The organism is Geobacillus sp. JS12 (assembly GCF_001592395.1).
GTDB classification, from domain to species: Bacteria; Bacillota; Bacilli; order Bacillales; family Anoxybacillaceae; genus Geobacillus; species Geobacillus zalihae.
The window spans coordinates 1855172-1910668 of sequence record NZ_CP014749.1; the positions used below are offsets into that span (position 1 = coordinate 1855172).

62 protein-coding genes and 5 pseudogenes (2 of these 67 only partly in view) are annotated in these 55497 nt (G+C 55.8%); 7 read left to right on the forward strand and 60 right to left on the reverse strand.

Going from position 1 to position 55497, the window contains the following annotated elements:
* The 27 genes and pseudogenes from A0V43_RS08960 to A0V43_RS09095 all read right to left on the reverse strand — a co-directional run.
* Window positions 1–279, reverse strand: the 5' portion of a protein-coding gene (locus A0V43_RS08960; protein ID WP_013144904.1) for a prephenate dehydrogenase. Its footprint begins 825 nt before the window's first position; the window shows 279 of its 1104 coding nt (coding positions 1–279); its start codon is at window positions 277–279; its stop codon lies off the left edge, out of view.
* 87 nt (window positions 280–366) lie between these two features.
* Entirely contained in the window at window positions 367–1464 is a 1098-nt protein-coding gene (gene hisC, locus A0V43_RS08965; protein WP_063192945.1) for a histidinol-phosphate transaminase, read from the reverse strand.
* 31 nt (window positions 1465–1495) lie between these two features.
* Window positions 1496–2301, reverse strand: a pseudogene (gene trpA, locus A0V43_RS08970) (tryptophan synthase subunit alpha).
* Window positions 2285–3499 (reverse strand): tryptophan synthase subunit beta, encoded by a 1215-nt coding sequence (gene trpB, locus A0V43_RS08975; RefSeq protein WP_047752892.1) that lies wholly within the window; start codon window positions 3497–3499, stop codon window positions 2285–2287. The pseudogene trpA and the gene trpB overlap by 17 nt, the downstream one beginning before the upstream one ends.
* Before the next feature lie 350 nt (window positions 3500–3849).
* Window positions 3850–4493: pseudogene (locus A0V43_RS08985) on the reverse strand (phosphoribosylanthranilate isomerase).
* Window positions 4480–5256: an indole-3-glycerol phosphate synthase TrpC gene (gene trpC / locus A0V43_RS08990; protein ID WP_063193844.1), complete on the reverse strand. Its 777-nt coding sequence runs from the start codon at window positions 5254–5256 to the stop codon at window positions 4480–4482. Before trpC ends, A0V43_RS08985 begins: the two are co-directional and overlap by 14 nt.
* Window positions 5249–6268, reverse strand: coding sequence for an anthranilate phosphoribosyltransferase (gene trpD / locus A0V43_RS08995; RefSeq protein WP_013144898.1), 1020 nt, complete (start codon window positions 6266–6268; stop codon window positions 5249–5251). Before trpD ends, trpC begins: the two co-directional genes overlap by 8 nt.
* Window positions 6262–7786: pseudogene (gene trpE / locus A0V43_RS09000) on the reverse strand (anthranilate synthase component I). Before trpE ends, trpD begins: the two are co-directional and overlap by 7 nt.
* 233 nt (window positions 7787–8019) lie before the next feature.
* Window positions 8020–8399 (reverse strand): annotated as a pseudogene (gene aroH, locus A0V43_RS09005) (chorismate mutase).
* Window positions 8356–9495, reverse strand: coding sequence for a 3-dehydroquinate synthase (gene aroB, locus A0V43_RS09010; protein ID WP_063192947.1), 1140 nt, complete (start codon window positions 9493–9495; stop codon window positions 8356–8358). Before aroB ends, aroH begins: the two are co-directional and overlap by 44 nt.
* A 2-nt stretch (window positions 9496–9497) precedes the next feature.
* Window positions 9498–10664 (reverse strand): chorismate synthase, encoded by a 1167-nt coding sequence (gene aroC, locus A0V43_RS09015; RefSeq protein ID WP_011231692.1) that lies wholly within the window; start codon window positions 10662–10664, stop codon window positions 9498–9500.
* A 100-nt stretch (window positions 10665–10764) separates the two neighbouring features.
* Window positions 10765–11535: a CheR family methyltransferase gene (locus tag A0V43_RS09020; RefSeq protein WP_015375271.1), complete on the reverse strand. Its 771-nt coding sequence runs from the start codon at window positions 11533–11535 to the stop codon at window positions 10765–10767.
* Window positions 11536–11607: 72 nt separating this feature from the next.
* Window positions 11608–12057 carry a nucleoside-diphosphate kinase gene (ndk, locus tag A0V43_RS09025; protein WP_013524132.1) on the reverse strand — a complete coding sequence of 150 codons (450 nt, stop codon included), beginning with the start codon at window positions 12055–12057 and terminating at the stop codon, window positions 11608–11610.
* A 98-nt stretch (window positions 12058–12155) separates the two neighbouring features.
* Window positions 12156–13118, reverse strand: coding sequence for a heptaprenyl diphosphate synthase component II (hepT, locus tag A0V43_RS09030; protein WP_015375272.1), 963 nt, complete (start codon window positions 13116–13118; stop codon window positions 12156–12158).
* A gap of 15 nt (window positions 13119–13133) precedes the next feature.
* Entirely contained in the window at window positions 13134–13838 is a 705-nt protein-coding gene (gene menG, locus A0V43_RS09035) for a demethylmenaquinone methyltransferase (protein ID WP_015375273.1), read from the reverse strand.
* Window positions 13839–13842: 4 nt separating this feature from the next.
* The gene (locus tag A0V43_RS09040) at window positions 13843–14622 is read right to left on the reverse strand and encodes a heptaprenyl diphosphate synthase component 1 (RefSeq protein WP_063192948.1); all 780 of its coding nucleotides are present in this window, start codon (window positions 14620–14622) and stop codon (window positions 13843–13845) included.
* 115 nt (window positions 14623–14737) lie between these two features.
* Window positions 14738–14962: a trp RNA-binding attenuation protein MtrB gene (gene mtrB / locus A0V43_RS09045; RefSeq protein ID WP_011231698.1), complete on the reverse strand. Its 225-nt coding sequence runs from the start codon at window positions 14960–14962 to the stop codon at window positions 14738–14740.
* A gap of 12 nt (window positions 14963–14974) precedes the next feature.
* Window positions 14975–15541 carry a GTP cyclohydrolase I FolE gene (gene folE, locus A0V43_RS09050; RefSeq protein ID WP_013144889.1) on the reverse strand — a complete coding sequence of 189 codons (567 nt, stop codon included), beginning with the start codon at window positions 15539–15541 and terminating at the stop codon, window positions 14975–14977.
* A 128-nt stretch (window positions 15542–15669) separates the two neighbouring features.
* A complete protein-coding gene (locus tag A0V43_RS09055) occupies window positions 15670–15942 on the reverse strand; it encodes an HU family DNA-binding protein (RefSeq protein WP_008879623.1) in 273 nt (90 codons plus the stop codon).
* A gap of 768 nt (window positions 15943–16710) precedes the next feature.
* On the reverse strand, window positions 16711–18189 hold the full coding sequence (spoIVA, locus tag A0V43_RS09060; RefSeq protein ID WP_011231701.1) for a stage IV sporulation protein A: 1479 nt from the start codon (window positions 18187–18189) through the stop codon (window positions 16711–16713).
* A 156-nt stretch (window positions 18190–18345) separates the two neighbouring features.
* Window positions 18346–19068, reverse strand: coding sequence for a hypothetical protein (locus A0V43_RS09065; protein ID WP_063192949.1), 723 nt, complete (start codon window positions 19066–19068; stop codon window positions 18346–18348).
* 17 nt (window positions 19069–19085) lie between these two features.
* Complete coding sequence (locus tag A0V43_RS09070; RefSeq protein ID WP_011231703.1) at window positions 19086–19289, reverse strand: DUF2768 domain-containing protein; 204 nt, start codon at window positions 19287–19289, stop codon at window positions 19086–19088.
* 181 nt (window positions 19290–19470) lie between these two features.
* Window positions 19471–20505 (reverse strand): NAD(P)H-dependent glycerol-3-phosphate dehydrogenase, encoded by a 1035-nt coding sequence (locus tag A0V43_RS09075; protein ID WP_063192950.1) that lies wholly within the window; start codon window positions 20503–20505, stop codon window positions 19471–19473.
* A 44-nt stretch (window positions 20506–20549) separates the two neighbouring features.
* A complete protein-coding gene (gene der / locus A0V43_RS09080) occupies window positions 20550–21860 on the reverse strand; it encodes a ribosome biogenesis GTPase Der (protein WP_013144887.1) in 1311 nt (436 codons plus the stop codon).
* 208 nt (window positions 21861–22068) lie between these two features.
* Entirely contained in the window at window positions 22069–22254 is a 186-nt protein-coding gene (locus A0V43_RS09085; protein ID WP_020754086.1) for a capping complex subunit for YIEGIA, read from the reverse strand.
* Window positions 22244–23146, reverse strand: coding sequence for a YIEGIA family protein (locus A0V43_RS09090; protein ID WP_020754085.1), 903 nt, complete (start codon window positions 23144–23146; stop codon window positions 22244–22246). Before A0V43_RS09090 ends, A0V43_RS09085 begins: the two co-directional genes overlap by 11 nt.
* Window positions 23143–23739, reverse strand: a complete 597-nt coding sequence (locus tag A0V43_RS09095) for a YphA family membrane protein (protein WP_033004841.1) — start codon at window positions 23737–23739, stop codon at window positions 23143–23145. Before A0V43_RS09095 ends, A0V43_RS09090 begins: the two co-directional genes overlap by 4 nt.
* Window positions 23740–23864: 125 nt before the next feature.
* On the opposite strand from A0V43_RS09095, the gene A0V43_RS19030 reads away from it, so the two are divergent.
* Complete coding sequence (locus tag A0V43_RS19030; RefSeq protein ID WP_128578014.1) at window positions 23865–23999, forward strand: YpzI family protein; 135 nt, start codon at window positions 23865–23867, stop codon at window positions 23997–23999.
* Window positions 24000–24176: 177 nt separating this feature from the next.
* On the opposite strand, the gene rpsA is transcribed toward A0V43_RS19030, so the two are convergent.
* From rpsA to A0V43_RS09165, 14 genes are all read right to left on the reverse strand, one after another.
* Window positions 24177–25340, reverse strand: coding sequence for a 30S ribosomal protein S1 (gene rpsA / locus A0V43_RS09100; RefSeq protein ID WP_063192951.1), 1164 nt, complete (start codon window positions 25338–25340; stop codon window positions 24177–24179).
* A gap of 179 nt (window positions 25341–25519) precedes the next feature.
* Complete coding sequence (locus tag A0V43_RS09105; RefSeq protein WP_015731607.1) at window positions 25520–26113, reverse strand: lysophospholipid acyltransferase family protein; 594 nt, start codon at window positions 26111–26113, stop codon at window positions 25520–25522.
* Window positions 26110–26784 (reverse strand): (d)CMP kinase, encoded by a 675-nt coding sequence (gene cmk, locus A0V43_RS09110; protein WP_033004840.1) that lies wholly within the window; start codon window positions 26782–26784, stop codon window positions 26110–26112. Before cmk ends, A0V43_RS09105 begins: the two co-directional genes overlap by 4 nt.
* Before the next feature lie 98 nt (window positions 26785–26882).
* Window positions 26883–27062: a YpfB family protein gene (locus A0V43_RS09115; protein WP_020754079.1), complete on the reverse strand. Its 180-nt coding sequence runs from the start codon at window positions 27060–27062 to the stop codon at window positions 26883–26885.
* Between the two features lie 52 nt (window positions 27063–27114).
* A complete protein-coding gene (locus tag A0V43_RS09120) occupies window positions 27115–27783 on the reverse strand; it encodes a flagellar brake protein (protein ID WP_013144878.1) in 669 nt (222 codons plus the stop codon).
* A gap of 154 nt (window positions 27784–27937) precedes the next feature.
* Window positions 27938–29281 carry a germination protein YpeB gene (gene ypeB, locus A0V43_RS09125; RefSeq protein WP_063192952.1) on the reverse strand — a complete coding sequence of 448 codons (1344 nt, stop codon included), beginning with the start codon at window positions 29279–29281 and terminating at the stop codon, window positions 27938–27940.
* Window positions 29282–29296: 15 nt separating this feature from the next.
* The gene (gene sleB / locus A0V43_RS09130; RefSeq protein WP_063192953.1) at window positions 29297–30091 is read right to left on the reverse strand and encodes a spore cortex-lytic enzyme; all 795 of its coding nucleotides are present in this window, start codon (window positions 30089–30091) and stop codon (window positions 29297–29299) included.
* 92 nt (window positions 30092–30183) lie between these two features.
* On the reverse strand, window positions 30184–30861 hold the full coding sequence (gene prsW / locus A0V43_RS09135; protein WP_063192954.1) for a glutamic-type intramembrane protease PrsW: 678 nt from the start codon (window positions 30859–30861) through the stop codon (window positions 30184–30186).
* A gap of 88 nt (window positions 30862–30949) precedes the next feature.
* Window positions 30950–31921, reverse strand: coding sequence for an asparaginase (locus A0V43_RS09140; RefSeq protein WP_063192955.1), 972 nt, complete (start codon window positions 31919–31921; stop codon window positions 30950–30952).
* Between the two features lie 370 nt (window positions 31922–32291).
* On the reverse strand, window positions 32292–33284 hold the full coding sequence (locus A0V43_RS09145; RefSeq protein ID WP_063192956.1) for a YpdA family putative bacillithiol disulfide reductase: 993 nt from the start codon (window positions 33282–33284) through the stop codon (window positions 32292–32294).
* 89 nt (window positions 33285–33373) lie between these two features.
* The gene (locus A0V43_RS09150; protein ID WP_011231719.1) at window positions 33374–34645 is read right to left on the reverse strand and encodes a Glu/Leu/Phe/Val family dehydrogenase; all 1272 of its coding nucleotides are present in this window, start codon (window positions 34643–34645) and stop codon (window positions 33374–33376) included.
* 159 nt (window positions 34646–34804) lie between these two features.
* Window positions 34805–35395 carry a genetic competence negative regulator gene (locus A0V43_RS09155; protein ID WP_011231720.1) on the reverse strand — a complete coding sequence of 197 codons (591 nt, stop codon included), beginning with the start codon at window positions 35393–35395 and terminating at the stop codon, window positions 34805–34807.
* Between the two features lie 87 nt (window positions 35396–35482).
* Window positions 35483–36286 carry a metallophosphoesterase gene (locus A0V43_RS09160; RefSeq protein WP_063192957.1) on the reverse strand — a complete coding sequence of 268 codons (804 nt, stop codon included), beginning with the start codon at window positions 36284–36286 and terminating at the stop codon, window positions 35483–35485.
* 11 nt (window positions 36287–36297) lie between these two features.
* Entirely contained in the window at window positions 36298–36690 is a 393-nt protein-coding gene (locus A0V43_RS09165; RefSeq protein WP_063192958.1) for a hypothetical protein, read from the reverse strand.
* A 108-nt stretch (window positions 36691–36798) separates the two neighbouring features.
* On the opposite strand from A0V43_RS09165, the gene A0V43_RS09170 reads away from it, so the two are divergent.
* The 3 genes from A0V43_RS09170 to A0V43_RS09180 are packed head-to-tail and all read left to right on the forward strand — an operon-like array spanning window position 36799 to window position 37889.
* Complete coding sequence (locus A0V43_RS09170) at window positions 36799–37029, forward strand: spore coat associated protein CotJA (RefSeq protein WP_012820740.1); 231 nt, start codon at window positions 36799–36801, stop codon at window positions 37027–37029.
* Entirely contained in the window at window positions 37026–37286 is a 261-nt protein-coding gene (locus A0V43_RS09175; RefSeq protein ID WP_012820739.1) for a spore coat protein CotJB, read from the forward strand. Before A0V43_RS09170 ends, A0V43_RS09175 begins: the two co-directional genes overlap by 4 nt.
* 33 nt (window positions 37287–37319) lie before the next feature.
* Window positions 37320–37889 carry a manganese catalase family protein gene (locus tag A0V43_RS09180; RefSeq protein WP_063192959.1) on the forward strand — a complete coding sequence of 190 codons (570 nt, stop codon included), beginning with the start codon at window positions 37320–37322 and terminating at the stop codon, window positions 37887–37889.
* A 28-nt stretch (window positions 37890–37917) separates the two neighbouring features.
* On the opposite strand, the gene A0V43_RS09185 is transcribed toward A0V43_RS09180, so the two are convergent.
* The 5 genes from A0V43_RS09185 to A0V43_RS09205 all read right to left on the reverse strand — a co-directional run bounded on the left by A0V43_RS09185 (window position 37918) and on the right by A0V43_RS09205 (window position 42114).
* Window positions 37918–38364: a YpbF family protein gene (locus A0V43_RS09185; protein WP_063192960.1), complete on the reverse strand. Its 447-nt coding sequence runs from the start codon at window positions 38362–38364 to the stop codon at window positions 37918–37920.
* Between the two features lie 110 nt (window positions 38365–38474).
* Window positions 38475–38981, reverse strand: a complete 507-nt coding sequence (locus A0V43_RS09190; protein WP_063192961.1) for a LysM peptidoglycan-binding domain-containing protein — start codon at window positions 38979–38981, stop codon at window positions 38475–38477.
* A gap of 4 nt (window positions 38982–38985) precedes the next feature.
* A complete protein-coding gene (locus A0V43_RS09195; RefSeq protein WP_063192962.1) occupies window positions 38986–39573 on the reverse strand; it encodes a CPBP family intramembrane glutamic endopeptidase in 588 nt (195 codons plus the stop codon).
* A complete protein-coding gene (locus A0V43_RS09200) occupies window positions 39557–41080 on the reverse strand; it encodes a RecQ family ATP-dependent DNA helicase (RefSeq protein WP_063192963.1) in 1524 nt (507 codons plus the stop codon). The genes A0V43_RS09195 and A0V43_RS09200 overlap by 17 nt, the downstream gene beginning before the upstream one ends.
* The gene (locus A0V43_RS09205; RefSeq protein ID WP_063192964.1) at window positions 41068–42114 is read right to left on the reverse strand and encodes a YpbB family protein; all 1047 of its coding nucleotides are present in this window, start codon (window positions 42112–42114) and stop codon (window positions 41068–41070) included. Before A0V43_RS09205 ends, A0V43_RS09200 begins: the two co-directional genes overlap by 13 nt.
* Window positions 42115–42348: 234 nt before the next feature.
* On the opposite strand from A0V43_RS09205, the gene A0V43_RS09210 reads away from it, so the two are divergent.
* From A0V43_RS09210 to serA, 3 genes are all read left to right on the forward strand, one after another.
* Window positions 42349–42597, forward strand: coding sequence for a ferredoxin (locus A0V43_RS09210; protein ID WP_008879661.1), 249 nt, complete (start codon window positions 42349–42351; stop codon window positions 42595–42597).
* A 176-nt stretch (window positions 42598–42773) separates the two neighbouring features.
* Window positions 42774–43277, forward strand: coding sequence for an inorganic diphosphatase (locus tag A0V43_RS09215; protein WP_020754674.1), 504 nt, complete (start codon window positions 42774–42776; stop codon window positions 43275–43277).
* A gap of 221 nt (window positions 43278–43498) precedes the next feature.
* Window positions 43499–45073 (forward strand): phosphoglycerate dehydrogenase, encoded by a 1575-nt coding sequence (gene serA / locus A0V43_RS09220; protein ID WP_063192965.1) that lies wholly within the window; start codon window positions 43499–43501, stop codon window positions 45071–45073.
* A 128-nt stretch (window positions 45074–45201) separates the two neighbouring features.
* Here serA and A0V43_RS09225 read toward each other — a convergent pair whose 3' ends face one another.
* The 14 genes and pseudogenes from A0V43_RS09225 to A0V43_RS09285 form a co-directional block, all read right to left on the reverse strand.
* Window positions 45202–46014, reverse strand: a complete 813-nt coding sequence (locus A0V43_RS09225; RefSeq protein WP_020754670.1) for a histidinol-phosphatase — start codon at window positions 46012–46014, stop codon at window positions 45202–45204.
* 273 nt (window positions 46015–46287) lie between these two features.
* Window positions 46288–47100 carry a UDP-glucose 6-dehydrogenase gene (locus A0V43_RS09230; protein ID WP_236930788.1) on the reverse strand — a complete coding sequence of 271 codons (813 nt, stop codon included), beginning with the start codon at window positions 47098–47100 and terminating at the stop codon, window positions 46288–46290.
* Window positions 47100–47387 carry a hypothetical protein gene (locus A0V43_RS20450; RefSeq protein WP_236930789.1) on the reverse strand — a complete coding sequence of 96 codons (288 nt, stop codon included), beginning with the start codon at window positions 47385–47387 and terminating at the stop codon, window positions 47100–47102. Before A0V43_RS20450 ends, A0V43_RS09230 begins: the two co-directional genes overlap by 1 nt.
* On the reverse strand, window positions 47365–47907 hold the full coding sequence (gene sigX / locus A0V43_RS09235; RefSeq protein ID WP_033005303.1) for an RNA polymerase sigma factor SigX: 543 nt from the start codon (window positions 47905–47907) through the stop codon (window positions 47365–47367). The genes A0V43_RS20450 and sigX overlap by 23 nt, the downstream gene beginning before the upstream one ends.
* Window positions 47908–48035: 128 nt before the next feature.
* Complete coding sequence (locus A0V43_RS09240; protein ID WP_063192966.1) at window positions 48036–48752, reverse strand: AIR synthase related protein; 717 nt, start codon at window positions 48750–48752, stop codon at window positions 48036–48038.
* Window positions 48745–49227, reverse strand: a complete 483-nt coding sequence (locus A0V43_RS09245) for an ECF transporter S component (RefSeq protein ID WP_063192967.1) — start codon at window positions 49225–49227, stop codon at window positions 48745–48747. The genes A0V43_RS09240 and A0V43_RS09245 overlap by 8 nt, the downstream gene beginning before the upstream one ends.
* Window positions 49224–49802, reverse strand: coding sequence for a cob(I)yrinic acid a,c-diamide adenosyltransferase (locus A0V43_RS09250; protein WP_063192968.1), 579 nt, complete (start codon window positions 49800–49802; stop codon window positions 49224–49226). Before A0V43_RS09250 ends, A0V43_RS09245 begins: the two co-directional genes overlap by 4 nt.
* A gap of 14 nt (window positions 49803–49816) precedes the next feature.
* Window positions 49817–50233, reverse strand: a complete 417-nt coding sequence (locus A0V43_RS09255; protein ID WP_063192969.1) for a bifunctional adenosylcobinamide kinase/adenosylcobinamide-phosphate guanylyltransferase — start codon at window positions 50231–50233, stop codon at window positions 49817–49819.
* Window positions 50185–50817 carry a histidine phosphatase family protein gene (locus A0V43_RS09260; RefSeq protein WP_012820724.1) on the reverse strand — a complete coding sequence of 211 codons (633 nt, stop codon included), beginning with the start codon at window positions 50815–50817 and terminating at the stop codon, window positions 50185–50187. Before A0V43_RS09260 ends, A0V43_RS09255 begins: the two co-directional genes overlap by 49 nt.
* Window positions 50775–51562: pseudogene (locus A0V43_RS09265) on the reverse strand (adenosylcobinamide-GDP ribazoletransferase). The gene A0V43_RS09260 and the pseudogene A0V43_RS09265 overlap by 43 nt, the downstream one beginning before the upstream one ends.
* Window positions 51559–52116, reverse strand: a complete 558-nt coding sequence (locus A0V43_RS09270; protein WP_063192970.1) for a bifunctional adenosylcobinamide kinase/adenosylcobinamide-phosphate guanylyltransferase — start codon at window positions 52114–52116, stop codon at window positions 51559–51561. The pseudogene A0V43_RS09265 and the gene A0V43_RS09270 overlap by 4 nt, the downstream one beginning before the upstream one ends.
* Entirely contained in the window at window positions 52113–53183 is a 1071-nt protein-coding gene (cobD, locus tag A0V43_RS09275; RefSeq protein ID WP_063192971.1) for a threonine-phosphate decarboxylase CobD, read from the reverse strand. Before cobD ends, A0V43_RS09270 begins: the two co-directional genes overlap by 4 nt.
* On the reverse strand, window positions 53140–54114 hold the full coding sequence (gene cbiB, locus A0V43_RS09280) for an adenosylcobinamide-phosphate synthase CbiB (RefSeq protein WP_063192972.1): 975 nt from the start codon (window positions 54112–54114) through the stop codon (window positions 53140–53142). The genes cobD and cbiB overlap by 44 nt, the downstream gene beginning before the upstream one ends.
* Window positions 54111–55497 carry the 3' portion of an adenosylcobinamide amidohydrolase gene (locus A0V43_RS09285; RefSeq protein ID WP_063192973.1) on the reverse strand. Its footprint extends 86 nt past the window's final position, so the window shows 1387 of its 1473 coding nt (coding positions 87–1473); its start codon lies off the right edge, out of view; it ends in the stop codon at window positions 54111–54113. Before A0V43_RS09285 ends, cbiB begins: the two co-directional genes overlap by 4 nt.

The following is a 55497-nucleotide window of genomic DNA, read 5'->3' on the forward strand; positions in this document are numbered from 1 at the left end:
AACGATAACGCCGCGCTTCAACCGCTCGAGCGGCATCGACGAAAGCAGCGCCTCCGTCTGCATGACCGGAACGGCCAGAACGATCAAATCCGCCTGTCCGTATCCGTCTTCGGGCGAACGGGCGGCTTCGTCGATCACCTTGAGCGAGCGCGCCAAGCCGAGCTGCCGCTCATTGACGTCGTAGCCGATGATCATCGCCTCCGGATGCGCTTTTTTAATCGCCAATGCAATCGATCCGCCGATCAAGCCGAGGCCGACAATGAACACTTTTCCTTCCAATCGTCCCACCTACTTTATGTAAACGTGCGCCCGCTGCTTTCGAAAAGCAACGGGCCGATCTTTTCTATCCATCCCGCCGCTGAACGGTCAGGCGAGCTGTTTTTCCCGAAGCAGTTGCGAAACGAGTTCCAACACCCGGTCGTTTTGCTCTTTCGTGCCAACCGTCACACGCACGCCGGTCGGCAGCCCAAGCGCTTGGCCAGAGCGGACAATGACGCCGCGCTCCAGCAAATAGCGGAACACTTCGTCGCCATCCAACCCGAAATCAATGAACAAAAAGTTTGTCTGCGATGGGTAATACTTCAGGCCGTTCTCCTCGCAAAAGCGATAATACCGCTCAAGCTCAGCGCGATTTCGTTCGACGCAGGCGCGGATGAACGCTTGATCGTCAAGTGCGGCCGCCGCGGCCGCTTGGGCGATGGTCGACGTGTTAAACGGCTCGCGCGCCGGCTCGACGGCGCGGATGAGCGTCTCACTCGCCACGCCGTAGCCGACGCGGAGCGCAGCGAGCCCGTATGCTTTCGAGAACGTGCGCATGACGACAAGCTGCTCGTACTCGTTTAAAAGCGGCACCGTTTGCGGGTAGTCGGGCGCCGTCGCATATTCGTAGTACGCTTCGTCCACGACGACAAGCACATGACGCGGCACGCGATCCAAAAAGGCGCGCAGCTCGGTGTCATTCACATACGTGCCCGTCGGGTTGTTCGGATTGCAAACCCAGACGATGCGCGTGTTTTCATCGATCACAGCAAGCATCGCCTCCAAATCATGACGCCCATCAACAAGCGGCACTTCGCGCACCTCGGCCCGCTCGATGATGGCATTGTGCCGGTATTGCGGGAATGTCGGCGCCGCCATCACCGTATTCGCCCCCGGCTCTAAAAAGGCGCGGCAAAGAATTTGCACCACCTCATCCGAACCGTTGCCAAACAGAAGCTGTGTTTCCTTGACGCCAAGATGCTTTGCCACCTTTTCGCGCAACGTGCGGGCGTAGCCGTCCGGATAGACGGCGAGGCGGTCAAGCTCAGCGGCGATGGCCGCTTTTGCCGCTGGCGACGAACCGTACGGATTCTCGTTAGAAGCAAGTTTGATAATCTCAGGCAAGCCATATTCCCGCTTGACTTCTTCGATCGATTTTCCCGGCTGGTACGGAGAAAGACCCCGGAGCGATTCCTTTACTTGCATGATTGTCGCCAACTCCTTCAATTCGGAACTTTTAGCGCGAAGAATAGGCTTCTCGAAGCGGCGCGGCAAGCGAACGGGCGTAGGCAGAAAACTCGGCGACGGCCGCTTCCCTTTCGTCCGGCGCCTGCAACCTCGAAGCCAGCTGCTCGACTTTTTGCACGAGCGCGCTGCCGACGACAACGCCGTCGCACACCTCTTTCAACATCGCGACTTGCTCCGGCGCCGAAATGCCAAAGCCGACGGCGACCGGGACGCGGCTATGCCGCTTCACTTCGCGGAGGAAATCGCCGAGCGTCTCCGGCAGCGTCTCACGCACGCCTGTAACGCCTAGCGAGGAGACGCAATACAAAAACCCTTGCGCCGCCGAAGCGATCCGCTCGATCCGCTGCTTCGACGTCGGCGCAACAAGCGAAATGAGCGGGAGACCAAACCGTTCGCCAAGTTCGCGGAGCGGACCGCTTTCCTCAAACGGCAAATCGGGAATGAGCACGCCGTCGGCGCCATTTTCCCGCGCTAAAGCAAAAAAGGATTCTTCTCCTAATTGTAACACAGGATTGTAATACGTAAAGAGAATAATCGGAATGTTTACCCCTTTTTTTCGCATCTCGCCAATAAGCTGAATGGCTTTCGGCAGCGTCATGCCCCGTCAAGCGCCCTTGCGGCGGCGCGTTGAATCGTCGGTCCGTCAGCGAGCGGGTCGGAGTACGGCACGCCAAGCTCTAATATGTCAGCGCCGGCCTCCTCAAGCGCCAAGGCGAGATCGATCGTCACATCGGGAGCCGGATCACCGGCAACGATAAACGGGATAAATAGCGGCGGATTAACGGACAGTGGCAATGTCTTCACCTTCCCTCGCACCAAGATGGCGCATCATCGTTTGCACATCTTTATCTCCGCGGCCGGACAGGCAAATGAGCACCGTTTCATCCGGCGGCATCTCGCGGGCGAGCTCGACGGCTTTCGCCACCGCATGGGCCGACTCGATGGCCGGAATGATGCCTTCCGTTTGCGCCAACAATTGAAACGCAGCGACGGCCTCGTCATCGGTCGCGCTTTCGTAGCGGACGCGGCCAATGCTCGCCAAATACGCATGTTCCGGGCCGACGCCGGGGTAATCAAGGCCGGCTGAGATCGAATACGGTTCGAGAATTTGTCCGTACTCGTCTTGCAACAGGTAGGTCATCGCCCCGTGTATGACCCCTTTCGTCCCTTTTGTGATGGTCGCCGCATGGTGCGGAGTGTCGATCCCTTTGCCGGCCGCCTCGACGCCGACGAGGCGGACGTCATCTTGCAAAAACGGGTAAAACATGCCGATGGCGTTGCTGCCGCCGCCGACGCAGGCAACGATGACATCCGGCAGCTTCCCTTCACGGGCGAGAAACTGTTCTTTCGCTTCATCGCCAATCACGCGCTGAAACTCGCGCACCATTTTCGGGTACGGATGCGGACCGACGACCGAGCCGATCATGTAAAAATGGTCGTCGCAGTGGGCGACCCAATAGCGAATCGCTTCGTTCGTCGCATCTTTCAACGTTCGGTTGCCGCTTGACACCGGCACGACTTCGGCGCCCAACAGTTTCATGCGAAACACGTTCAGCTCCTGCCGCTTGATGTCTTCTTCGCCCATAAAAACGATGCAATCCATGCCGAAATGGGCGGCCACCGTCGCCGCGGCGACGCCGTGCTGGCCGGCTCCGGTTTCCGCGATCAGCTTTTTCTTGCCCATCCGTTTTGCCAAAAGCGCCTGGCCAATCGCGTTGTTGATTTTATGGGCGCCCGTATGGTTTAAATCTTCGCGCTTTAAATACATTTTCGCGCCGCCGACTTGCCGTGTCAAATTCGGCGCGAACGTGAGCGGGGTCGGGCGACCGGAGTAATGCTGCAAAATGCGGATGTATTCTTGTTTGAACGATTCATCGGCAAGCGCTTTGTCAAGCTCCGCTTCGATTTCCTCAAGCGGAAGCATGAGCGTCTCAGGGACAAACTTGCCGCCGAAATCGCCAAACCGGCCGTATTCATTCGGAACGCGTTCCATCATCTAACCCCACCTTCTCCTTCATAAAAGTTGAAAGACGAAGAGCCGCATTTCTTCAGAGAGCCTGCGTTTGTTCATCGTCCGAGCGTCAGCGCCGTCTTTTGGCCCTTCGTTTTGTTATTTTTTTATCAGGTGTGTTGATGAACCAATAAAAAGTCTGTCGAGAAGGCTCTAGTCCGAGCTTTTCTGCCGTAGTCGGCAAGCGGCTCGCTCATGCTGCCGCATGCCCCCTCGAACAACGAACGCTTTGCGGGCAAATGTCATTCGCCCGCCGGCGTTCTTGTTCGAGGGAAAAGGAAGAAAATTGTGTTCAGCCATATCATTCTGTGTTTTTTCGTGCATAAAACGGATCATCGACACCCGTGATTCTTTATTTTTTCTTCGATTTGTTTCATCTTCGTTGGATCTTTGCGTCCGTCCGTTTCAATGCCGCTGCTGATATCGATGCCATCCGGGCGGTAGACAAGCAGCCGCTCGATATTGTCCGGAGTGATGCCGCCGGCGATGAAGCACGGCACGCCTTGGCGGGCCGCCTCTTCCAAATAGTGCGGCACCGCCTCCCAATCAAAAGCGACGCCCGTCCCCCCCAGGCGCCGGCGGCGCGGCTGTCAACGACGTAGCCATCGGCAATGCCAGCGTACTGCCTCATCGCCGCAAGCGCACCGTCGCCATGGTGGATCGCCTTCCAGACGGAAAGCGGCACCACCTCTTTCACCGCCGCCAGCTCCGCCGCCGTTTCACGGCCGTGGCATTGGATGACATGAAGCGGCAGCTCGGCGGCGACAGCGGCGATCCGCCTAACAGGGGCGTTGACAAAGACGCCGACAAGCTGCTTTGCGCCAAGCTTATGGGGCTCAAGCCATTGCTGCACTTCACTCGGAGAGACGTTCCGCCTGCTTTCGGCGAAAATAAAGCCGAGGTAATCAGCCTCGCTCGCGATAGCGGCCTGCACGTCTTCAGCCGAACGGTTGCCGCAATATTTAATTCGAATCATCCCCATCTTCCTCCCCAAACAGCCGGTAGACCGCTCGCTCCACATCATCTTGGCGCATGAGCGACTCGCCGACGAGCATGGCCTGCGCTCCGTACGATTTGACCGTCTTCACATCATGGAAGGAACTGATCCCGCTTTCGCTGACGATGACGCACGATGGCGGGATGAGCGGAGCGAGCGTTTTGGTCGCCTCAAGTGTTGTCACAAAGGTATGCAAGTCGCGGTTGTTGATGCCGACGATCTCCGGCGTAAACCGATCGAAAATCCGCTCGAGCGTCTCTTTTGCATGCACCTCGACCAGACATTCGAGCCCCAAGCTGTACGCTTCATGATAGAGCTCCTCGAGTGTTTCCGGCGGGAGCGCCTCGCCGATCAATAAAATCGCATCCGCCCCGAGTCGGACGCTTTCCTCGACTTGCCGCCGATCGATGATGAAATCTTTGCGCAGCACGGGAACGTTAACCGCTTCTTTCACCGCTCGCAAATAGCGGCGATGCCCTTGGAAATACCGTTCATCCGTCAGCACGCTGATCGCGTCGGCACCGGCGCGCTCATATGCTTTCGCGATGGCCACCGGGTCAAAATCCGGGCGAATGATGCCTTTTGACGGCGATGCTTTTTTCACCTCAGCGATCAAGCCAAGCATCCGCCGCGGCCGACGGAGCGCCTCCGCAAATGGCCGGCGCTTTCGCTCTGGCAATGGCGCCGGCAGCGTCAACGTTTCCACTTCTTCCCGTTTGGCTGCTAAAATTTGCTCAAGCATCATGAACCACTTCCTTCGCCCGCAGGCGTTGCAGTTGTTCGTATGCGGTTTTGGACAAAATGGCCTCTTTCGCCATCGCCACTCCTTCGGCAATCGTTTCGGCTTTGCCGGCGGCATACAGGGCGGCGCCGGCGTTCAGCGCAACGATATTGATGGCGCTCTCCGGCGCTGTTCCCGCCATCACCGCCTCAAGAAGCGCGGCGCTCTCTTCCGGATCGCGCACTTGCACATCGGCAAGCTCGCCGCGCGGCAAGCCGGCGTCTTCTGGTGCGATGACAAAGCGGCGGATCGCACCGTCTTTCAACTCCACGACATCCGTTTCTGCAGCGATGCTGCATTCATCAAGCCCATCGCGCCCGGTGACAAACAACACATGTTCCGAGCCGAGGCGGCGCATCGCCTCCGCCAATTTCTCAGCGTAGCAGGTCGAATAGACGCCGACGACTTGCCGCTTGCAGCGCGCCGGATTGGCGAGCGGGCCGATCAAGTTGAAAACGGTGCGGAAACCGATTTCCTTCCGCGGCCCGGCGGCGTGTTTCATCGCCGCGTGATAGAGCGGGGCGAACAAAAACGCCAGCCCTTTCGTTTCCAACGCCTGTTTGGCGGCCGACGGCGACGTTTGAATGTCGATGCCGAGCCGCTCGAGCACATCAGCGCTGCCGCTTTTTGACGAAACAGCGCGGTTGCCGTGCTTGGCGACTTTGACGCCAAGCGATGAAATGACGATCGCCGCGGCGGTAGAAACGTTGAATGTCGCCGCCCCATCGCCGCCCGTGCCGCACGTATCGATGACATCATCACTAGCCTCAATGGCAGTCATCCGGTCGCGCATCGCCCGCACAAATCCGACGAGCTCATCGACTGTCTCTCCGCGCAGGCGGAGCATGGACAACAGACTTGCGATTTGACTGTCCGTCGCCTCGCCGGACATGATGATATTCATCGCCGCATACGCTTCGTCTTCCGTCAACGCTTTCCCTTCCGCACATTTTACAAGCAGCTGCTTCAACATACGGCCCTCTCCCTTTCGCAAATAGTCGTTCCGCTTGTTCAATCGCATTCATCAAGGCGCTCGCCTTATTGCGCGTCTCTTTCCACTCCAGTTCCGGAACGGAGTCGGCGACAATGCCGGCGCCGGCTTGCACATAGGCATAGCCGTCTTTCACGACCGCTGTCCGGATGGCGATGCACGAATCGATGTTGCCATCAAACCCGATATAGGCAATCGCTCCGGCATACAGCCCCTTGCTGTCGGCTCGAGTTCCTGCAAAATTTGCATCGCCCGCACTTTCGGCGCCCCGCTCACCGTTCCAGCCGGAAAGGCGGCAAGGAGTGCATCGATCGGGTGGACGTTGTCGTCCAGTTCACCGACGACTTTGGAAATTAAGTGCATCACGTGTGAAAACTTGCCGATCTGAAGCAACACCGGCACCTCGACCGTTCCGTACTTGGCGACCCGGCCGATGTCGTTGCGTGCCAAATCGACAAGCATATAATGCTCAGCCCGTTCTTTCGGGTCGTGGTACAGCTCATCAGCCAGCCTCTCGTCTTCCTCCGGCGATCGGCCGCGCCGCCGTGTGCCGGCAATCGGATCGATTTCAACGCGCCGACGGTGCACTTGAATCAGTTTTTCCGGCGAACTGCCGACAATTTCCACACCGTCAAGCTGGAAATAAAACATGTACGGCGACGGGTTGATGTATCGGAGCAGCCGATAAATGGCAAAGCCTCCGGCTTGAACCGGCACGCAGAAGCGCTGCGACAGAACCGCTTGAAACACATCGCCGGCCGCGATGTACCGTTTCACGGCCTCCACATCGCGCAAAAACTGTTTTTTGTCATAGTTGGACACCGCTTTGGCAAACGAGGCGGTCCGCCCCGATTCGCTTTCCGCCGGCAAGAGCGGCTGCTCGGCTTGAGGGCGGGCCGCTTTCGCCGCGAGATCGGCCATGCGCCGTTCGGCCGCGCGGTACGCTTCGATTTTCTCTTCCTCCGTTTCGTTGCCGCTCAACCGAATATAGTGAATGACGAGCAACTCACGCTTTTTTTGGTCAAACGCAAACAGCGATTCACAAAACACGAAATAGGCCGTCTTCATCGGCACATCGCGGTTTTTGTGGCGCGGCACTTTTTCGATGGCGGAAATGAAATCGTAGCCTAAAAACCCAACTGCACCGCCTGTAAACGGCACCGTCTCGGCAAGCGGCTTGACGGCAAGCGTCCGCTCGACCCATTGAAACGCTTCTTTCAGCGTCGGTGCGGTGATTTGTTCGTTCCCGTTTTCGTCCTTCACCGAAAACGTTTCGCCGGTTTCGCTCTCCAGCGTCAAAAACGGCGCCACACCGATGAACGAATAGCGCGCCCACGGCGATTCGTCATCCTTGCTTTCAAGCAAAAACACGGCTTCCTCGCGCAAATTGGCAAACACGCCGAGCGGCTCAATGACATCGGCTACAAATTTGCGCACAATCGGGATGGTTCGAAATTCGTTCGCTTCCGTCAAAAAAGCGGCCAGCCCATCAGCAGACATCACTTCTCCTCCCTTCATGATCAGCGGGCGGAGAATGAGGGTTTATGAGGCGAAAAAAGAGAGGGAAAATAAAACGCCCAAAGACGACCGTCTTTGGGCAGATGTCGGCGAATGAAAAAACGCTCACCTCAGCTAAACTCGCTCATTCTCATCTACCCTACGCTCGCTCTCCACTCTCGCTCCACTTCTAACGCCCCGATGTCTCAGGGGGCAAAGAGGTTATTTTCACTATATTACATTTCTGTTTTTTTTGTCAACGACAAATCCGGGCGCAACACGACCGCCCTTTTAAATACACGTGGCAGATCTCTTCTTGCTGTTTCTCAGTCGCCACCGTCATCATGACGCGAATGCAACGCGGCAATGAACCGGGCACCGGAATTTCCCTCGTGCACATGACCGGCACATATGTCCAGCCGTCCAAACGGCGCAGCGCCTGCGCCGGAAACGCGGCGGTGATGTCGTCGGTGACGGAAATGAGCACAAACGACACATCAGAAGCGGCGACATCGTTTGCGCGGATCATTTCACGAAGCAACGTTTCCGTTGCCGCCACGATTTCCTCGGCGTCATTTCGATCCACTGTAATCGCTCCGCGAATGCCGCGAATCATCCTTTCCCCCCTGTCTGGAAAACTCGTCCAGCCACGTGAGCAGGTTGTCGTCTTCGAGTTCCACCACTTCCACGTCGCCGATCTCACAGAGAAGCACCATCCGCACTGTTCCGGCGTACGCTTTTTTGTCGCCTTTCATCTTCTCAAGCAGGCGGCGCGTCTGAACCGCTGCCGGCAGCGACACCGGGAAGCCGTATCCGGCGAACCAGTCGGCCAATCGATGCTCAGCGAACGACCGGCCGTAAAACCGTTCGCTGACAAAGACGGCAAACAGCATGCCAACCGCAACCGCCTCCCCGTGAGTGAGCGCGCCGTAGCCTAACTCGCTTTCCAGCGCATGGCCGAGCGTATGGCCGAAATTCAAATGGGCGCGCACCCCGGTTTCTTTTTCATCCTCACGCACGACGGACGCCTTAATGTCAATGCCCTTTTCAATGCAATAGGCGAGTTTCTCGCCGCGCAAGTCGGCGAGCGTCTTGATTTCCGCGCGCAGCCAGTCGTAAAAGCGGCGGTCGCGGATCAGCGCATGTTTGATCACCTCGGCAAACCCGGACCGAAGCTCGCGCTCGGGCAGCGTGCGCAAAAAGGAGGTGTCATACACAACTGCTTCCGGCTGATGGAAGGCGCCGATCATATTTTTGCCGAGCGGATGGTTGATGGCGACTTTGCCGCCGACGGCGCTGTCATGGGCCAAGAGTGTCGTCGGCATTTGAATGTAACGGATGCCGCGCATATAGGTGGCGGCGACAAACCCAGCCAAATCGCCGACAACGCCGCCGCCAAGCGCAATGATAACCGAGCGGCGGTCGAGGCCGCACTGCAATGCCGCTGTCTGGCAAGCGTAATAATGATCAAATGACTTGGCCGCCTCCCCGCTTGGAATGACGTAGGCGTACACGTCATACTCAGCGGCGGCAAGCAACGCCCGCACCTCATCCAAATAAAGAGGCGCCACAGTATCGTCGGTAACGATGAAAAGTTTTGTCCCTGGCGGACAGGAGAGCGACCGAAGCAAGCTTGGCAGCACGCGGGCCGCCCCATCGCCCAAAAGAAGCGGATAGCGCTTCGTCGCCGTTTCAATCGTCCGTTCGATCATCGTCAAAACTCCTTTGCATAGCGGCGGGCGCGTTCCACATTTTCCTTAATCAAGTCCATCCGATCCTGCCCAAACTGCTCAACGATCGCCGCCGCCACTTCCCAGGCGACAACGGCCTCAGCGACAACGCTCGCCGCCGGCACGGCGCAGCTGTCCGATCGCTCAATGCTTGCCGCAAACGGCTCTTTCGTCTCGATATCCACGCTTTGAAGCGGCTTGTACAGCGTCGGGATCGGCTTCATCACTCCGCGCACGACGATCGGCATCCCGGTCGTCACCCCGCCTTCAAAGCCGCCCGCCCGGTTCGTCCGGCGCGAAAAGCCTTGTTCTGGGCTCCAAATGATTTCATCGTGCACTTCGCTTCCCGGGCGGCGCGCCGCCTCAAAGCCGATCCCGAATTCAACGCCTTTAAACGCGTTGATGCTGACGATCGCGGCCGCGATTTTCGCATCAAGCTTTCGGTCGTAATGGACGTAGCTGCCCACTCCGGCCGGAACACCTTCAACGATCACTTCAACGATGCCGCCGATCGAATCACCGTTTTTCTTCGCCCAATCGATCGCTTCCATCATTTTTTGCCCCGCCTCCGGGTCAAAGCAGCGCACCGGTGATTCTTCCGTCACTGCCTGCAATTCTTCAAGCGAACGATAATCGAGCTTCTTTGCGCGCACGCCGCCGATTTCGATGACATGACCGGCGACGCGGATGCCGACCTCCTCCAAAATGCGTTTTGCCACCGCTCCAGCCGCCACGCGCACCGTCGTTTCCCTTGCTGACGAGCGCTCCAGCACGTTGCGCATATCGCGATGTCCGTATTTCAGGGCGCCGTTTAAATCGGCATGCCCTGGGCGCGGACGCGTCACTTTCCGCTTCACTTCCGCTTCGTCATCAATCGGCTCAACCGCCATAATCGTTTGCCAATGTTTAAAATCGCGATTCTCGACAACGAGCGCAATCGGCGAGCCGAGCGTTTTCCCGTGCCGAACGCCGCCTGTGATTTTCACTTCATCTTTTTCAATCTGCATGCGGCGGCCGCGTCCGTATCCTTTTTGCCGGCGCGCCAGCTCTTTATTGATGTGCTCGGCGCGCAGCTCAAGCCCGGCCGGCACTCCTTCCAAAATGGCCGTCAATTGCGGCCCATGCGATTCCCCTGCCGTCAAATACCGCATGTTTGTCTCTCCCTTCAGGTCTTTAACGCGTTTAAGTAAAAATATATCATAAATTCGAAAAATGAAAATAGTTTCAGGAAAAAAAGAAGCCGGCGCGGAGCTATTTTTTTCGGTAAAAAAACGTCTCTTCGACTTCAAAACCGTACAGGCCGGGATTGAAAATCTGCTCGGTGCTGCCGACAAACAGCACGCCTCCCGTCCGGAGCGCGTCGTGAAATTTGCGATACAGCATCCGCTTCGCCTCTTCCGTAAAATAAATGAGCACGTTGCGGCAGACGATCAAATCCATGTTGCGCGGAAACGGATCCGCGAGCAAGTTGTGCTTTTGAAACTTGACCGTTTGTTTAATCTTTTCGTCTATTTTATAATATTCGCCTTCTTTCGTAAAAAACTTTTTTCTCATTTCCTCGGGCAGCTCTACAAGCGACCGTTCGCTGTACAAACCGAGGCGCGCGCGGGCGAGCGCATTATCGTCAATGTCGGTCGCCAACACCGACACGCGGTGAAGCGGCAATCGTTTTGCGAGCACCATCGCGAGCGTATACGGCTCCTCGCCCGTTGAGCAGGCAGCGCTCCACACGTTCGGGCGCGGGTTTTCCGCCAATAGCCGCGGCAAAATGGTGTGCTCAAGCACCTCCCAACGCTTGGCGTTCCGGTAAAACTCCGAGACGTTGATCGTCATCCGATCCAAGCATTCATGCCATAGCGCCGGCTCTTTCTCCATCGCTGCAAACAGCTCGGCAAAGCTTTTTAGCCCTTTTTTCATGTACAACGACGCCAAACGCCGCTTCATTTGGGCTTCCTTATATAGCGATAAGTCAATGCCTGTTTTTCGCTTTACTTTGGCAATGAACTGCGCATAATCGTCCATCGTCGCCTGTCCCTCTCCCCTGTCAATGTACAAAAACGGCAAAAACCGGCCGAATGGCGGCCGGTCTTCGCATCAGTACAGCCATGCATTGATCTGTTTTGAATAGCTGACGAGCTCTTCTTCTTTAAAGAACAAGCTGATTTCGCGTTCGGCGCTTTGCGGCGAGTCGGAGCCGTGGATGACGTTTTTGCCGACCGTCAAGCCGAAATCGCCGCGGATCGTGCCAGGGGCAGCCTCCTGCGGATTGGTTTTCCCCATCATTTGCCGGGCGGCGGCGATCACGTTCTCGCCCTCCCACACCATGGCAAACACTGGCCCCGAGGTGATAAAGTCAACAAGCTCGCCGAAAAACGGGCGCTCTTTATGTTCAGCGTAATGTTGCTCGGCGAGTTCGCGCGACACTTGCATCAGCTTCGCGCCGACAAGCTGGAAGCCTTTTTTTTCAAAACGGGCGACAATCTCGCCGATCAAATTGCGCTGAACCCCGTCCGGTTTTACCATGATGAATGTCCGTTCTGCCATTCGCTCTCCACCTCTACTGTCGTATGTACTGGGAAACGGATTCCCACCCATCATAGTATCATTGTTTTCCGCCGTTGGCAACAGCGTCCTTGAAAGCGCTAATAATCCCTTTTCCCAATGTAGAGGGCGAGATCATGAAGCAGCGTGCGCGCTTCGTTGGCCGGCAGCTCGCCAAGCAGGCGAAGCGCCTTTTCCAAATAGCGGTCGCTTAGCGCATACGATCGTTCGATGGCGTCTGTCTGTTTAATGGCCGCTAGCACCGCCGCCATCTCCTCGGCATCCGTGTCCGCGTTGACGGCCGTAATTTTTGCCCGCACCTGTTCATCACAAAGGGCATACAGCACGGGGAGGGTGACGTTTCCTTGCTGCAAGTCGCTTCCGGCCGGCTTGCCGAGCTGCTCTTCCGTGCCGGTGAAATCGAGAATGTCATCGGTAATTTGAAACGACATGCCGACGTAATGGCCGAACCAATACAGCCGGTTGGCCACCGCCTCCGGCGCGCCGGCGGCAAGGGCGCCAAGCTGGCAGCTGGCGGCGATCAATAGCGCCGTTTTTCGGCGGATGCGCCGCAAGTACGTGCGAAGCGGCTGATCAAATCGGTATTTATCCTTGATTTGCTCGATTTCCCCGTGGCACACTTCAACGATCGTTTTCGCCAGCACTTGATGAGCGCGGGGGCTGTCAAGCTCCGCCATCCGCTCAAGCGAACGGGCGAAGAGGTAATCGCCTGTATACATGGCAAAGCGGTTGCTCCATCTCGCCTTGATCGTCGGCCGGCCGCGCCGCACGTCGGCGTCATCGATGACATCGTCGTGAACGAGCGATGCCATATGGATGAGTTCGAGCGCTACGGCTACATGTTTAATCCGTTCGAAATCATAATGGCCAAAGCGGGCGGACAGCAAGACAAAAACGGGACGGATGCGCTTTCCGCCCGCTTGCAATAAATGGAGCGCCGCTTCCCCGAGCGGCCCGTATTCGGATCGGACCGTCCGCTCCAGCTCCTCTTCGACCGCCGCCAAATCATCGCTTAAAAACGAATACATCGCCTTTAACTTCATGGTGTTCACCTTGACTCATCGTTTATAGCCTAAATGCATGGCCGCTACGCCGAACGTGTACGGTTTGACCTCGACATCGACGAAGCCGGCTTCGCGGAACATCTCGGCCAGCTCGTCCCGCCCTGGAAATTCGCGCGCCGATTCCTGCAGCCACGAGTATTCCTCATAGCTTTTCGCCAACAGCTTGCCAAACAGCGGCATAATAAATCGAAAATAAAAATAGTAAAGCTGGCGGAAACCAAACAACGTCGGCTGCGACGTTTCCAGACAGACGGTCATGCCGCCCGGCTTGGTGACGCGGTGCATTTCCTTCAGCACCGTCATATAATCAGGAACGTTGCGCAAGCCAAAGCCGATCGTCACATAATCGAACGAATTGTCGGGAAACGGCAGCTGCATGGCGTTGCCGTGAATGAGCTTGACATTGCCGAGGCCGCGCGCCTTCACCTTTTGTTCGCCGACTTTCAGCATGTTTTCGCTGAAGTCAAGGCCGTACACTTCCCCCTCCGGCCCGACCGCCTCAGCCAGCGCGATCGCCCAGTCGGCCGTTCCGCAGCAAACGTCGAGCGCCCTTTTCCCTTTTTGCACATTCATCCTCCGCATGACGTCTTCGCGCCATTTCAAATGGCGGCGGAAGCTGATGACAGAATTCATCCGGTCATAATGTGCAGAAATGTTTTCAAATACGCGATGGACTCGCTCTTCTTTCGATTGATGCATCGTTCTACCCTTCTTCCACCGACTTTTTGACGATGGCTTGAAATCCGCCGGCAAGTTCCGCCATGCGAAACCGCAGCAGGTCGTTCATCGGCAAATTCGCCGCCAGCAGCGCTTCCTTGCAATGGTCAATATAACGCTCGCAAAGGCGAAGCAAATGCCGCTTTTGTTCTTTCGTCAGCCCTTTGGCCCATGGAAAGGCGATATGCGCCATTTGCTCAAACAGCATCGATGACCCAGTGCGGACGAACGCTTCCTGCTCGAGCAGCAAGCGCCGCAACAGCAAGTAATGGCCGGAAAATCCCCCCCATTGCCGCGCCCCGATGCGCTCGGCAAGCTTCGCAAGCAACGCCGACTCGATCGTGCCGACCGCGGCGAACAGCGTCTCGATCCGCTCCACCTTTTTTTCATACAGCCGCACTTTTTGCTCATTCATCTCGCGGACCGCTTCGGCGAACAAACGGATGAGCGCAACATCGCCCGAGCGCGCCAGCAAGTCGTAATAAAGCCCGCTGTACAAGTCGCCGGCCAAAACGACAAGCTGCCGCGTCCGCAAATCGCCGCCGCGGTCTGTCACCTGATCATGGGTGTCAAGGGCGATTTGCATGAGCATCATGGCGATGATGCACCGGTCCGGCTCATTTGGCGCCGCCGGAGCATCCATCATCATCGACAGCGAAAGCAGCAGCCGGTCTTCATCAACAGCCGGCGCCGGCACATGCGCGCGCAAATACGGATGGTCAAGCAGCCGTTCGATTTGTTCCTTCAATGACGCCAATTTCACCATGATGTCATTCACTCTTCTCACCCTTGTCCCCCAAAAAATATCCGCACCGCCATGACGGACTCCATTATAACATAATTTTGTCGAAAACGCTCTAGTTTGCTAGAAATTTGCCGGTTTACTTTTTCCCTTCCGATTCAACCACACCGTGGCGCGTTTGAATATACGCTTTTCCTCTCACTTTGATCGCCGACGTATGTTCCGTGAACTGAGCAATCAACACTTCGCCTTTGTCAAGCTTTTCCGAATGGTGAAATCTTGTGTCCGCGCCGCGCGTCAGCCCGATGACGTTCACCCCGTCTTCGAGCGCTTTAATGACGACAAAATCACTGTTTGTGTACATCCTCTTCCCTCCTTACGCTTTGATTAACGAAAGCACTTCAGCGCGGGCGTTGGCATCTGTTTCAAACACGCCGCGCACCGCTGTTGTCACTGTTTTGGCTCCCGGTTTTTTCACCCCGCGCATCGTCATGCACATATGCTCCGCCTCAACAACGACCATCACCCCATGCGGCTCAAGCGCCTCGACGATCGAATCAGCGATCGTTGCCGTGATGCGCTCTTGCAGCTGCGGGCGGCGCGCCACCGCCTCAACGGCTCGAGCGAGCTTGCTCAGCCCGGTCACTTTCCCTTCCCGCGGAATATAGGCGACGTGGGCAGCGCCAAAAAACGGCACTAAATGGTGTTCGCACATCGAATAAAACGGAATATCTTTGACGAGCACAAGCTCCTCATGTTCCTCGCTGAATACGGTTTGAAAGTGTTGCTTCGGGTCTTCCTGCAGCCCAGCGAACACCTCGGCATACATTTTCGCCACCCTCTTCGGCGTATCGACGAGCCCTTCGCGGTTTGGATCTTCCCCGATCGCCTCAAGAATGAGGCGGACCGCATATTCAATTTGCGCAAAATTGATCTCTGGCATACAAACAACATCCTCCTGCATCATAAAAGCTGCATGTAATCCGATTCTAGCATAGGGAGCCAAAAAAAACAAAAAAGAAGGGCCGGTGGATCACCTGCCCTTCCCTCCTGCGCTCCTGCTATGTAGGCTTACTTGACGGCATCTTTCAATGCTTTGCCCGGTTTGAATGCAGGAACTTTGCTTGCCGGAATTTCCATTTCTTCGCCCGTTTGCGGGTTGCGTCCTTTCCGGGCGGCGCGCTCGCGCACTTCAAAGTTTCCAAAACCGATTAATTGCACTTTATCGCCTTTTCGCAGCGCTTCTGTAATCGAATCAAACACCGCATCAACGGCTTTTGTCGCATCTTTTTTGGAAAGACCGCTTGTTTCAGCGACTGCGTTGATCAATTCCGTTTTGTTCATGCCATTCACCTCCTCCCAAAGGGCTGGTCTTGTTTACTACCATTTGTGCACACTTTTCTGCTTTTCTATACATAGACATCCAATTCCAGCGGCAAGAAGGCCCGCGCGCCGGCGCAGCCAATCATTCTATGTTTGCCCCGCGACAGTCCGCCTAAGATGCATCTATGCCGCCGGCTGAAGCCCCTTCCCAACAGTTTGGGCTCCTCCTGTTTTCGCCGGGCGCAAACGAAGCCAAGGGCGAGGAAAACCGCCTTCTTCCCGCCAACAGGCGGTGACATGCCTAATCTTAACCAATTGACCGCGGAAATTCAACATCTTTTTTCGCAAAAACGGCCAATTTTAGGCATATTTCACCAAAACAACGATTTCAGATAAAAGATTACCATAACGCCATGCCCATAATCAAGTGCCAATCCTGATTTCTCAAGGGTTTTGGCGATTTTTCCCTTTGCCACTTAGCAACTGAAAAAATGGCATCAAAAAAGCTCCCTTGTCGGGAGCTTGGCGCGCGGCCTCCGCTTTTCTTTCTGTCTAGCTGCGGCGCCTAGCTCTCTTCTGCCAAATAACCTTCCCCCTCGGGGTGCAAGCACCCCCTGCGGGTGAAGAACATTTGGCTTCGAGAGCTAATCTCGGCGCCTCCGCTTTTCTTTCTGTCTAGCTGCGGCCGCTAGCTCCCTTCCGCAAAATAACCTCCGCCCTCGAAGTGCAAGCACTTCTGCGGGCGGAGAACATTTTGCCTCGGGAGCTTGGCGCGCGGCCTCCGCTTTTCTATAAAATAATCGCGATGAGGCCGCCAGAGCCTTCGTTGATGATGCGCTCAAGCGTTTCTTTCAGCTTGTAGCGGGCGTTTTCCGGCATGAGCGCGAGTTTCGCCTGAATGCCTTCACGGACGATGGAGCTGAGCGAGCGGCCGAAAATGTCAGAGTTCCAAATCGACAGCGGATCGTCTTCGAAGTCTTGCATTAAATAGCGGACGAGCTCTTCGCTTTGCTTTTCCGTGCCAATGATCGGGGCAAACTCCGATTCGACGTCAACTTTGATCATATGAATCGACGGCGCAACGGCTTTCAAACGGACGCCAAAGCGCGACCCTTGGCGGATGATTTCCGGTTCGTCAAGACTCATGTCAGACAAAGCGGGCGCAGCGATGCCGTAGCCGGTTTGTTTGACCATTTTCAGCGCGTCGGCGATTTGGTCATATTCCGCTTTCGCATGGGCGAAGTCTTGCATGAGCTGAAGCAGATGGTCTTTGCCGCGAATCTCGACGCCGACGATTTCTTTTAAAATTTGATCGTACAGCTCATCCGGTGCATACAAGTCAATTTCGGCGATCCCTTGCCCCATTTCGATGCCGGCAAGCGCCGCTTTTTCGATGAAATCGTACTCGGCAAACTGCTGCACAACCCGGTCGACGTCGCGCAGCCGTTTGATGTCTTTGACGGTGTCGCGCACCGCTTCTTGGTAGCTTTCGCGCAGCCAATGATCTTCGCGCAGCACCATCACCCAGCTCGGCAAGTTGACGTTCACTTCAAGCACTGGGAATTCATATAATGCTTCGCGAAGCACGTTATACACGTCGGCTTCGCGCATGCTTTCCACGCTCATGGCGAGCACCGGAATGTCGTACTTTTCGGCGAGCTCGCGGCGAAGCGCCTCGGTTTCCGGATGGTGCGGCCGAACGGTGTTGACGATCATAATGAACGGCTTGCCGACTTCTTTGAGCTCGCTAATGACCCGTTCTTCCGCTTCGACATAGTCTTGGCGCGGAATTTCCCCGATCGTGCCGTCCGTCGTAATGACAACTCCAATCGTCGAATGTTCTTGGATGACTTTTCTTGTCCCGATTTCCGCCGCCTCTTGGAACGGGATCGGCTCTTCATACCAAGGCGTGTGGATCATCCGCGGCCCGTTTTCGTCTTCATATCCTTTTGCGCCGGGCACGGCGTAGCCGACGCAGTCGACAAGACGGATGTTGACTTCAAGACCCTCATCAACTTTCACCGTCACCGCCTGGTTTGGCACGAACTTCGGTTCTGTCGTCATGATCGTCTTGCCGGCGGCGCTTTGCGGCAGTTCATCTTGGGCGCGCGCTTTATCGGCTTCGTTTTTAATGTTCGGAATCACGACCAACTCCATAAACCGTTTAATAAACGTCGATTTTCCGGTGCGGACGGCGCCGACAACCCCTAAATAAATGTCGCCGCCGGTCCGCTCGGCGATATCTTTAAAAATATCGACCTTTTCCAAATGACTCCCCTCCAGTCCTTCGGTCGTTATAAGAAACAGTGGAATGAGCTAGCATAGTCGGACACTATATGCATATGATGTTGTCCGATTCGGTTATGACTAAAATAGAAAAAATCCCTTCTCTAGAATGTATTTTCCTAGAGAAGGGAAGATGACTCATTTTGTGAAAAAAATCGGTTCATTCGTCTTGACGTCGATCGTATAGGGCAACGAATACGCCGGCACAAACAGCGAATGGTCGGTCAAAATCGGGCGAATATCGTCACCCGGCTTGTAGTGGTGCGGATATTTTTTCAACGCCGCATACAAATCAGAACGGTAGTCAATGTAAATTTCTCCATTCCCGTCGATGACAAACGGCAAGTTGTTGCCGGAAAACGGGCTGACGACATAAGGCGGCTCTTTATAGCCGAGCTTTTTGTAATCGAGCGTAAATACGCCCGGCGCAACGACGTCTTGAAACGGCGGATATTTATGCTTGTCCGTGTACATGCTAAGCCGCAGCTTCAGATCGCGGATGCGTTCGGCTAAGCGCAGATCAAGCAGCTTGACCGTCGGGTTCGTTTCCGCATCGATGATCATATACTGGAAGACGCCCCCGCTTTCATAGGCGTTTCCCGGCGGCTCCTGCATATAGCGGGGAACGAGCTTTTGAAAATCGACTGGATACTTCAAATACATCGGCGTGTTCATGTCGCGTGTTTTAATCGGCAGAAGCCCGCCGGTCGCCTTCCGGTACTCATCCACCGCCGATTGGACGGCCGCCACTTGGTCTTTGTAAGGAATTTGGTTTTGTTTCAGCCGCTCTTGTGGATACAAGCAGCCGGAAAGCAGCGCCAAACATATACATGACAACAACAAGCGAGCGATTCGTTTCATCTTTCCCACCTTTTTGCCTATTGCGGTGTCGGTCCGCTGAATACGACGAAAATGATGATGATGCCGGCGAAAATCAAAAGAATGTAGGCGACGAGCGCCAACAGAAAGCGAAGCCATTTCATCTTGACTTTGTAGCGGCTTAAGTAAATGAAGCCGACGGAAATAAACATAAACACCATCGAGGCGATGGCGATCCACATTTTCGCTAACGCCGGTGACATGGACGCTCCTCCTTTTTTTCGACAACTATCATTATAGCATTGGCAAAAAAAAAGCTGAAGTAAAGCGGGGCTTTCTTTACTTCAGCATCCCCTCATACCCTTCCGGAAGCTCAAGCCGATGATGGTTCGCCATATTGTATGCAGAACGAAGACGACTTGTACCGCCATTGGCCTATTTTCATCATTCTTGTTCGGCAAAAATGTTGTTTAAGTCATCCATTTCTTCTTTTTTTCCGCGCGCCATGAGCGAATCGACCGTCTCTTTCGGGTCTTTTCCCGCAAACAATACGTCATAGAGAGCTTCGGTGATCGGCATCTTCACACCAAGCTCTTTCGCCAGCTCATAGGCGGCTTTTGTCGTTCGCACCCCTTCGACGACCATCCCCATGCTCTCAAGCACCTCGTCCAGCTTTTTTCCTTGGCCAAGCATGTAGCCGGCTCGCCAGTTGCGGGAATGAGCGCTCGTGCACGTGACAATCAAATCGCCGACTCCCGTCAAACCAGCGAATGTCAACGGATTGGCGCCGAGGGCGCAGCCGAGGCGGGCAATCTCGGCGAGCCCGCGCGTAATGAGGGCCGCTTTGGCGTTATCCCCGTAGCCAAGCCCGTCGCTGATGCCGGCGGCCAAGGCGATGATATTTTTCAGCGCCCCGCCGACTTCGACGCCGATTAAATCCGGGTTCGTATACACGCGAAAATAGTGATGGTTCATAAAGATGTCTTGAATGCGGCGCGCCGCTTCCATATTGGGCGACGATACCGCCACGGTCGTCGGGTGGCGGAGCACAACTTCCTCGGCATGGCTCGGCCCGGAGAGAACGACAACATCTGCAAGCCATTCCCCCATTTCCTCGGCGACCATTTCCGACACCCGCTTATGCGTCCCTGGTTCGATTCCTTTGCTGACGGCAACAATGGTGATCGGCTTGGCCAAGCAGGCGCGCACGTCCGCAAGCACCGTACGGATCGCTTTCGTCGGCACGGCGAGCACAACGATCGCAACGTCGTCAAGCGCAGCGCAAAGGTCGTCATAGCCGATAATGGCGTCCGGCAGGCGAACGCCTGGCAAATATTTTTCATTTGTCCGCTTTTCGTTGATTTCGTTGATCTGCTCGGTCCGATGACCCCAGAGCCGGACGTGGTGCCCATTGTCAGCCAGCACGAGCGCCAACGCCGTCCCCCAGCTTCCAGCCCCCAATACGGCGATGTTCTCCATCGTTTTCCACTTCCTTTATCCGATTGTCGCGGCCTCCGCTTTTCTTATTTCCGCGGGCGGGCGATGATTTTAATCGGCGTGCCTTCAAAACCGAATGCATCGCGGATGCGGTTTTCCAAAAACCGTTCATATGAAAAATGCATCAGTTCTGGGTCGTTGACAAACGCGACAAACGTCGGCGGTTTGACGGCGACTTGCGTCATGTAATAAACTTTCAGACGCCGCCCGTTATGCGTCGGCGTCGGATTCATCGCCACCGCATCCATGATGACTTCATTGAGCACATTTGTCTGGACGCGCATCGCATGATTGTCGCTCACAAGCCGGACGAGCGGCAAGAGCTTATGCAGCCGCTGCTTCGTTTTCGCCGATACGAACAAAATCGGCGCATAGTCCAAAAACGGAAAATGGTCGCGAATCTTCCGCTCAAATTCGACCATCGTTTTGTCGTCCTTTTCAATCGCATCCCATTTATTGACGACCAAAATGACACCGCGACCCGCTTCATGCGCGTATCCGGCGATTTTTTTGTCCTGCTCGATGATGCCTTCCTCAGCGTTTAACACAACAAGCACGACGTCCGAGCGCTCAATGGCCCTTAACGCGCGCAAGACGCTATATTTTTCCGTGCTTTCGTAAATTTTTCCTCGTTTGCGCATCCCTGCCGTATCAATGATAACATATTCCTGCCCTTCGCGCACAAATGAGGTGTCGACGGCGTCCCTCGTCGTACCGGCGATGTCGCTGACGATGACCCGCTCCTCACCTAAAATGGCGTTGACAAGCGACGATTTGCCGACATTCGGCCGGCCAATGAGGCAAAACTTAATGACGTCTTCTTCATACTCTTGTCCACCGCCCTTTGGAAAATGACGGACAACAGCATCAAGCAAATCGCCAAGCCCTGTCCCATGAGCTCCGGAAATCGGATACGGCTCCCCAAAGCCCAGAGCGTAAAAGTCGTAAATCAAATCACGCATTTCCGGATTGTCGATTTTGTTCACCGCGAGCACAACCGGCTTATTCGACCGGCGGAGCAGCTTGGCCACCTCTTCATCAGCCGCAGTCACACCGTCCCGGCCGTTCGTCATAAAGATGATGACATCCGCCTCATCGATGGCGATTTCCGCCTGCTGGCGAATTTGCACAAGCAGCGGCTCGTCGCCAATGTCAATGCCGCCGGTATCGATCAAATAAAACGAATGGTTCAGCCATTCGGCTCGGCTGTAAATGCGGTCGCGCGTCACTCCAGGCACGTCTTCGACGATGGAAATGCGTTCCCCGACAATGCGGTTGAAAATCGTCGATTTTCCTACATTTGGACGGCCGACAATGGCCACGACTGGATTTGCCATGCTACCACCCTTTATCTTCGTTTTCTCCTTACCTTTGTCGCTGAAAAAAAACGCCCTTTTCGGAAGGGCATCGGTCCATCAACGCCAAGGGCACTTGACTGCGAGGCTAGGAAGGAAATGACTTTTTGCCAATCAAGTGCATCTTTTAGCGATGAACCAGGGTAGGCTACAACTGCTTTATTTTATCAAAAAGCGAAACGCTCAACAACTAATGTTTGACGATAATAAGAAGCCCCTCGCTCAATTCATGGGCGATGCCATCCAAAATCGCCTCTAAATTCGCGGCGATCTGTTCCATTTCCTCTTTCGTTTGGCAAATAAAGATCGGTGCACCGCCGGCGACTCGCCCGCCGTTCATCGTAATGACGGCCAAAATTATTTTTTCATGCGTCATCGCCGCTCCACCCCTTCCGCTTCCAACGCCGTTTCTTCGGCATGCGGATGGCGCTCTCAAGCACCGGCACGTTTTCGATGACAGCCTTCGCCTTCTCGACATCCTCGACTTGCGGCAAAATAAAAATGCCGACGCGTCCGTCATTCAAATCGCGCTTGGCGAGCGGCACGAGCGCCGGCGTTCCCGAGTCGCGGTAAATGCCGAGGGCGGTCGATACATCATGCAAAATCGCCTGCCGCTGCCCAAGATTGGCGATCGTCGTGCGGGCGTTGAAATTTTTCGGCGTTAAAATAAACCCCATTCCATAGCGCAAAATTTCTTCGCGCCGCGCCGGCAAGCCGATGTTCATGATATAGATGTTGTCAACATACAGCCCTGCCCCTTCAAAATGCGGCTTGACATATTGGACCTCGGCAATGTCTTTCAGCCGGCTTCCGCTCATAAACCGCCGCGCCGTCATAAGGCCGATGATACTGGCGGCAAGCGCGGCCCAAATGTCCCATACTAAATAAAAGAGCGTCGATAAAAAGGAGACGAAAATGACTAAATAGTTCCGCCCTTCAAACACAATCGCGATGCCTTCGATGTATGTTTTTCCTCTCGGCACCAGCTCATACTGATCCAACTCGTTCAACGTATTGCGCTCCATATTGCGTACGTCGCGAAATTGTGAGGCGGCCAAGGCCAAAAACGTGATCGCTGCGAACTCTTTTTCCATAATCGCCGGCACGGCGACCGTTCCCAGGCCGGCGGCAATGGCCCCTAAGGCGATATGGATCGTCCGACCGTGCAAATACGTCGGGTATTGCCGGTAATCGGTGCGCAACAAATAAAGCCGCGTCAACACCCCAGCGGCAACACCGTATAAAATCGGAAACGTGTATTCGTTCACGGCTGCCTCGTCCTCCTTACAGGCCGTTTTTCCTCAAGCTGCAGCGAGAAGAAGCGGATCGATTCCCAAACGAGCAAAGATGATGCGCTAATGGCGAGCGCATCCAAAAAGGAAAACGACCCAAGCACATAACCCGGCGCCATGCGCAAGATAGACATGGCGTACACCACTTCCCCTTGACAGCCGCCGAGCGCCAGACAAAGAAGGCGGGCGGATATGCGGCGGTGGAACAGACTGCTGATCAAGGCCATCCACCAGCCAAGCATCCATTGGCCATCAAGCCAAATCCAGACCGGATCAAACAAGGCAAGCAGACGAAAAGCGGCATAGGCAAACGCCAAGCCGGACGCTGACAGCGCCATCCGCAGCCATCCGCATGGCCGCTGTGTGACCGCCGCGTAACAAGAGAAGAAAAAAAGCACAAAAAAGGACGCCGCCATATGAATGGGACTGATCTTCACCGTCATCGAGGCCGAACTGATCATGAAAAGCGAAAATGCAGCCAGCTTCGTCCGCTCGACGGTCTTTTTCATCAAAAATGTCGCTGCAATCCATAAAGCCCAAAAAAAGAAATAAAAATAAGCTCCTTCCATCTTTTCCACTCCTTATTATGTTCATTATGTCATCTTTTATGAACGTTCATTCCTGTATAGAAAAAACAGCATTCGTTCATAGTAAAAATGATCGCTGTACCGAAGCAGAAAGGAGCCCTGGCGAAATGGGAAAAGATCGACAGGAAAAAAAGCTGAAGCAATCGCGGCGCGTCGAGTCAGATCGAGATCAGTCCCTCTCCTATAAAGGAGCGGCTCGGCTCGACACGCTGGAGGAAGCGCGGGAACGGAACCGCCATTAAGAAAAAGCGGTCCTTCTCTTCCCTTGCGGCCGCCCTTGTCCCGATGCGAGCAACAGCCGCACAATTCCGTTGCAATGAATCAAGCAAAAAAGCTCCCTCCGTCCAGATGGCTCAAGCCATCGGACAGAAGGGAGCTTTCGCTTTGTTTTGCCAGCTAGTTGATCTTGCGGCTCTGCATTACTTTAATTTTTTCAGCTGCTCGCCAATCACTTCGCCGAGCTGAAAGCCGCGCGTTTCCGACGTTCTTGTGTATTGGCTGTAATCCTCGGCCGGCGCGGCCGCCTCTTCCTCAAGCAGCGCACGGATGCTGAGGGAAAGGCGGTGATCCGCTTCGTTGACGTCGAGCACTTTCGCCTTCACCACGTCGCCTTCTTTCAGCACTTCATGCGGCGAGCCGATGCGGCGGTTGGCGATTTGCGACACATGCACCAATCCTTCGACGCCTGGGAAGACTTCCACAAACGCGCCGAACGAAGCGAGCCGTTTCACCGTCCCGGTGACGACATCACCCGGTTTCACTTTTTCGCTGAGGCCTTCCCATGGGCCCGGCAGCGCTTCTTTGATCGACAGCGACAGGCGCCCGTTCTCCGGATCGACGGCCAACACTTTCACTTTCACCACATCGCCTTCTTTCACCACTTCCGACGGATGAGCGACGCGCGTATGGGAAAGCTGGGAAATATGTACGAGCCCATCAAACCCGCCGACATCGACAAAGACGCCGAAATCGGCAATGCGGCGGACGACGCCATCCAACACTTGCCCCGGCTCAAGGCGGAAGAGCAGTTCTTTTTGCTGCCGCGCTTGTTCTTCCTCAACGACCGCCCGATGCGACAAAATGACGCGGTTTTTCTCGCGGTCAAGCTCGACGACTTTCACGGAGAGCGTTTTTCCTTTATAATCGGAAAAATCTTCGACGTAATGCGGCTCGACAAGCGACGCCGGGATGAAGCCGCGCACGCCGACATCGGCGACAAGACCGCCTTTGACGATGTCTTTAATGACTGTTTCAAATGTTTCGCCGCTTGCAAATTTGCGCTCTAGATCTTCCCACGCCCGCTCGGCGTCCACCGCTCTTTTCGATAAAATGAGCAACCCTTCTTCCCCGTCTTTTCCTTCTTCCACTTTTTTGACTTTGGCCGTCACTTCATCGCCGACAGCGACGGCATCGCTCGGTTTTTCAATATGCAAGTTCGACAGCTCGCTGATCGGAATGATGCCGCTTTGCTTGCTGTTTTCCACCTCGACCAGCACTTGCTTGTCCTCAAGCTTCACCACTTTGCCGCGGACGATATCGCCCACTTCATACACATTGACTTGCACATTCATCTCTTCTGTCATCGCAAAAACCCTCCTTCATCGACTGACAACTGTCAAAAGCGCGCCTCGCGCCGAGGCCGCGGCCGGCTGTCGGCAAAATAAGGACGCTTTTCTAGTTAGTATACCATATTTTCTCAATCAACATGTACTATAATGCTCATTGAGGAGGCGGAAGAGATGCCTCAAACAGCCTGTTCCTTTCATGCCCGCTGATGCTCTTCCAGCAGCCGGCGGATATGATCCATAATGTAATCGGCCGCTTCTTCTGGGCTCGCTTTCCGCGCGCGCAGCGGCGCCATATCGATCGGCGCTCCGTACACAACCTTAAGCGGCGCAAACGGACGATACGGACCGACAATGGCGCACGGAACGACGGCGGCATCGGTGCGCAAAGCGAAAAAGCCAACGCCGGGGAGCGCCTTTTTCAGCCGGCCGTCTTTGCTGCGCGTCCCTTCCGGAAAAATGCCGAGCACTTCACCTTGCTTCAGCACCTCAAGCCCGGTGCGCAGCGCCTGGCGATCGTTCATGCCGCGCTTGACCGGAAAGGCATGCAAGCTTTTGACAAGCGTTTTCACGACCGGTGCGCGAAACAGCTCTTCCTTCGCCATAAACCGAATCGGCCGCGGCGCCGTAATGCCGACGACCGGCGGATCTAGGTTGCTGATATGGTTGGCGCAAAGAAGCACGCCGCCTTCCTTCGGAAATTGTTCAACCCCGATCGTTTGAATGCGGTACAAAGGAGTGAGCACTCCCTTGACGATCCCCTTGGCGAATGAATAAAAGTCCACCGTCATCCAATCCTTTCGTTGACAATCTCCATAATCCGCTCCACCACTTCCTCAACCGACAGCGATGTCGTATCGATTTCCACCGCATCCGGCGCCTTGCGAAGCGGCGCTGTCTCCCGTTCCGAATCGAGCCGGTCGCGGCGGGCGATCTCTTCTTTCAGCTTTTCAAGATCGGATGGAAAGCCGCGCGCAAGATTTTCCTCATGCCGGCGCCGCGCCCGCTCCTCGACCGACGCTTTCAGGAAAATTTTCACTTCGGCGTTCGGCAGCACATGCGTTCCGATATCGCGCCCGTCCATGACGACGCCGCCCCCTTCCGCCAAGGCGCGTTGGCGGGCGACCATCTCCTCGCGCACAAGCGGATGCTTCGCGACAAGCGACACCGCATTCGTCACCGCCTCACCGCGGATGATGTCGGTCACATCGTCGCCATTGACTAAGACGATCTGTCCATGCGGCGACGGTTTCAACTCAATCGATGTATCGCGAAGCAGCGACAGGAGCGCCTGCTCATCATGGATGTCGACGCCGCATGCAAGCGCCCGGTACGTCAGCGCGCGATACATGGCGCCGGTATCGATGTATACGTAGGAAAGCCGCCTAGCAATCCGTTTGGCGACCGTGCTTTTCCCCGCCGCGGCGGGTCCGTCGATCGCGATGCTGATTCGTCGTTTCATCATTTCCTCCTGCTTTACCGAAAATCGCTTGATGAGTGCACAAAGAAAAATGCAGGAAAACCCTGCATGTCTCCATGTTCATTGTACCATATCCGCCGTCAACGGTCGACGGCCGTTTCAACTGTTTTCGTTTTTTCCGGCTTGGCTACCCCTTCGTATTCGTACACCTTGCCGATATACAAGGGCGCTTTCGTGTACAACACAAGCCATTGGGCGACTAGCAAACAAATCGCCTGGATGACGACAAGCTTCCACAACAGCTGTTCGATCCGTTTCATGGCGCAAGCCTCCTGCTTCCCATTTTTTCTAGCAGTATTCCACGCGCCCAGCTCATTTATTCTGTTCGTTCTCCCATTTTCTCTCCTCAAGCTGCCGTTCAAAGCTGTAGCGAATGAGCCGGACGCGGTCTTGGGGGGCGAGGTCTGTGAACTCCACCGACATTTTCGCCATGCCGCGCTCGTCATCAGCCATGCGCACAATCGACGCCTTCGTTTGCACGTAATGGTATTCGCCGGAGCGCATCGCCAACACGAGCCAAAGCTCGACCGCCATGCCGGGGCGAAGAAGCGGAGCGTGCGCCGGCGGCACAAGGAGGGCGGCGCCGCCGGCGCTGATATCCACCGTCATCGTCACAAACGGAGCGAACTCGCTGTCAGACGGATGGACGGCCGCATCGACATTCGCTTTCACCCGCACATAACGGCGGCGCTGGATGCGCACGACGTATTCCTCGCCCGGGTAAGCCAAGACGACCATCGGCAACGGATCGCGGATTTTTCCCTTCACTTCGGTATCAAACATGTATAAACCGCCGTCTTGCCCGACAAAAGTCGCTTTAAACTGCATCCCGTTCAACAAATAAACGGTTTTTCCACTCTGTTCATCGATCGGATAGCTGATATGAACCGCCCCGTCAGCAACGGCGAGCGCTTTGCTTCGGTATTGCCGCGCTGAGCCGTCCGACGGCTCAAGCCGGATCGAATCTCCGATTTTGATCATCATGGTTCCTTTTCCCCTTTTCAGTCAGCTGCCGAACCGGCGATCGTTTCGCTGACCCGCATGATGTCCCATGACGATTATACCATACCGTCCGGCTGCCTTTGACCAAAAAAAGAGGAAAAGCCGACAGCCCCAGCTTTTCCTCCCTTTGTTTTCATCTGTAATTCGGCTCCACGCTTTCAAGCTTCTCGACTTTTTCTTCAAGGCCGGTTGCGGCGTTAATGAACAGTTGATACGTTTCATCGCCAAGCGTTCCTAAAAACTCATAGCAAAGCACCGGTTTTTGCAAATCGTTCATAATGACCGCCTGGCGCTCTTCCATCACTTTCAAATGTGGGTTTACCTTTTTCTTCGCCGCCTCGACGGTGAGCGTCGGTTTGGGCAACGGACGCGGAATGGACGATGACAAATAGTCGCGCGCCGTAAAGCCGACGACATGGCCGTTGTCAAGCGCCACTTTCATTTGGATCGCTTCCGGGTAAATGCGGACGCCGTTTTCGCTTTTGACAAACGTCAGCACGGCGACATTATCGTATTGCGTGCTGTCGTACAACTCAAAGCCGGTGAATTGATGCCGTCGCAAAAACGCCATCCCACGGTTGGCCGCCTCATGCAAGCTGATCTTCGGCTTGCCGATTGGCCGGCTGTTTAACGCCCAAATCGGATATCCGCCGTTTTTCGTCACATCCATATAAATGTCGCCCTTTGTTTTCGGATCGTGAATCGTTAAACTGTAAAAACGCTCATCCGCCCCATTGCCGCTGTCCGTCACCTTGATGTTCTCCGTTCCCTTTAATCCAAGAAACTCGCGGGCGATCCGTTTGGCTTCCGCTTTGGAAATCGGGCGCCCTTTCGCGCGGACAAAGCCTTTTTCCTCATTGGCGAGGCCGATGAACGACGGGCCGAACTCGGACGAACTTGAGAATGTATCAACATTTTTCTCCACTGCTTTCAAGCCGTCAATAATGATGTTGTCGCCTTTTTCGTCGTTCGTCGCCAGCGCCAGTTCGACGTCCATCCAGCGCAAATTGTTTTCCAGCACTAAATGCTGCACGTTGCGCAATTCTTGGCGGATCGCGCCAGCGCTTTTGTACAGCGCCTCGAGCGTCTTATACTCTTCTTTCGTCAGTGGTTCTTTTTCCAAATCGCGCACGGCCGTCCGGTAGCTGAACTCGCCGATTTTCGATAAAAACTCTTGCGTCTTGTTAAACGGCAAAAGCGACAGCGGCAGTTGGCCGACATCAGAATGGGCTTCAGACGCGATTTTCCACACTTCGGCGAGCGCCGGCGATAATGAGGCGTGCGAATTCATTGCCAGCGTCGCTCCAAGCTTGTCATGCAGCAAATCGATCTGATAGGCTAAATCGTGAAACGCGCGCTGGTAATTGTTTTCCGCATGAATTAAGATCGCGTTTTTTTCCTGATGCTCGCGGTAGCCCCAGTAGCCAGTGCCGACGACAGCGACGACAAGCGCTGCAATCAGTAAGTTTCGCACCATCTCGTCTCCCTCCTTTTATTTGCAAAAAATATGGTTTCCAATCCGCTTGATTTGCGGGCGGCTCCAAATCCAAGCGCTCGTCGCCGTGGCTGGGTTAAAGTAGTAAATCGCTCCGCCGGTCGGGTCCCAGCCGTTGATCGCATCCAACACCGCTTTTTTCGCCGTTTCATTCGGCGTCAGCCAAATTTGCCCATCGGCGACCGCGGTAAACGCGCCGGGCTGAAAAATCACCCCAGCGACCGTATCCGGAAACGACGGATGCTCCAGCCGATTTAAAATAACGGCGGCAACCGCCACTTGTCCGATGTACGGCTCCCCGCGCGCTTCCCCGTAAACGGCGTTTGCCATCAGCCGAATATCGTTTTGCGAAAACCCTTTCGGCACGTTCGACGCCGTCGTTTTCGCTGCCCGCGACGATCCTCCGCCGCGTTTTTTCACCTGCTGGCTGAGCGGAATGCCGCCGTAATGGGTGAAATCGTTTCCTTGGCGGATTTGCTCTTTCACAAACTGCTCGTAATATTTTGAAGCGTTCACAAGCTTCCGTTTCGTCTCCGATCCGGCTAGTCCATCGACCGGCAAGCCGTATTCGTATTGGAAATTGCGCAGCGCCCAATACGTTCGCCAGCCAAACACGCCGTCAATTTTGCCGTTGTAAAACCCAAGGTATTGCAGCCGCGCCTGCAGTTCAATGACATCATCGCCAACTGCTCCACGCTGAATCACTTGCGGGGAAAACGCGAAAACATGGCCTGATGGGTAAATGCATGTCCAAACAGCCAATGCGATGAATAGAACCCATTTTCTTGCCATATGTGAACCTCCCGTCAACAATCACCGTTTTTACCCCTATTTTCCTTCCGTTTCCCTTTTTTATGCGAAAAAAAAGAAAAAAGCCAAAGCTTTTACGCTTGGCTTTTCACAGGCGGCACCGCTTGAGGGCGGGCGTATCCTTTCGCTTGTTTTACTTTGCGCAACGCCGCCCACCATAAGGCGAGCATAAATGGTCCCATATAATAGCCCCAACGCTCTTTGGCGAGCAGCAGCCAGTCATAGACGCCATGAAGGAAAAACGGCAACAAAAACGACGCCCATAAATAATAGCGGCGCTTTTTTACGGCAAACTTCGCCTTGCCGAAATAAAACCCCATGATGACGGAAAAGAGCGCATGACTGGACACCGGCAAAAGCGCCCGGGCAATGGCCGTCTCCACTCCGTTGGCCAACAAGTACAAAATGTTTTCCAGCGTCGCGAATCCAAGCGAGACGCTGGCGCTGTACACAATGCCGTCATACGGCTCGTCAAATTCGTCGTGGTCATACACAAAAAAATAAACGACAAACCATTTGACAAACTCCTCAAGGAGCGCAGCGGAAAGAAACGCCTCGGCTGCCGGCGACGCGACGATCCCTTCTGCCGACAGCACGTATTGGATGAACATGATCGGAAACACAAGCAAGACGCCGAACAAAAACATGCGCAACACAAACGAAAGCGGCTCAGCTTCATACTCGTCCTTTAAATAAAAATAACTAAGCAGCGCCACCCCGGGGGCGACGCCGGCGGAAATCAACGAAAACATCCTCGATCCCCGTTTCTTTGGCATTTTTACCTTCATCGTACCACGAAACAGGGGAGAAAAAAAGAGGAATTGCTGGGCCGCTTGTTGCCTAATAAGCGAACAAGCCATCAACGGCGGCGTCGGCAGCAAGAGCGACAGCGAGCTTGATGCGCGCCTTTTTCGCATCGTAGTCGCTGCCAAGAATAACCCCTTTCTTATGCAAATCGTAGGCGCTGCCGGGGTAATCGTACGTTGTATACACCGCCCCTTCCTCGGCGCTCGTCGTCACCACGACTTTGATCCCCGCTTCGATGGCTTTGACGATTTCATCGACCATTTTTGGCGCCACTTGCCCGCGGCCGACCCCTTCGAGCACAATGCCAGCGACGCCGCTTTCTCGAGCCGCTTTAATGAACTTGCCGTCCGCTTCCAAGTAGCATTTCACAATGTCCACCGGCGGAAGCGGGCGCACAAGCTTGTAATATTCGCGTCGGATCGGCTTTTGGTACACGTGCACTTCATCGTTGTCGATAATGCCCAAATAGCCGAACCCGAATGCGTTGAACCCTTGAATGTTGGAAGCATGCTCCTTTTTCACATACTTCGCGGCAAAAATGCGTTCATTGAACACAACGACCGTCCCCGCCCCACGCAACGGCTCGGCGCACGCGGCGTAAATGGCATGGCGGATGTTGATGTACACATCGCTGCCCAAATCAGACGGCGCCCGCTGCGAACCGGTGACGACGATCGTCCGCGGGTCATCGATCGTCAAATCAAGGAAATAGGCCGTTTCTTCGAGCGCATCGGTTCCGTGAGTGACGACGATGCCATCAACGGATGGATCGGTGAAATGCGCCTCAATCCGTTTTTTCAGCTCAAGCCAATGCGAAAACGTCAAATGCATGCTTGGCAATTGAAATACGCTTTCCACGATGATTTCAATTTCTTTCGGCAAATGGCACATCGCCGCGAGTTCTTCACCGCTTAGCGCCCCAGCCCGCAGGCGGCCGGAACGTTCGTTTCGCTTGCTCGCAATCGTGCCGCCGGTTGTCAGGAGCACCACTTTCCGTTTCGTCACGCAAGCCACCCTCGCTTTCTCGCTTTCGCATCATGACACGAGTGTTGATGATCCATTATTTTACTAAAAAACAAAGAATGGGCTCTTCACCACAACATGTACTTGACAAGCAATGCGGTTTCCTGCACAAAGATGTGCCAAAATCACGGATTTGTTGATTTTCCCTCACAAGCGTAAATAGGGTATGTTCAGAAAAAATCAAGTACAACTTTTGGTGAAGAGCCAAAGAATGATATGGCTGAACACAAGCTTTTCTGTCTCTTCCCTCGAACAAGAACGCCGGCGGGCAAATGTCATTTGCCCGCAAAGCGTTCATTGTTCGAGGAGGGCATGCCGTCATATGCCCAGTCGATGTATTGGCCAAGAAGCGCTACTGCAGCTGCTTGGCTGACCCCTCCCGTTCGCGCTTGGCGATGCAGGCGGCAATAGCGTCTCCATGGAAACGGCCGTTTTCGATAAAAATTTCATTCGCATCGTTGCCAGCGGCGATCACCCCGGCGATAAACACCCCTGGCACGTTTGTTTCCATCGTGTCCGGGTCATAATGCGGCCGGCCGCTGTCCGGATCGACGCCGACGCCGATGTTCATTAAAAAGCGATGGTCCGGATGGTAGCCGGTCATGGCGAACACGAAATCATTTTTGATCGTTTTCGTCTCCCCGTTCACTTCGTAAATGACCGCATCTTCCGTGATCTCTTTCACATGGGCATGAAACTCCATGCGAATGACGCCTTTTTTCACAAGGGCATCAAATTCCGGCAAAATCCACGGCTTAATGCTTTTGGAATATTCCCCGCCCCGGTAGAGGACCGTCACGCGCGCCCCAGCTTTGACGAGCTCCATCGCCGCATCGACGCTCGAGTTTTTGCCGCCGATGACAACGCAGTCGGTGTTGAAGTACGGATGCGCTTCTTTAAAGTAATGCATCACTTTCGGCAGCTCTTCCCCCGGCACGTTCATATAGTTCGGATGGTCGTAATAGCCGGTGGCCACGACCACGTATCGGGCCCGATATAGCGCTTTTGAGGTTTCAACGAGAAACGTCCCGTCTTCCTGGCGCTTAATAGCTTTCACTTCTTCGAACGTATTGATGCGAAGCTGTTTGCGGACAACGACTTCACGATAATACGCAAGCGCCTGGTTTCTCGTCGGCTTCCGGTTTTCCGTAATAAACGGCACCCCGCCGATCTCGAGCCGGTCGCTCGTGCTGAAAAACGTCTGATGCGTCGGAAACCGATAAATCGAATGGACGATGTTTCCTTTCTCGATCACCAGCGGCGAAAATCCGGCGTCTTGCAAAGCAATCGCCGCCGCCAGCCCGCACGGACCGCCGCCGACAATAATGATTTTCTCCTCTTTCATCGTTTTTGCCACCTCGCATGAAGCACAAAATCCCCTATCTTATGATAGGGGATTTCACCAAAGCTTGCAAATATCACTGCTTGCTCGCCTCACACCCAGCCGCGGAACCGGCACGCTTCCGCCATTTTGCGGACGCCGACCATGTAGGCGGCAAGGCGCATGTCGACGCGGCGCGTCTGCGCCATTTCATACACGTTGTTGAACGCTTTGACCATCACTTTTTCAAGCCGCTGTTCCACTTCTTCTTCCGTCCAATAGTAACCTTGGTTGTTTTGCACCCATTCGAAGTACGACACCGTCACGCCCCCAGCGCTTGCCAGCACGTCCGGAACGAGCAAAATGCCGCGCTGCGTCAAAATTTCCGTCGCCTCAAGCGTCGTCGGCCCGTTCGCCGCCTCGACGACGATGCTCGCCTTAATGCGCGGAGCGTTTTCGGCCGTAATTTGGTTTTCGATGGCCGCCGGCACCAAAATATCGCAATCGAGCTCAAGCAGCTCTTGATTCGAAATCGTATTTTTAAACAGCTTCGTCACCGTGCCAAAGCTGTCGCGCCGTTCAAGCAAATAGTCGATGTCGAGCCCGTTCGGGTCGTACAGCGCGCCGTACACATCGGAAATGCCGACGACTTTCGCCCCGGCGTCGTGCATAAATTTGGCCAAATAGCTGCCGGCGTTGCCGAACCCTTGAACGACGACGCGCGCCCCCTTGAGCGACAAGCCGCGTTTTTTCGCCGCCTCGCGGATGCAAATGGTCACTCCTTTGGCCGTCGCCGTTTCCCGGCCGTGCGAACCGCCGAGGACAAGCGGCTTCCCGGTGATAAACCCTGGCGAATCGAACTCGCGGATTCGGCTGTACTCATCCATCATCCACGCCATAATTTGCGAGTTCGTAAACACATCCGGCGCCGGAATGTCTTTTGTCGGTCCAACGATTTGGCTGATGGCGCGCACGTAGCCGCGGCTTAGCCGCTCAAGCTCGCGGAACGACATCGTGCGCGGATCGCAGACGATGCCGCCTTTGCCGCCGCCGTATGGCAAGTCGACGATGCCGCACTTTAAGCTCATCCAAATCGACAGCGCTTTCACTTCTCGTTCCGTCACATCAGGATGGAAACGCACGCCGCCTTTCGTCGGACCGACGGCATCGTTATGTTGCGCGCGGTAGCCGGTAAAAATTTTCACCGACCCGTCGTCCATGCGCACCGGAATGCGGACTGTCAACACGCGGATCGGCTCTTTCAGGAGCTCATACACTTCTTCCGGGTAGCCGAGCTTTTCCAACGCTCTATGTATAACAATTTGTGTCGACGCCAGCACGTCGTATTGTTGTTCTTTCTCTTCCGTATGCTTATCGGCTGCCATACGTAAACCTCCTATAAGCTCGCTATAATAATTTGTCGCCTTTCATGTCATAGTATACACCTTCTGTGGCCGGATGCAAAGGAAAAATGGCGAAGCGGCGTCGAACAGTTGGCGCAAAAAAATAGACTCCTTGTCCATTTCAAGGAGTCTTTCTATGCCTTAGTTGGCGCGGAAATAACGAACGAGCTGTTCGATCGCGCGGCGTTCAATCAGCCGCTTCCCATATTCTTGCACACGATGTATCGTTATCGTAGCCGGGTTGCCAAACTCGGCCAGCAAGGCGACAAAGTTGTCGAGCGGAATCGGCGGCTCTTCGGGAACATGCAAGTAAAAGCGGCCTTGGTACGAATAAAGCGTGCCGTCGAGGCAGCCGACCGCATGCAGGCGATGAGCGAGCTGGATGACATCTTCAAACGTTTGGAATTCGTAAAATATGTCATCGCTCTCATCGAGCGTTACTTGCATTTCGATATAATCGTCGGCGAATTCTTCTTCCATGTCGTCGTAGTCGCCTTCGTTCGTAACGATAACGACCATGCCCTGCGCCGGTAAAGAGTACACTTCGACCGCGATCGATCCGTTCACTTCAAAACCGAGCTCTTCGCTTGCTTCCTCGATCATATCGCGGAACAGCTGATGGACTTTAAACGTATCTTTCCATAAATCGTCTTTCGTCAACCCGCGGTCCAGCAAATCGTCAAACGTCAAGAAAATTTTGATTTTGTTGTGGGTCAAGCGCTCAAGACGCATCGGCACCCCTCCTTACCTACAGAGCCATCTCTTACCGTTATTGTATGACGCAAGCGGCAATTGGTTCGTTTGTTGTTATTAATGAGTTTACATCGTTTCCCCGGTTTTAGACAAGCATTTTTTCTCGAGTGTCAGTTTTCCGGGCACAATCGTGATGAGATGAGTCTCTGCCGGCGCTCCGAGGCGAAGCGGCACTCCGGTCGTCCCGTAGCCATTGCTCGTAAACAACGCGGTGTTGTTGCGCCATTTGAGCCCTCCTTTCTCATACAACCCAAACGAAAACAACCGAATTTGCCCGCCATGTGTATGACCGCTTAGCACGAGTGAAATGTAGTGTTCCTCCCTCAGGCGGGCAACGATCGCCGGATTATGGCAGGCTAAAATACGGAACGATTGAGGCGGAACGTGTTCAAGCGCCCGATCGATATCCGCCTCCTTCCGGCTTACATCACCGACGCCGATGAGCGCGACCGGCACACCGCCGTGCTCCCATACTTTCGCTTTGTTTTTGAGCACATGGACGCGCTCTTCCTCGAGCAATGATTGAAGATCGTAGTCGACCTCGTCATCATTGTTTCCCCAGACAAAATAAACGGGAGCGACCGCTTGCAACCGGCGCACATTTTCGCGGACGCGCGCTTCCGGCACCCCTTTTTCAACTAAGTCCCCGCCAATCACGACGAGGTGAGCCTTTCTCCTCACTTCCTCAAGCATGCGAAACGAAACGACCCGCCGATGAATATCAGAAATAAAAAAAATTGTAAGCGGCGGGCAATGGTCGGGAAAATGAGGAAATGACAGCGTCACATGACGGACCCGGTTGCTGTGCGCTTCTTTCCACATATAACCAAGCAAAACAAGAAAACTCGTGATCATTCCCCCGATGACCATACTTCCTCCTGCTAAAGCCGGTCATCTTTCGTCAACCGGCGGTCTCTCATCGTCATCATACCATAAAAAAAGGAAAAAACGAAAAAAAGCGCCGCCAGCCGCCAATGAAACCGAAACGCCCAATAAAAATGGCCGAGCGCCGCCAAGCTGAACAACCATTGGCCTAAGCGGAGCCGCCGGCCGGACAACAGGCGCACCGTCCCGCCGACTACCGCGCGGATGAGCGCCCCGTTGGCAGCCGCCCCGAACCAAAAGCAAACGAGCGCAAGCCATGTCCGCAGTGGGGCAAACAGCAAATCGGTCAAAAATCGCTCCAGCGAGAACGGCTCAAGCGGCGACAGCCAGCGAAAAAACAAATACGTGCACAAAATAGCGGCCATGGCGGTCATCGATAGACGGCCCATGGTTTCCTCCTTAACCCGATCCTCATTATTCGTCATGGCAAACAGGCATGAACGACATGGCTCCATCATACATATAGACTGAACTTTGCCAAAAAAAGGGGGGGTTTTATGTTTACGACCCGCAAACAATATGAGCCGTACATCAGCCCGTTTGACCCGTGCCCGCCGATCCGTGTCAAAACGTACGTCACCGCGCCGAACTTGTACGTCGGATTCCAGCCGCCGAACTTGCCGCAATTTCCGCTTCGCGAAGCATTAATGAAAGGAACGCTTTGGCAAGTGTTTTACGACCCGTATTACAGCCCTTACGAAACGAAGACAAAAGGTGATGGCTCATGAAACAAATGCCAAAGGAGTATTATGAGCAGCTCGAGGAGCTGCAGGCTGTCGACTTTGCCCTCGTTGAGCTCACGCTTTATTTAGACACCCATCCAACCGATTACCAGGCGATTCAACAATTTAACCAACTCGCGCAAAAGCGGAAGCAGCTGAAAAAACAGTTTGAAGCCGCCTACGGCCCGCTTGAGCAGTTCGGCCATAGCTATTCGAACTACCCGTGGAATTGGGACGACACGCCGTGGCCTTGGCAAGTGTAGCTGATCCATCACGAGCGCAAGGAGGAACGGATCATGTGGATTTATGAAAAAAAATTGCAGTACCCGGTCCGCGTCAGCACGTGCAACCCGAGGCTGGCAAAATATTTGATCGAACAGTACGGCGGAGCGGACGGGGAGCTCGCTGCTGCGCTCCGTTACTTAAACCAACGTTATACGCTGCCCCCGAAAGTGATCGGGCTGCTTAACGACATCGGCACCGAAGAACTCGCTCATTTGGAAATGATCGCGACAATGGTGTACAAACTGACGAAAGACGCGACGCCGGAGCAGCTGAAAGAAGCCGGCCTTGAGCCTCATTACGTCGATCATGAGCACGCCCTCTTTTACCATAACGCCGCCGGCAACCCGTTTACGGCGACGTATATTCAAGCAAAAGGCGACCCTATCACCGACTTGTACGAAGACATCGCCGCTGAAGAGAAAGCGCGCGCCACCTACCAATGGATCATCAACATGAGCGACGATCCGGATTTAAACGATGGGCTCCGCTTTTTGCGCGAGCGGGAAATCATCCATGCGCAACGATTCCGCGAAGCAGTGGAAATTTTGAAAGAAGAGCGCGGCCAGAAAAAAATATTCTAAACAAAACACAGCTGGATGGACCCTCCATTCAGCTGTTTTCATAATATAGGTTGATGTCGTACTCCCTCTTCAGCCATTCAAACAGCCGGTGGCGCCCATTCCATTGTTCTTCATTTTTCCATAAATCGATGCTTTTCTGGATAATTTCGCAGCGGAGGGCATGAAAGTCGTCTTCCGCCTTTTCACTTTTTCCTTTATAATAAACAGCCAGCCAATACACCGTACATAACAGGAGCAAGATGAAAATGTGGGCCGGGGCGGCAAAAAACCAGGCGAATCGTTCGCTCCACGCCGTGATCGCTGCAGCGTTGGCAATGATATAAAGAAGGAACGCGGCCAAGCTGGCCAACGCGGCCGCCTGCAAAAGCGTCGACCGCTTTTCAAGCCGCTCCCATTTTTTCTTTTTTTCAATGACGGCAAGCAACATTTCTTTTGTCACTTCATCGAGGGAAAATTCATCCGGAAACCGGGTCATGGCGCTCTCCCCCTTGTCCGTATTCTATTGTCCATCATATGCGGGCAACAGACAGATTAGAACAAAGGGGAACGCGCACGGCCATTTTTTCGGCCGGCGGGCGCAACCGCTTATTCCGTCTGAGCGGGGAGTGGAATGCGCAACGTTTGCCCCGGCTCGAGCCGGCTCGTTGACAAGCCGTTTTCTTTTTTGATGATCTCCATGGCGGCAGGCGTGCCGTAATATTTCATCGCAATGCTATAGAGCGTTTCGTTCGCCGCCACCACATGGGTGATGGTCTGCGCGTCGGATTCGCTTTTTGCCTCGTCACCCGCGGCGCGCTTCGGCTCTGATGTTTGTTCCGCCTTCGCGCCATCTTCTTGAATAATGCGCACCGTCTCCCGGCTGCCGCTTTCCTCATGGCGGACGACTGTGACCGTTCCAGGCTTTGACTGGGCATAGTAAACAGCCGTCACCGCAGCCGGCAGCGTGAAAAACAAAAACGCGAGCAAACGGGCGGGAATGTATTTTCGTTTTTGCTCCTCTTTTTGCCGCCGCCGTTTTAGGCGCGATGGCGGCGCCCCCGTGCTTGACGGTGGACGTTTTTTCCGCGCCAGGCGCCCCGATGCTTCTTCCATCGCTTCACTCCCTTTCTTCCTCTGCCCCCCGTTTGAGCCGCACATGTAAAGCAAGCACAAAATCGATCAAAAAGTGAGCGGTGATGGCGGCCCATAAGCTGTCAGTCTGTTCGTAAAGGACGCCGAGAAAGAGACTGAGCAGCACGACGACCATAAACAAAAACCATTTTTCCAAATAACGGACGTGCAGCACGGCAAAAATGGCGCTTGCCGCCCAGAGCCCCCAATGCGTCTGCACAATGCCGCGAAACAGCCATTCTTCCGTCACCGCAATGAGCGCACATAAAAAAAAGAGATGCGGAATCGAGCGGCCGCGGAATATTTTTTCATTGACGCCGCCGTCATCATGCCAGTCGTCCGGCAAATAGCGCATCGCCAAAAACTCGGCAGCGAGCACGAACGCCGCCCCGCCGGCTCCGTACACGAGCACATCGCGCAACTCAAACTGCCAAAGCCGACGCCACTCCTCCCGAGCAAATAAAAACAGCGAGCTGCCGCCGGCCAAAAGCAGCAGCAACCCTTGCGTAATATAAAGATGGATGAGCACTTCGCGGTCTGTCATCTGTTTGATTTGTTCACTTTGCCGCCTCATCGCGCCGCCTCCCGCCGAAAAACATATGCCATAGCTCCTCGCGCCAAGGCCGGACGGGCGCCGCCTCGGGACGGCGGCCGTCCGTCATAAAACGGTCCGTCTCCAGGCCGCAGTTGTCGCAGCAAGCATCCGGTTTGTCCGATAGCTCCTCCCCGAACGCGCGGACAATCGCCACGCGCCGGCATGAAGAGGCGTGCACCCATTCCTCCATTTCGCGCAATTTTTTCCGCTTCCAACGCCGCCGCGCCTCGATGGCAGCGGCCATCCGTTCATACAGCCGCTCCTTCGCCGCGGCCGTCAGCTGTTCGGGCGCCGCTGTTTGTCCCCATTCTAAAAAGTACGCCAACAGCCGTTTTTGTATGTCCGTAAATCCGCCGGCATCAACCATAGCGCGCCATCCACCGCCGACGTCGTCTTCCGGCAGCCGCCGGCACCACTCGCGGAGCGCAGCCGAGTCGGGAAGCTCCGCTTCGGCGACCGCCTGGGCGATCGCCCGGTCGCCGTCCGCGTAAAACAATACCGCAAGGCTTGGCGCCCCGTCACGCCCGGCGCGCCCGATTTCCTGCACATACGCCTCAAGCTGGGCCGGCATATGAAAGTGAAGCACAAAACGGACGTTTCCTTTGTCCACCCCCATGCCGAACGCGCTTGTGCAACAAACGATGTCGAGCTCGTCATATAAAAACTGCTGCTGCACAAGCAGCCGTTGTTCCCCATCCATGCCGGCGTGGTAATAGGCGACCCGCCCCGCCCCGTTTTGCGCCAGCCGGCGCGCCATTTCTTCAGCCCACTGCCGGCTTGAAAAGTACACGATCCCCGGTCCTCGGAGCCGTTTCGCGCATTCGGCCAAGCGCGCAGCTTTGTCCTCAACCGATAAGCAATGTTCCACCGCCAAGGCGATGTTCGGGCGGTCGACGGAATAAATATGGCGGCGCGTCCGCTCCATCCCGAGCGTGCGGATGATGTCCTCCTGCACTTCCGGCGTAGCCGTCGCCGTCAGCGCCAGACACGACGGCGAACCGAGCGCATGGCGGACCGCTCCGAGCTTCAAAAAGTCCGGGCGAAAATCATAACCCCACTGTGAAATGCAATGCGCCTCATCGACGACAAACAACGAAACACGAGCGCGCCGGAGCGCCGCCAAAAACGTTTCAGATTGCAGCATTTCCGGTGAGGCATAAATAAAGCGAAAATCTGGAAGCGAGGTGAGGGCGTGCCATTTTTCTTCCGCATCAAGCAAACTATGGAACGCGACAACGCGCTTTTCACCGCGCCGGCGCAGCTGCTCGACTTGATCTTCCATTAAGGAGACGAGCGGCGAGACAATGAGCACGCTCCCCGGGAGGAAATACGCCGGCAGCTGATAGCAAAGCGATTTGCCGCTTCCAGTCGGCAGCATCGCCAGCACATCGCGCCCGCTGAGCACGTCTTCGATCACATCGCGCTGTCCGGGCCGAAACGACACGTGCCCGAACCGCTCATGCAATGTTTTCGTTAATTCATCCAACGTCCCACTTCCTTTGCCAACACGAGCCGAATTTCAAAATAACTCGCTATTCCGCCAAGCGCCTCGCGAATACGCTTCAGCTTGCGCGTCCCGAGCGCCCGCGCCGCGGCCTGGATCGCCGCCGCCCTTTCAGCGGCGACAAACGGGGCGATCGAAAAATCGGGCACATTGGCGGCCAGCTCGACGACATGATCCTCGATTGTACTTTTTTTCAAGCGCCGAAGGGCGGCGATTTCGTCGATCGTCTTTCCTTTTTGCAGCCATTCGTACGTTTTTTGCGCCGATTGTGTCAGCTGCACCGGCGCCAGCCCGGCCATCAGCTCGGCCATCACCGGGGCGCGCCCGGCTTCGGCTTCAGCCATCATATAATGAAGCACGTTGCGAAACTGAAACTGCACATACAGCACATCTTTTTGCAGCCAAGCGGCAATTTGCTCCGCCGTCCAGCCGATGCGGCGGGCGCTTGTCAACCGGAGCACAAACACCGTCGCCGCTTCTTCAGAAACAGCCGCAAGCAGCCGGATGAGCTCGTCATAAAGCGCCCGCGCCAACGTTTGGCGCGATCTCTTGTCCAGCAAATACTGTTTCACCCATAACAGCGTCCGCTCGTCGCGGCAAATGGGGATAAAACGCTGTCCATGGGAGAGGTTGGACAGCGTCTGCCCAATGAGCGACAGCCGCTGCCAAAAAAGCGGCTCGACCTCATGGTAGCGCCAGCCGTTCACATAGCGGGGGAACCATGCCGCCTGTTCATCGAGCCAATGCCGCCCTTTTTCCGTCAATATATATGTCCGGTCATGGACGGGCGCGGCCCGCTGCTTCCGAACGAGCACGAGAGCCGCCTCCTCCAATCGGTCCATCGTCACGTCTTTCCATGTGCCGAAAAACGGCGCAAGTTGAAACCATTTGCAGTCTTGCAGCGTCTGGGCTGATTTTTTTCCAGACAACAAATGGTACACCGCTGCCAGCGTCCGTTCACCGTTTAGGCGGCGCAAGCAGTGGGCAAGCAAAAACGAGGCGTAACCGTGCCGCATCTTTGATTCCTCCCCCGCCTCTATTGTAACAAAAATTGCACAAGCCGTTTGCAATGAAAAAACGATTTTGGAACAAAAATAAACAAGGGGCATATGTGTAAAAATACAGGAGAACAATTTTTTAGTTGAAAAGCGGGGCGAACGGTCTTATTATAAAAGTGAAAAGTTCATTTCCGAGCAGGCAACACGGAGATGACCCGTCCGTTTCCAAAAAATTGGGGAGGTTCGATTTTTATGCCAAAGTATACGATTGTCGATAAAGAAACATGTATTGCCTGCGGAGCATGCGGCGCGGCAGCTCCGGATATTTACGATTATGACGAGGACGGCATTGCCTACGTCACGCTTGACGACAACCAAGGGATTGTCGAAGTGCCGGACATTTTAATCGACGATATGATGGATGCGTTTGAAGGCTGCCCGACCGAGTCGATCAAAGTCGCTGACGAGCCGTTTGACGGCGATCCAAATAAATTCGACTGAAATCTCCCCTCTTGCCGAATCGGCAAGAGGGTTTTTTGATGAAAGCGTGAAAAAATGCCATTTGACAAGTGGCGCGCCGCAAGGGAACATGCTACAATAAGATTGTCTTGCCCGCCCTGCGCGCCGGCGGGCGAGTTTTCATGCGTACATAACAACCAAAAAAGGAGGAACGGGTTGTGGCATTCGAAAATAAAATTGTCGAAGCGTTTATCGAAATTCCAACCGGCAGCCAAAACAAATACGAGTTCGACAAAGAGCGGGGCGTTTTCAAACTCGACCGCGTCTTGTACTCCCCGATGTTTTACCCGGCTGAGTACGGCTACTTGCAAAATACGTTGGCGCTCGATGGCGACCCGCTCGACATTTTAGTCATCACAACGAATCCGACATTCCCGGGCTGCGTCATCGATACACGCGTCATCGGCTTTTTGAACATGGTTGACAGCGGCGAGGAGGACGCCAAGCTCATCGGCGTGCCAGTCGAAGACCCGCGCTTTGATGAAGTCCGCTCGATCGAAGACCTGCCGCAACACAAGCTGAAAGAAATCGCCCACTTCTTTGAACGGTACAAAGACTTGCAAGGCAAGCGGACGGAAATCGGCACATGGGAAGGGCCGGAAGCTGCGGCGAAATTGATCGATGAGTGCATCGCCCGCTACAACGAACAAAACAAAAAATAATCGCCTGAAGCGTTGTACATCCAACGCGAACCTCAGCTATTTCCGAACAATCCCGCCTATATCTTTGGATATGGGCGGTTTTCTTTTGGAAACACGAACATTCCCCAAAACAGAAAGCGTTGTCATTGGTATGACTTCTTCGCTTTCCATTGACAGAAAGCGCTTTGCTATGTTAAATTATCAGAAATTTAACATCTTCGAAACAGAAAGGGGCACCTGCTGTGGTTCGCGTACTCGTTTCCGACGCCATTAGCGAAGAAGGCTTGGCGCCGCTCCGCACATCGGCGCACATCGACATCGTTCAAAAAAACGTGAGCGAAGCGGAGGACGAATTGCACACGTTTGACGCCTTGCTTGTGCGCAGCGCAACGAAAGTGACGGAAGAATTGTTGGCGAAAATGCCGAAGCTGAAAATTGTCGGCCGCGCCGGGGTCGGCGTCGACAACATTGACGTCGACGCCGCGACGAAACGCGGCATTGTCGTCATTAACGCGCCGAACGGCAATACGATTTCCGCCGCAGAGCATACGTTTGCCATGATGGCTGCGCTCGTCCGCCGCATCCCGCAAGCGCACATTTCGGTCAAATCGCGGGAATGGAACCGCTCGGCGTTTGTCGGCAACGAGCTGTTCGGCAAGAAATTGGGCATCATCGGCTTCGGCCGCATCGGATCAGAAGTAGCAAAGCGGGCGCGGGCGTTCGGCATGACCGTGCACGTCTACGACCCGTTTTTGACGAAAGAGCGGGCGGAGAAGCTCGGCGTCTCCACCCATTCACTTGATGAGGTGCTGGCAGCCGCCGACATCATCACCGTTCATACACCGCTGACGAAAGAAACAAGAGGCTTGCTTGGCACGGAAAATTTGGCGAAGACGAAAAAAGGAGTATACTTAATCAACTGTGCTCGCGGCGGCATTATTGATGAGCAGGCGCTCATTCCGTTTTTGGAAAGCGGCCATGTCGCCGGCGTCGCTCTCGACGTCTTTGAACAGGAGCCCCCGGGCGACCACCCGCTGCTGGCGTTTGATAATGTCATCGTTACGCCGCATTTAGGGGCGTCGACGGTTGAAGCGCAACTGAACGTTGCCACCCAAGTCGCTGAAGAGCTGCTCCACTTTTTTGAAGGGCAGCCGGTCACATCATCGATCAACCTGCCGGCGCTGTCGAAAGACGTCTATGAGAAAATTCAAGCATTCTATCATTTAGGCCGAAAGCTCGGTTTAATTGCATCGCAGTTTATGAACATCCCGGTTCAAGAGTTGTCGGTCACCTACGCCGGCACGGTCGCCGATTTGGAAACGACGTACATCACTCGCAGCTTGCTTGCCGGCTTCCTGCGGCCGCGCGTCGCTTCCACCGTCAATGAGGTAAACGCCGCCATGGTCGCCAAAGAGCGCGGCATCACGTACGGCGAAAAATTCTCTGATGAGACGCACGGCTATGCAAACTGCATTTCGCTCACTGTCCATGGCGAGAACAAAACGTTTACGATCAAAGGAACGCACGTGCCGAACTACGGCGACCGCATCGTCCATTTTGACGGCGTCACGATCGATTTCGCGCCGGAAGGCCATCTCCTTTACATTCAGCACCACGACCGCCCGGGGATGATCGGGAAAGTCGGGAACGTGCTCGGGGCGCATAACGTCAACATCGCCACGATGCAAGTCGGCCGCCAAGAAGCGGGCGGAAAAGCCATGATGATCCTATCGCTCGACAAACCGGTCGATGACGCAGTATTACAAGCGCTGGCGCAAATTGACGATATTGAAACCGTCAAACGGCTCGAAGCGTAACGAAAACAAAACAAGCAGGGTTCCCAAACGGGAAGCCTGCTTTTTTCATCGTTGGCGGCGCAGCGCCTTGCAACAGGCGCTGTGGCTGCCTTCTGTGCATGGCGGCCTGTTTCCGCCGTCCATTCCGCTTAACCGAGCGGCACCGCTTTCCGCTCGCCTTTCGAGAACGTCATGAGTTCGGTATAGCCGACGCTGCGGGCAAGTTCGACCGCCTTGTCAAAGTCGGCGCCGACATCGCCCGGCACGTGTGCATCGGATGACAGCACGATCGGAATGCCTTTGTCGTAGCACATTTTCAACAGCCGCGGGTCGGGATACAGTTCGCCGACCGGCTTGCGCAGCCCGGCGGTGCTGATCTCAACGCATGTTTTCGAATTGGCGAGCGCTGTCGTCGCCCGGTCGTATTGCTCAAGCAAAAACTCTTCATCTTCCGGAACGTATTTAAAAATTTTCACCAAATCCAAATGGCCGATAATATCAAATAAGTTCGACTCGGCGAGCGTTACGACTTGATCGAAGTATTTGCGATATGTATCATACAAATCGCGCCGTTCCCATTCACGGCGGAACTCGACTAAGTCGATGCCGAAATCGTCGACCCAATGGATCGAACCGATGACATAGTCAAACTCGTACGAGCGGATAAACGCGGCCATTTCCTCATGTTTGCCGGGGGTGTAATCCATTTCAATCGACATTTTCACGTCGATTCCGGCATCCCACGCTTCATGGAACAGGCGGACATAGTCGGCCATATCGTAGCACCGGCGCGCCTCCACCCACGGGTTGGACAAAATGTTTTTCGTTTGGTAAAAATGGTACGCATGCTCGGAAATGCCAAAATGCTGAATGCCTTTTTTCGCAGCCTCATCAGTGAACTGGCGCAAATAATCGAGCGTCAGCGTCCCCCGCTCCAAATGGTTGTGATAATCAGTCAGCACAGTGTTTCTCCCCTCCTGCTGTTTTTTTCATTATAACGCATCACCGCAAGAAAGGACAACCATTTGGCGAATCGTCATCCAATCATCCGTTCGCGCCGACGAGAAACAACAGCCCGACGCATACCGCGACGCCGGCGACCGCCAAGAGCCGTGTCATGAGATCATCCATCTGCCACCCCTCCTTGCCTTCTTTGCGCCATATATGTCTTATGCCAACATCATCCCCGATAGAACAACAAAGTGAAGATCGTAACAAAACGACGCAAACGGCGGCTACCGGCCGGCCGCCATCAACAGAGCGTTCGGCCCGGCCGGCACGCGGATTCGCGTTCCAACCGGGTACGGGCCCAAGTTCGACAAACCGTCAGCCGCGAACGTCACCTCACGGAAGCCAAACTCTTTCGCTGTCAGCAGCACAGCCTCCGCCATGCGCGCCGCGTCCTCCGCACGCGGCTGAGCGGCCAGCTGAATCCGGACCGTCGCATGCCGCGCATCCATATCAGCCAGCTCCACTTTCACTCCCGGCGGAATGGCCGGCTCGAGCCCGCGGATCGTCGATGTTTTCATCTGCTTCAGCGCCTCCGGAAACGTGCGAGCGCTGCCCGGCGCCGGGACGAGCACTGTATAGCCGAACGAAGCGCTGTTTTTATAATACATTCGCTGCCGCTCCTTGATTTTTGTTGCTTTTACCATTCCGAGCGCCGGCAACTCAAGCCCTTCCTTCTCTCCGGTGAAAAAGCGGAGGCGCCGCTCCCCCATTTGCCGCGCTGTTTCGACGAGAGCGTCGACAAACAGCTTCTGCTCTTTGCGGCTGGCCGAAAACACACGGTGATGAGCCGGGACGTGCACCATCCATTCTCCCGTCCCCCCGGCGGCCGGCTGAATGACCACTCCATTAAACCAAGCGGACGCCGCCCGCAGCGGAGAGCGCCCAAGCACGCGCAGCGCTGCCGTGAACCGCTCTTCGGGGGCCAATCGGCCGCTGAGCGGAACCGCCACTGGCACCACACGGCCGTTTGCCTCATCAGGCAAGCCGACCACCATGACGCCGGCATCTTCCTGTGCCGGCGCCGCATCAGCGGCCATTATCGTCTCGACTTGGGGGAAGCGCTCCCGGCTCGCAGCATTTTGACGGTCGAGGATCGCTGCTGCTGTTCCGCGCGCTCCGGAACGGCCGCATTCATCCCGACGGCAACAACTGCAAGAAAGAGGGCCATCGACGCCGCCGGAAGCCAGCGCCGTCTCCAGCGCATCTTGCGCTGGGCGCGCTGAAGCCGTTCGTAAACAGCCTCTTTTGTGCGCCGGTCTTTCACCAAGGGCAGCTGCTCAAGGTTATGTTCGATGCATCGCTCATTCCAGGGAAATTTTTTCATGCCGCCACTCCTCCCGTTCGGCCTCTTCCTCCATATATTGTTTCAGCGCCTTCAACGCGCGATGCTGCGTTGTTTTCACTTTGCTTTCCGTCCAGCCGAGCGCAGCCGCCGTTTCAGCAATCGACAGCGACTGGATGAACCGGAGGACGAGCACAAGCTGTTGGTCGACCGTGCAGCGCGCCAAGCAGCGGTACATGAGTTGAATTTCCTCGTTTTGAATCGCGATTTCCTCCGGCATCGGCTCGTCGGCGCCGAGCTGCTCCTCGCTCCACTCCGATGCCTTCACCCACTGGCGCCGTTTTTGCTTGCGAAAAAAATCGATCGCCACATGGCGCGCAATGGACAGCAGCCACGTCTTTTCACTGCATTGCCCTTTAAACCGTTTGTACGAACGCAGCACTTTCACATACACTTCTTGCACTAAATCTTCGGCATGCTCTCGATTTCGCACCATGTAAAACAAAAAATTAAACAAATCATCGTGATATTGTTCGTACAACTGTTCAAAAACGGGGTCCATCGTGTCTCTCCCCCTATTCGTTTCCATGGACCAAAGCCGAACCATTCCGTTATCTTCATGATAACGGGTTCCATACAAAAAGGGAACCATTTTTTTGGACGAAAAAGGAAGACGGCCGAGCGAACCGGCTATCGCTCGGCAAAGAGCGGAAAAAAGAGGCGGCCGGCTTGCTTCCGCAATGCGCCCTCTGCCGCCCGGTCATAGCTGATCAAAAACGACGTCGCCGGGCCGCCAGAGGCAAAAAGCGGCAGCGGGCAGGCGCAAGCCCGCCCTTGGCGGCCGTTGGCGGCCAACAGCTGCATCCATTCGTAGTAAATGCCTTTGGAACCGATCGGAACGAGCTCATAAACAGACGGAGAGGCGAGAAGCTCAACAAACAGCGAAAGCGGCGCGACCCATTGAGGATGCGCCAGCACGGCCGGGCCGACGAGCGGGCGGCCGATGACGGCAAACTTCGCTCCCTCCGGCGTGACGCCGATCCGCTTCCGTTCGGCCGCCACCGTTCCGACCGCCATCACGCCAAGCGCCGACTGGACGGTGGAAAAATTCGATTCCGTGCTGCCGGTGACCGGAAGGCGAAGGGAAAGTTCATGGCACGCTCGTTCAATGCCGCGGCAAAGCGCTTCCCATCGGTCATCAGCCACGAAGTTTTGCAAGACGACGGCGTTTGCTTCCGCCCCGACGCTCAGCAATTCCATCAAGGCGACGCGGGCGGCAAAATATGCGACCGTCTCCGCGGGAGCATATACCGCATCGCCCGGCTTCTCCCCGACCGCCGCCGAGCCGTCTGCGGCAATGGCGAGCTCTCTGCCGTCAGTCAATGGAAGGAAGAGCACATCACGCATGCGGCGCCCCCGCCTTCGTCATCAAACGGGCAGCCGCCGGGGCAACGGCCAGCGCGATCAACACGTTGGCCAAAGCGGCGGCGGAAAGCGGCGGAATGACGGCAAGGACAAACGGCCAGCCGAACGAAACCGCAAGCGGCAGCGGTGCTAACAACGCATTGCCGATGAAAAAGACGACGGCGCTGCCGATTTTCCATCCCCGCCGATGCAGCACGGCGAACAGGGCGCCAAGCCCGGCCATTTCCAATGCGACAAGCCAATGGAACGGGCCGAGCGGCCACCCGCCGACCACCGCCGAAACGAGGTGCCCCAGCCCTGCAACCGCCGCTCCGGCGCGCGGACCAAGGATGGCGGCGGCAACGAGTGCCGGAGCGCTGTCTAACGCGATACTGCCGACAAACGTCGGCAGCTTGATGAACGACCCGGCAACCGAAAGCGCTAAACAAACAGCCATCCAAGCCAAGCGGCGGTTCATTGTTTCTCCTCCTTGTCGCGGAACACAATCGCGCTCCGTTCATACTCGATGTCCTTCACCCCTAAACGCGCATTCACGACCCGGGCAGCGGCGAACAAATAATCGGACAGGCGGTTCATATATTTGAGCACAACATCGTTGATCGGCTCCGCTTTTTGCAAGGAAACGATGCACCGCTCCGCCCGTCTTGCCACCGTACGCGCCATATGGAGCGCCGCAGCCGCCTTGGAGCCGCCCGGCAAAATGAATTTTTGCAATGGCGGCGCTTCTTGCACGTGCGCATCAATGCGCTCTTCTAAAAATGTGACCATCGCCTCGGTCACCTTATACGGAAGCTTGCCGTTGACGATGGCCAAGTCGCCGCCGCAGTCAAACAGCTCGTGCTGGATTTTTTGCAGCTCAGCGCAAAGGTCGCGAAACCGTTCATCGCCGGCCAATAACGCAAGCGCCCATCCGATGCACGAATTCGCCTCGTCAATCGTTCCGTACGCCTCGACGCGCAAATGGTCTTTGTCCACGCGCCCGCCGACTAAACTCGTTTTTCCTTGGTCTCCTGTTCGCGTATACAATTTCACTTTTCCTCTCCCCCTTATTTCAATCGTTCCGCCAGTCCGCACCAAATGCGGTCGACGCGGCAGCACAAGGAAGCTAGTCGCTGGTAGCACATTCCCACGGCGTCGCGCCAGCGCCGCTCTTGTGGATCAACCGGAACAACGCCTTGCGTCACATCGGTGCCGATCCAGACGACTGTGCGGCCAGACACTGCCGCTTCCCACCGCTGCCAAGCGCGGAAATAGGATTCCCACTCGTCTGGGTCCGGACAAGGGCGGATGGCGGCTTCGAGCCCATCCAAGACAACTGTTTTCGCCGTCTTGGCGCCATCCGGCCACCTGTATGGCTCCTGATAGCCGTCATGCCATACGATATGAACACCGTCGCTTATTCCATACCGTTCCCTCACCCATTTTCGTTTTCCTTGAAACGCACCGCCGATAACGAAATGCACCGCTCTCCCCCTTTCCAACGCTCGATCGTCGATTCCAACGTATATCCGCCGGCAAATGGCACCTCCCATTCCCAGAACGAACGGGCATCGGGCGCATACTGCTCGAGCAGGAGGCGAATCGGGCCGCCATGGGTGATGACAGCCACATGACGGGCGCCCGCCCGCTCAGCGAAAGCTATCGTCTCCGCAAGCGCCTGTTTGATGCGCGCTTGAAAGTCGGCATAACGCTCCCCGCCGGGCGGCGCCGCAGAAAAGGGCGACGCAAGCCATTGGCGGTAGGCGGGCTCCGCTTCCAGCTCAGCAAACGTTTTTCCTTCCCAAGCGCCAAAGTGAAGCTCGCGCCAGCGGCTGGTGCACCAATCTGCCCCGCGTCCGCCAAACAGCAAGGCGGCCGTTTCTCGACAGCGGTGAAGGTCGCTTGTGACCATGCAGTCGACCGGATACGGCCGCTCAAGCTGCAAACGGCACAACCGATTGCGCTCCGCGGCCGCAAGCGGCGCGTCCGTCCAGCCGATATACGCCCGACGTCGGTTTTGTTCCGTCATCCCATGACGGATGAGTGTAAGAGCCAAATGACGCCCCATAGCACCGTCTCTCCTCCTTCGATCAGCGCGCCGAGCACATCACCGGTGATGCCGCCAAACTGTTTTTCTGCCCACGGCTTGGCCGCCGCTGCCAAAACGACAGCCGCTGCAGCCAGCGCCGCCCCTGTTTGCACCGAAATGGCGGTGGATGCACAAAGAAGCGAAAGCAATACAAAAGCGAGTCCAAGCGCCCAAATGGCATCACGCCATGAACTATATTCGCGAAGCGATGCCGCCATTCCTGTCGGCTTTGCCAGCTTGCCGACGGAAAGAAGCCAGGCAGCCCCGGCCCGCGACAACAGCGGAACGGCGGCGAACAGCGCCGGCGGAACGCCTGTCTGGAGCGATTCGTACAGAAACAGCCAACGAAATGACAACAAACAAATAAGCGACAACACCGCAAACGCGCCGACGCGCGAATCGGACATGATCTCTTGCCGCCGCTTGACGTCGCGGTACGAAAAAAACGCGTCGCTCACATCCATAAAGCCGTCAGCGTGCATCCCCCGGCCATCCAAATGCCAAGCCAAAGAAGAAGAAGCGCCCAAACAAGCGGCGAGCTGAATGAAAACGAGGAAAAGAGTGCATACACTCCGGCCGAAAGCGCCCCGATCAGCGCCCCCGCAAGCGGCATACAGCGCACGAGCCAGCGGACATGGGCGGCGTTCCATTCGATCGAGCGCCGAATCGGGATCGTGGTAAACAGCTGCAGCGCCAACAGCCATCCGTTCCATGCTTGCTTCATCCCGGCCACCGCCCTTTTTTCACGCGGAGAAGGCCGCATTCAACGACCGCGGCGGCCGCCGCTTCCGCGACCAACTGTTGGTGAAGCGAGCCAAGCGTTTTCATGTAGCGAAATGTGCCAGGATCATCCGGAACACCCCCGGCAAACAGCTCGTTCGATACAATCACGACCGCGCGGCAGGCGGCATCCCACGCCCGCACTCCGTCAAGCAAGCGGCGTGCGGTGGCCCGGTCGTCCTCTTCTGTTTTCCAATGTTCCCCGGAAAACAGTTCGTAAGCCAGCCAGGCCGTCAAGCAATCAAGCAGGACGACATCATCTGGGCGCAGGGAAGCGGCAATCTCCTGAGAAGAGAACGGGTTTTCCCACACTGTCCAATGCGCGGCCTGCGCCGCGCGCCGCTCTTGATGACGGCGGATGCGCGCTTCCATTTCTTCATCCATTGCCTGCGCGGTGGCGATATAGTGAAGCCGACCGCCGCGAGAAAGCCGGATGGCGCACATCTCTGCCGCTTCACTTTTGCCGCTGCGCACCGCGCCGCTCACAAACACGATCATCCATCCCACCTCTCAAGCGCCTCAAGCAGCCGGTCGTTTTCCACCTGCGTTTTGACGGCGAGCCGGATGTAGCGGCCGTCAAGCCCCGGGAAATTCATCGTATGGCGCGGCACAACCCCTTCCTTCAACAAATGAAAAAACAGCTCCTCTGTCCGCCCTGAACGCGGACGCAACAAATAAAAGTTCACGACCGATGGCGAGACGGCATACCGGCCGGCCGGCAGCGACCGAAACACGCGCTCCCGCTCGGCGGCGATCCGTTCTTTCGTCCACTTGACAAACGATTCCATCGCCATGAAACGAAGCGCCAATTGTTGGGCGATGCCGTTTGTGCTCCATGGCGGCTGATGCGTTTTCAGCGAAGCGATCACCGCCTCGTCGGCAGCAACATAACCAAGGCGCGCGCCGGCCAGATGATGGATTTTCGTCAACGATCGAAGCACAATGAGGCGCGGATAGCGATCCAGCCACCGCATGGCTGTAAATCCGCCGCGCCAAAACGGATAGAACGCCTCATCCACCACGATATACGTCCCCGCTTGGTCCGCTGCAGCGACGAGCGAGCGGAGATCACGCTCCGGCATCACGGTTCCGGTCGGATTGTTCGGATGACAGAAAAAAACCGCGTCGCATTCCGCTGCCCATGCCGCCGCTTGGTCAATGTCGTACGAAAAACCGCGGTTTTCCTCTGCCAGCAAAGACTTGACTTCGCATCCGTAAGCAAGGCAGGCGCGCCGATACTCGGAAAACGTCGGCTCCAAGATGCCGACGCGCCGGCCGGCAAATAGCGCGGCCAACAAATAAATCGCCTCCGCTGCCCCGTTCGTCACCAGCACTTGTCCGGGTCGAATCTGCTCCTGCTTGGCAACGAGCTCCCTGAGCGCCTTCGCTTCCGAATCCGGATACTCACCGGCCCAGCGAATCCATTCCTCGCCGTTCGGCCAAGCCGACGGCGGCAGCCGGTACGGATTCGTATTGACGCTGAAATCAATGTATTCGTTCGGAGGGGCCAATCCGCATTGCTCATACAACGCGCGCGGATTCGCCCCATGCGCCGGCCAACGCAACGATCATCCCCCCGATCCATAGCAGCAATAACGTAAAGGCGAGCACCGTTCTGATCATGATGCCGACCGCCTGGCGAATATGAACCGAGCGCAGCGGAACATCGGGATCGCCGAGTGTCGGCCGCTCAGAGACGACGCCGCCATATGTATTCGTCCCGCCCAGCTGCACCCCAAGCAATCCAGCCATCGCCGCCTCGGGCCAGCCGCTGTTCGGGCTTGGGTGGCGGCGGGCATCGCGAAACAAGATCGACAGCGCCAAACGAAGGCGGCGGCCGCCGCAGACCAACACCATCACGAGCGCCGTCAGCCGCGCCGGAATGTAGTTGAGCGCATCGTCCAGCCGGGCGGCCGCCCAGCCAAATTCGCGATACGTTTCATTTTTATAGCCGAGCATCGAATCGCACGTGTTCACTGCCCGGTACAGCATGGCAAGCGGCGCGCCGCCCAAGGCCGCGTAAAAGAGCGGAGCCGTGATGCCGTCGCTCGTATTTTCCGCCACCGTTTCGACGCAGGCGCGGGTGATGCCGGCCTCATCGAGCCGCTCGGTGTCGCGGCCAACGATCATCGACAGCGCCCGCCGCGCCTCGGGAAGATCGCCCGCTTCAAGCGGCCGGCGCACATCCTCAGCCGCTTCAGCGAGGCTTTTCGTCGCAATGGCGGTGAAAATGAGGGCCGCCTCGATCGCCACCCCTACGTATACGGACAGCGCGTAGCCCACATAAACGATGAACGCCGATATCCCGTAAACAGCGGCCAACACGACCGCCACGGCCGCCGCCCCTTTCGCCCGCCGCTTCGTTCCTTGATTCCAGCGGCGGTCAAGCCACGCAATCAGCGTTCCCATCCCGCGCACAGGGTGCGGCAGCCAGCGCGGGTCGCCAAGCAGCGCATCCAACAGCAAAGCCAACGTCATTGCCAGCAAATGCGTCATCGCCGCCCCCTCCGCCGCTTGTAGCGGTCAAGCGCCTCGATCGTCGCTTCATACACGAGCCGACCGATCGCGCGCCCGAGTTCCGTCGCCGTTCCGGCATAGGCAAACGTCCGCCCGGTTTGCGTCGCCGCCACGGCGAGCGAATCGGTCGACGTGCCGGTGGCAAGCGTCCTTGTTTCCGGGTCGCAAACGGAACGATCGGCGAGCGCTTTTACCTTCGCTTCCGTCGCCGTCATCATCGCCTGGACAAACGCCGCTTCCGTCAGCACTCCGTCAATGACAATCACCATATTGATCGTTCCCGGCCTTGCCGCAAGCGGCTTATGCTGCCACGCCCGAGCGGCATCAACCGCATTGCCGACGCCAGCGGTTGCCATGACCGCCACCGAAAACGCTTCCCCTTCTTTCTGAAGCCAAACGGCATCACGGACATCAACCGCCGTCATCATGCCGATCGTTCGTTCCGGCGAAAACCCGTGCTGCTCCAAATAGCGGCGCATGTCTCCTTCCGCATCGCCGCAATCGTAATCCAACCCGACTTGGCGGTTGACAAAATGGGTCGCCCATTGAAACCCAGCGCCGATCAATGCCGAGGACAGGACGCGAAGCGGCTGGCAGGAGGCCAGAACAGCGGCGTCATCAAGAAAGGACAAACGCAGCCCGCCGGCCGACGATTCTTCTTGTTTCCCTTTCGGCACGAACGAAAACATCGGCTTTGCCGCCGCCGGATGAGCCAGACGCACAATCGGCGCGGCAAACACTTCCTCAAGCAGCGCCGGCGTCATCACATCTGTCGGCGTTCCAAGCGCCGCTGTTTTTCCTTCTTTTAACACAAGCACCCGGTCGCAATATAAGCTAGCGACGTTCATATCGTGAAAGACGGCGACGACCGTCAAATCGCGGGAGCGGGCAGCTTCCGCGAGCCGGTCCAAAAGCCGGACTTGGCCGCTCACATCCATATGGTTCGTCGGCTCATCCAGCAAGAGCAGCTGCGGCTTTTGGGCAAGCGCCCGCGCCAAATAGGCGCGCTGCCGCTCGCCGCCGCTTAGCCGCTCAAGCGGCTCATCGATTTTATCAGCCAAGCCGACCGCACGAAGCGCTTCTTGAACCGCCGCTTCATCCTCTTTTGTCCACGTCGGAAACAAGCCGCGCTGATGGGCGTAGCGGCCGAGCGCCACCGTTTCTCTCACCGTATAGCCGGCCGCCGCCTCCACTGTCTGCGGCAGGACGGCGGCAAACCGCGCCCATTGCTTCGCAGACAGCGCCAAAAGCGGCTGGCCATGAATCTTGATCTCACCGCTGGCAAGCGGAAGCTCTTTGCAAATGAGTTTCAGCAGCGTCGTTTTTCCGCTGCCGTTCGGCCCGACGATGCCAAAAAGCTCC

Coding starts and splice junctions, on each gene's coding strand:
- hisC (WP_063192945.1), bottom strand. CDS start 1,464: ATGCAAGTAAAGGAATCGCTCCGGGGTCTTTCTCCGTACCAGCCGGGA.
- trpB (WP_047752892.1), bottom strand. CDS start 3,499: ATGGAACGCGTTCCGAATGAATACGGCCGGTTTGGCGATTTCGGCGGC.
- trpC (WP_063193844.1), bottom strand. CDS start 5,256: ATGCTTGAGCAAATTTTAGCAGCCAAACGGGAAGAAGTGGAAACGTTG.
- trpD (WP_013144898.1), bottom strand. CDS start 6,268: ATGTTGAAGCAGCTGCTTGTAAAATGTGCGGAAGGGAAAGCGTTGACG.
- aroB (WP_063192947.1), bottom strand. CDS start 9,495: ATGATCGAACGGACGATTGAAACGGCGACGAAGCGCTATCCGCTTCTT.
- aroC (WP_011231692.1), bottom strand. CDS start 10,664: ATGCGGTATTTGACGGCAGGGGAATCGCATGGGCCGCAATTGACGGCC.
- A0V43_RS09020 (WP_015375271.1), bottom strand. CDS start 11,535: ATGGACGATTATGCGCAGTTCATTGCCAAAGTAAAGCGAAAAACAGGC.
- ndk (WP_013524132.1), bottom strand. CDS start 12,057: ATGGCAGAACGGACATTCATCATGGTAAAACCGGACGGGGTTCAGCGC.
- hepT (WP_015375272.1), bottom strand. CDS start 13,118: ATGAAGTTAAAGGCGATGTATTCGTTTTTAAGCGATGATTTGGCGGCG.
- menG (WP_015375273.1), bottom strand. CDS start 13,838: ATGCATCAATCGAAAGAAGAGCGAGTCCATCGCGTATTTGAAAACATT.
- A0V43_RS09040 (WP_063192948.1), bottom strand. CDS start 14,622: ATGGTGAAATTGGCGTCATTGAAGGAACAAATCGAACGGCTGCTTGAC.
- mtrB (WP_011231698.1), bottom strand. CDS start 14,962: ATGTACACAAACAGTGATTTTGTCGTCATTAAAGCGCTCGAAGACGGG.
- folE (WP_013144889.1), bottom strand. CDS start 15,541: ATGCCAGAGATCAATTTTGCGCAAATTGAATATGCGGTCCGCCTCATT.
- A0V43_RS09055 (WP_008879623.1), bottom strand. CDS start 15,942: ATGAACAAAACGGAATTGATCAACGCAGTCGCTGAAACAAGCGGTCTT.
- A0V43_RS09065 (WP_063192949.1), bottom strand. CDS start 19,068: ATGAAACGAATCGCTCGCTTGTTGTTGTCATGTATATGTTTGGCGCTG.
- A0V43_RS09070 (WP_011231703.1), bottom strand. CDS start 19,289: ATGTCACCGGCGTTAGCGAAAATGTGGATCGCCATCGCCTCGATGGTG.
- A0V43_RS09075 (WP_063192950.1), bottom strand. CDS start 20,505: ATGGAGAACATCGCCGTATTGGGGGCTGGAAGCTGGGGGACGGCGTTG.
- der (WP_013144887.1), bottom strand. CDS start 21,860: ATGGCAAATCCAGTCGTGGCCATTGTCGGCCGTCCAAATGTAGGAAAA.
- A0V43_RS09085 (WP_020754086.1), bottom strand. CDS start 22,254: ATGACGCATGAAAAAATAATTTTGGCCGTCATTACGATGAACGGCGGG.
- A0V43_RS09095 (WP_033004841.1), bottom strand. CDS start 23,739: ATGGAAGGAGCTTATTTTTATTTCTTTTTTTGGGCTTTATGGATTGCA.
- A0V43_RS19030 (WP_128578014.1), top strand. CDS start 23,865: ATGGGAAAAGATCGACAGGAAAAAAAGCTGAAGCAATCGCGGCGCGTC.
- rpsA (WP_063192951.1), bottom strand. CDS start 25,340: ATGACAGAAGAGATGAATGTGCAAGTCAATGTGTATGAAGTGGGCGAT.
- A0V43_RS09105 (WP_015731607.1), bottom strand. CDS start 26,113: ATGACGGTGGACTTTTATTCATTCGCCAAGGGGATCGTCAAGGGAGTG.
- cmk (WP_033004840.1), bottom strand. CDS start 26,784: ATGAAACGACGAATCAGCATCGCGATCGACGGACCCGCCGCGGCGGGG.
- A0V43_RS09115 (WP_020754079.1), bottom strand. CDS start 27,062: ATGAAACGGATCGAACAGCTGTTGTGGAAGCTTGTCGTCATCCAGGCG.
- A0V43_RS09120 (WP_013144878.1), bottom strand. CDS start 27,783: ATGATCAAAATCGGAGATTCGATCCGGCTTGAGCCGTCGGACGGCTCA.
- ypeB (WP_063192952.1), bottom strand. CDS start 29,281: ATGGTGCGAAACTTACTGATTGCAGCGCTTGTCGTCGCTGTCGTCGGC.
- sleB (WP_063192953.1), bottom strand. CDS start 30,091: ATGGCAAGAAAATGGGTTCTATTCATCGCATTGGCTGTTTGGACATGC.
- prsW (WP_063192954.1), bottom strand. CDS start 30,861: ATGTTTTCGTTGATTTCCGCCGGCGTCGCCCCCGGGGTGGCGCTGCTT.
- A0V43_RS09145 (WP_063192956.1), bottom strand. CDS start 33,284: ATGAAAGAGGAGAAAATCATTATTGTCGGCGGCGGTCCGTGCGGGCTG.
- A0V43_RS09150 (WP_011231719.1), bottom strand. CDS start 34,645: ATGGCAGCCGATAAGCATACGGAAGAGAAAGAACAACAATACGACGTG.
- A0V43_RS09155 (WP_011231720.1), bottom strand. CDS start 35,395: ATGCGTCTTGAGCGCTTGACCCACAACAAAATCAAAATTTTCTTGACG.
- A0V43_RS09160 (WP_063192957.1), bottom strand. CDS start 36,286: ATGGTCATCGGGGGAATGATCACGAGTTTTCTTGTTTTGCTTGGTTAT.
- A0V43_RS09165 (WP_063192958.1), bottom strand. CDS start 36,690: ATGGGCCGTCTATCGATGACCGCCATGGCCGCTATTTTGTGCACGTAT.
- A0V43_RS09170 (WP_012820740.1), top strand. CDS start 36,799: ATGTTTACGACCCGCAAACAATATGAGCCGTACATCAGCCCGTTTGAC.
- A0V43_RS09175 (WP_012820739.1), top strand. CDS start 37,026: ATGAAACAAATGCCAAAGGAGTATTATGAGCAGCTCGAGGAGCTGCAG.
- A0V43_RS09180 (WP_063192959.1), top strand. CDS start 37,320: ATGTGGATTTATGAAAAAAAATTGCAGTACCCGGTCCGCGTCAGCACG.
- A0V43_RS09185 (WP_063192960.1), bottom strand. CDS start 38,364: ATGACCCGGTTTCCGGATGAATTTTCCCTCGATGAAGTGACAAAAGAA.
- A0V43_RS09190 (WP_063192961.1), bottom strand. CDS start 38,981: ATGGAAGAAGCATCGGGGCGCCTGGCGCGGAAAAAACGTCCACCGTCA.
- A0V43_RS09195 (WP_063192962.1), bottom strand. CDS start 39,573: ATGAGGCGGCAAAGTGAACAAATCAAACAGATGACAGACCGCGAAGTG.
- A0V43_RS09205 (WP_063192964.1), bottom strand. CDS start 42,114: ATGCGGCACGGTTACGCCTCGTTTTTGCTTGCCCACTGCTTGCGCCGC.
- A0V43_RS09210 (WP_008879661.1), top strand. CDS start 42,349: ATGCCAAAGTATACGATTGTCGATAAAGAAACATGTATTGCCTGCGGA.
- A0V43_RS09230 (WP_236930788.1), bottom strand. CDS start 47,100: ATGGCCGCTGATGCGGCGCCGGCACAGGAAGATGCCGGCGTCATGGTG.
- A0V43_RS20450 (WP_236930789.1), bottom strand. CDS start 47,387: ATGAAAAAATTTCCCTGGAATGAGCGATGCATCGAACATAACCTTGAG.
- sigX (WP_033005303.1), bottom strand. CDS start 47,907: ATGGACCCCGTTTTTGAACAGTTGTACGAACAATATCACGATGATTTG.
- A0V43_RS09240 (WP_063192966.1), bottom strand. CDS start 48,752: ATGCGTGATGTGCTCTTCCTTCCATTGACTGACGGCAGAGAGCTCGCC.
- A0V43_RS09245 (WP_063192967.1), bottom strand. CDS start 49,227: ATGAACCGCCGCTTGGCTTGGATGGCTGTTTGTTTAGCGCTTTCGGTT.
- A0V43_RS09260 (WP_012820724.1), bottom strand. CDS start 50,817: ATGGGGCGTCATTTGGCTCTTACACTCATCCGTCATGGGATGACGGAA.
- A0V43_RS09270 (WP_063192970.1), bottom strand. CDS start 52,116: ATGATCGTGTTTGTGAGCGGCGCGGTGCGCAGCGGCAAAAGTGAAGCG.
- cbiB (WP_063192972.1), bottom strand. CDS start 54,114: ATGACGCATTTGCTGGCAATGACGTTGGCTTTGCTGTTGGATGCGCTG.